This window comes from Actinomadura chokoriensis (assembly GCF_041463665.1).
GTDB classification, from domain to species: Bacteria; Actinomycetota; Actinomycetes; order Streptosporangiales; family Streptosporangiaceae; genus Spirillospora; species Spirillospora chokoriensis_A.
Window position 1 is genome coordinate 55,856 of the sequence record NZ_JAXCEJ010000020.1, and the last position, 57,183, is coordinate 113,038.

At 72.0% G+C, this 57,183-nt stretch carries 49 protein-coding genes (2 of these 49 only partly in view); 29 read left to right on the forward strand and 20 right to left on the reverse strand.

Annotation, left to right across the window (positions count from 1 at the left end; all coding sequences use genetic code 11):
- On the forward strand, positions 1-18 hold the final stretch of the coding sequence (locus SM418_RS27350) for a hypothetical protein (RefSeq protein ID WP_371944631.1). Its footprint begins 240 nt before the window's first position; the window shows 18 of its 258 coding nt (coding positions 241-258); its start codon lies beyond the left edge, outside the window; it ends in the stop codon at positions 16-18.
- Between the two features lie 88 nt (positions 19-106).
- The gene (locus SM418_RS27355) at positions 107-466 is read left to right on the forward strand and encodes a VOC family protein (RefSeq protein WP_371944630.1); all 360 of its coding nucleotides are present in this window, start codon (positions 107-109) and stop codon (positions 464-466) included.
- A gap of 11 nt (positions 467-477) precedes the next feature.
- Here the strand turns inward: SM418_RS27355 and SM418_RS27360 are convergent, their stop codons facing one another.
- Positions 478-1,869: an aminotransferase-like domain-containing protein gene (locus SM418_RS27360; protein WP_371944629.1), complete on the reverse strand. Its 1,392-nt coding sequence runs from the start codon at positions 1,867-1,869 to the stop codon at positions 478-480.
- On the opposite strand from SM418_RS27360, the gene SM418_RS27365 reads away from it, so the two are divergent.
- On the forward strand, positions 1,868-2,812 hold the full coding sequence (locus SM418_RS27365; protein ID WP_371944628.1) for a DMT family transporter: 945 nt from the start codon (positions 1,868-1,870) through the stop codon (positions 2,810-2,812). The genes SM418_RS27360 and SM418_RS27365 overlap by 2 nt on opposite strands.
- Here SM418_RS27365 and SM418_RS27370 read toward each other — a convergent pair.
- Positions 2,802-3,008 carry a hypothetical protein gene (locus tag SM418_RS27370; RefSeq protein ID WP_371944627.1) on the reverse strand — a complete coding sequence of 69 codons (207 nt, stop codon included), beginning with the start codon at positions 3,006-3,008 and terminating at the stop codon, positions 2,802-2,804. The two genes, SM418_RS27365 and SM418_RS27370, sit on opposite strands and share 11 nt — an antisense overlap.
- A gap of 216 nt (positions 3,009-3,224) precedes the next feature.
- Here SM418_RS27370 and SM418_RS27375 point away from each other — a divergent pair, with 216 nt between their 5' ends.
- The 8 genes from SM418_RS27375 to SM418_RS27410 all read left to right on the forward strand — a co-directional run bounded on the left by SM418_RS27375 (position 3,225) and on the right by SM418_RS27410 (position 13,192).
- Positions 3,225-4,280 (forward strand): glycoside hydrolase family 18 protein, encoded by a 1,056-nt coding sequence (locus SM418_RS27375; protein ID WP_371944625.1) that lies wholly within the window; start codon positions 3,225-3,227, stop codon positions 4,278-4,280.
- 139 nt (positions 4,281-4,419) lie between these two features.
- On the forward strand, positions 4,420-4,641 hold the full coding sequence (locus SM418_RS27380; protein WP_371944623.1) for a hypothetical protein: 222 nt from the start codon (positions 4,420-4,422) through the stop codon (positions 4,639-4,641).
- A 141-nt stretch (positions 4,642-4,782) separates the two neighbouring features.
- Positions 4,783-5,721 carry a 4-hydroxy-tetrahydrodipicolinate synthase gene (gene dapA, locus SM418_RS27385; protein WP_371944621.1) on the forward strand — a complete coding sequence of 313 codons (939 nt, stop codon included), beginning with the start codon at positions 4,783-4,785 and terminating at the stop codon, positions 5,719-5,721.
- A complete protein-coding gene (locus tag SM418_RS27390; protein ID WP_371944619.1) occupies positions 5,718-7,403 on the forward strand; it encodes a ribonuclease J in 1,686 nt (561 codons plus the stop codon). The genes dapA and SM418_RS27390 overlap by 4 nt, the downstream gene beginning before the upstream one ends.
- A 219-nt stretch (positions 7,404-7,622) precedes the next feature.
- Positions 7,623-10,262, forward strand: coding sequence for a DNA translocase FtsK (locus SM418_RS27395; protein ID WP_371944618.1), 2,640 nt, complete (start codon positions 7,623-7,625; stop codon positions 10,260-10,262).
- A gap of 140 nt (positions 10,263-10,402) precedes the next feature.
- Entirely contained in the window at positions 10,403-11,149 is a 747-nt protein-coding gene (locus tag SM418_RS27400) for a helix-turn-helix domain-containing protein (protein ID WP_371944616.1), read from the forward strand.
- A 46-nt stretch (positions 11,150-11,195) separates the two neighbouring features.
- Positions 11,196-12,605 carry a 30S ribosomal protein S12 methylthiotransferase RimO gene (gene rimO / locus SM418_RS27405; protein WP_371944614.1) on the forward strand — a complete coding sequence of 470 codons (1,410 nt, stop codon included), beginning with the start codon at positions 11,196-11,198 and terminating at the stop codon, positions 12,603-12,605.
- Positions 12,602-13,192: a CDP-alcohol phosphatidyltransferase family protein gene (locus SM418_RS27410; RefSeq protein ID WP_371944612.1), complete on the forward strand. Its 591-nt coding sequence runs from the start codon at positions 12,602-12,604 to the stop codon at positions 13,190-13,192. Before rimO ends, SM418_RS27410 begins: the two co-directional genes overlap by 4 nt.
- A 4-nt stretch (positions 13,193-13,196) precedes the next feature.
- Here SM418_RS27410 and SM418_RS27415 read toward each other — a convergent pair whose 3' ends face one another.
- A complete protein-coding gene (locus tag SM418_RS27415; protein ID WP_371944610.1) occupies positions 13,197-13,982 on the reverse strand; it encodes an MOSC domain-containing protein in 786 nt (261 codons plus the stop codon).
- 562 nt (positions 13,983-14,544) lie between these two features.
- Here SM418_RS27415 and SM418_RS27420 point away from each other — a divergent pair.
- From SM418_RS27420 to SM418_RS27430, 3 genes are all read left to right on the forward strand, one after another.
- Positions 14,545-15,840 carry a CinA family nicotinamide mononucleotide deamidase-related protein gene (locus tag SM418_RS27420; protein ID WP_371944608.1) on the forward strand — a complete coding sequence of 432 codons (1,296 nt, stop codon included), beginning with the start codon at positions 14,545-14,547 and terminating at the stop codon, positions 15,838-15,840.
- A gap of 111 nt (positions 15,841-15,951) precedes the next feature.
- Entirely contained in the window at positions 15,952-16,305 is a 354-nt protein-coding gene (locus SM418_RS27425; RefSeq protein WP_089313015.1) for a helix-turn-helix domain-containing protein, read from the forward strand.
- Between the two features lie 130 nt (positions 16,306-16,435).
- Complete coding sequence (locus tag SM418_RS27430; protein ID WP_371944606.1) at positions 16,436-16,903, forward strand: Dps family protein; 468 nt, start codon at positions 16,436-16,438, stop codon at positions 16,901-16,903.
- Between the two features lie 134 nt (positions 16,904-17,037).
- Here SM418_RS27430 and SM418_RS27435 read toward each other — a convergent pair whose 3' ends face one another.
- The 7 genes from SM418_RS27435 to SM418_RS27465 form a co-directional block, all read right to left on the reverse strand.
- Positions 17,038-17,922 carry a LysR family transcriptional regulator gene (locus SM418_RS27435; RefSeq protein WP_371944604.1) on the reverse strand — a complete coding sequence of 295 codons (885 nt, stop codon included), beginning with the start codon at positions 17,920-17,922 and terminating at the stop codon, positions 17,038-17,040.
- Between the two features lie 173 nt (positions 17,923-18,095).
- On the reverse strand, positions 18,096-18,884 hold the full coding sequence (locus tag SM418_RS27440) for a DNA-formamidopyrimidine glycosylase family protein (RefSeq protein ID WP_371944602.1): 789 nt from the start codon (positions 18,882-18,884) through the stop codon (positions 18,096-18,098).
- A gap of 3 nt (positions 18,885-18,887) precedes the next feature.
- Complete coding sequence (locus SM418_RS27445) at positions 18,888-19,352, reverse strand: RrF2 family transcriptional regulator (RefSeq protein ID WP_371944600.1); 465 nt, start codon at positions 19,350-19,352, stop codon at positions 18,888-18,890.
- 105 nt (positions 19,353-19,457) lie between these two features.
- The gene (locus SM418_RS27450) at positions 19,458-20,942 is read right to left on the reverse strand and encodes a glycoside hydrolase family 3 protein (RefSeq protein WP_371944598.1); all 1,485 of its coding nucleotides are present in this window, start codon (positions 20,940-20,942) and stop codon (positions 19,458-19,460) included.
- Positions 20,939-21,781, reverse strand: coding sequence for a carbohydrate ABC transporter permease (locus tag SM418_RS27455; protein WP_371944597.1), 843 nt, complete (start codon positions 21,779-21,781; stop codon positions 20,939-20,941). The genes SM418_RS27450 and SM418_RS27455 overlap by 4 nt, the downstream gene beginning before the upstream one ends.
- On the reverse strand, positions 21,778-22,749 hold the full coding sequence (locus SM418_RS27460) for a carbohydrate ABC transporter permease (protein ID WP_371944596.1): 972 nt from the start codon (positions 22,747-22,749) through the stop codon (positions 21,778-21,780). Before SM418_RS27460 ends, SM418_RS27455 begins: the two co-directional genes overlap by 4 nt.
- Positions 22,750-22,771: 22 nt before the next feature.
- Positions 22,772-24,043, reverse strand: coding sequence for an extracellular solute-binding protein (locus SM418_RS27465; RefSeq protein WP_371944594.1), 1,272 nt, complete (start codon positions 24,041-24,043; stop codon positions 22,772-22,774).
- A gap of 253 nt (positions 24,044-24,296) precedes the next feature.
- Here SM418_RS27465 and SM418_RS27470 point away from each other — a divergent pair, with 253 nt between their 5' ends.
- Entirely contained in the window at positions 24,297-25,523 is a 1,227-nt protein-coding gene (locus SM418_RS27470) for an ROK family transcriptional regulator (RefSeq protein ID WP_371944592.1), read from the forward strand.
- A 125-nt stretch (positions 25,524-25,648) separates the two neighbouring features.
- Here SM418_RS27470 and SM418_RS27475 read toward each other — a convergent pair whose 3' ends face one another.
- On the reverse strand, positions 25,649-25,783 hold the full coding sequence (locus SM418_RS27475; RefSeq protein ID WP_371944590.1) for a hypothetical protein: 135 nt from the start codon (positions 25,781-25,783) through the stop codon (positions 25,649-25,651).
- Between the two features lie 236 nt (positions 25,784-26,019).
- Here SM418_RS27475 and secA2 point away from each other — a divergent pair, with 236 nt between their 5' ends.
- A complete protein-coding gene (gene secA2, locus SM418_RS27480) occupies positions 26,020-28,362 on the forward strand; it encodes an accessory Sec system translocase SecA2 (RefSeq protein WP_371944588.1) in 2,343 nt (780 codons plus the stop codon).
- Between the two features lie 20 nt (positions 28,363-28,382).
- Here secA2 and SM418_RS27485 read toward each other — a convergent pair whose 3' ends face one another.
- Positions 28,383-32,996: an ATP-dependent helicase gene (locus tag SM418_RS27485; RefSeq protein WP_371944586.1), complete on the reverse strand. Its 4,614-nt coding sequence runs from the start codon at positions 32,994-32,996 to the stop codon at positions 28,383-28,385.
- Positions 32,997-33,127: 131 nt separating this feature from the next.
- Between SM418_RS27485 and SM418_RS27490 the strand changes: the two genes are divergently transcribed.
- Both SM418_RS27490 and SM418_RS27495 read left to right on the forward strand, forming a co-directional pair.
- Entirely contained in the window at positions 33,128-34,405 is a 1,278-nt protein-coding gene (locus SM418_RS27490) for an alpha/beta hydrolase fold domain-containing protein (protein WP_371944584.1), read from the forward strand.
- A gap of 9 nt (positions 34,406-34,414) precedes the next feature.
- Entirely contained in the window at positions 34,415-34,609 is a 195-nt protein-coding gene (locus tag SM418_RS27495) for a DUF3046 domain-containing protein (RefSeq protein ID WP_371944582.1), read from the forward strand.
- Positions 34,610-34,616: 7 nt separating this feature from the next.
- Here SM418_RS27495 and SM418_RS27500 read toward each other — a convergent pair whose 3' ends face one another.
- Positions 34,617-35,486, reverse strand: a complete 870-nt coding sequence (locus tag SM418_RS27500; protein WP_371944580.1) for an ATP-grasp domain-containing protein — start codon at positions 35,484-35,486, stop codon at positions 34,617-34,619.
- A 244-nt stretch (positions 35,487-35,730) separates the two neighbouring features.
- Between SM418_RS27500 and recA the strand changes: the two genes are divergently transcribed.
- The 3 genes from recA (at position 35,731) to rny (ending at position 39,633) form a co-directional block, all read left to right on the forward strand.
- Positions 35,731-36,849 (forward strand): recombinase RecA, encoded by a 1,119-nt coding sequence (gene recA / locus SM418_RS27505; RefSeq protein WP_371944578.1) that lies wholly within the window; start codon positions 35,731-35,733, stop codon positions 36,847-36,849.
- A gap of 208 nt (positions 36,850-37,057) precedes the next feature.
- A complete protein-coding gene (locus SM418_RS27510) occupies positions 37,058-37,651 on the forward strand; it encodes a regulatory protein RecX (RefSeq protein WP_371944576.1) in 594 nt (197 codons plus the stop codon).
- A gap of 422 nt (positions 37,652-38,073) precedes the next feature.
- Positions 38,074-39,633, forward strand: coding sequence for a ribonuclease Y (rny, locus tag SM418_RS27515; RefSeq protein WP_371944668.1), 1,560 nt, complete (start codon positions 38,074-38,076; stop codon positions 39,631-39,633).
- Between the two features lie 109 nt (positions 39,634-39,742).
- Here the strand turns inward: rny and SM418_RS27520 are convergent, their stop codons facing one another.
- From SM418_RS27520 to SM418_RS27540, 5 genes are all read right to left on the reverse strand, one after another.
- Complete coding sequence (locus SM418_RS27520; protein ID WP_371944575.1) at positions 39,743-41,812, reverse strand: S9 family peptidase; 2,070 nt, start codon at positions 41,810-41,812, stop codon at positions 39,743-39,745.
- Between the two features lie 164 nt (positions 41,813-41,976).
- Entirely contained in the window at positions 41,977-42,969 is a 993-nt protein-coding gene (locus tag SM418_RS27525; RefSeq protein WP_371944573.1) for an amino acid ABC transporter permease, read from the reverse strand.
- Positions 42,966-43,649 (reverse strand): amino acid ABC transporter permease, encoded by a 684-nt coding sequence (locus SM418_RS27530; protein WP_371944571.1) that lies wholly within the window; start codon positions 43,647-43,649, stop codon positions 42,966-42,968. Before SM418_RS27530 ends, SM418_RS27525 begins: the two co-directional genes overlap by 4 nt.
- Positions 43,650-43,794: 145 nt before the next feature.
- On the reverse strand, positions 43,795-44,664 hold the full coding sequence (locus SM418_RS27535) for a glutamate ABC transporter substrate-binding protein (RefSeq protein WP_371944569.1): 870 nt from the start codon (positions 44,662-44,664) through the stop codon (positions 43,795-43,797).
- 39 nt (positions 44,665-44,703) lie between these two features.
- Positions 44,704-45,426 (reverse strand): amino acid ABC transporter ATP-binding protein, encoded by a 723-nt coding sequence (locus SM418_RS27540; RefSeq protein ID WP_371944666.1) that lies wholly within the window; start codon positions 45,424-45,426, stop codon positions 44,704-44,706.
- Between the two features lie 287 nt (positions 45,427-45,713).
- Here SM418_RS27540 and miaB point away from each other — a divergent pair, with 287 nt between their 5' ends.
- Together miaB and SM418_RS27550 are read left to right on the forward strand one after the other, a co-directional pair.
- Complete coding sequence (miaB, locus tag SM418_RS27545; protein WP_371966122.1) at positions 45,714-47,249, forward strand: tRNA (N6-isopentenyl adenosine(37)-C2)-methylthiotransferase MiaB; 1,536 nt, start codon at positions 45,714-45,716, stop codon at positions 47,247-47,249.
- Between the two features lie 57 nt (positions 47,250-47,306).
- Positions 47,307-48,038, forward strand: a complete 732-nt coding sequence (locus SM418_RS27550; protein ID WP_371944565.1) for a class III extradiol dioxygenase subunit B-like domain-containing protein — start codon at positions 47,307-47,309, stop codon at positions 48,036-48,038.
- A 41-nt stretch (positions 48,039-48,079) separates the two neighbouring features.
- On the opposite strand, the gene SM418_RS27555 is transcribed toward SM418_RS27550, so the two are convergent.
- Positions 48,080-48,337 carry an antitoxin gene (locus SM418_RS27555; protein WP_371944564.1) on the reverse strand — a complete coding sequence of 86 codons (258 nt, stop codon included), beginning with the start codon at positions 48,335-48,337 and terminating at the stop codon, positions 48,080-48,082.
- 123 nt (positions 48,338-48,460) lie between these two features.
- On the opposite strand from SM418_RS27555, the gene miaA reads away from it, so the two are divergent.
- The gene (gene miaA / locus SM418_RS27560) at positions 48,461-49,372 is read left to right on the forward strand and encodes a tRNA (adenosine(37)-N6)-dimethylallyltransferase MiaA (RefSeq protein ID WP_371944664.1); all 912 of its coding nucleotides are present in this window, start codon (positions 48,461-48,463) and stop codon (positions 49,370-49,372) included.
- Between the two features lie 21 nt (positions 49,373-49,393).
- Positions 49,394-50,236 carry a diaminopimelate epimerase gene (gene dapF, locus SM418_RS27565; protein ID WP_371944563.1) on the forward strand — a complete coding sequence of 281 codons (843 nt, stop codon included), beginning with the start codon at positions 49,394-49,396 and terminating at the stop codon, positions 50,234-50,236.
- A gap of 247 nt (positions 50,237-50,483) precedes the next feature.
- On the opposite strand, the gene SM418_RS27570 is transcribed toward dapF, so the two are convergent.
- Entirely contained in the window at positions 50,484-52,448 is a 1,965-nt protein-coding gene (locus tag SM418_RS27570; protein ID WP_371944562.1) for a sensor histidine kinase, read from the reverse strand.
- A gap of 266 nt (positions 52,449-52,714) precedes the next feature.
- On the opposite strand from SM418_RS27570, the gene SM418_RS27575 reads away from it, so the two are divergent.
- The 4 genes from SM418_RS27575 to SM418_RS27590 form a co-directional block, all read left to right on the forward strand.
- Positions 52,715-53,707 (forward strand): ABC transporter permease, encoded by a 993-nt coding sequence (locus SM418_RS27575; RefSeq protein WP_371944561.1) that lies wholly within the window; start codon positions 52,715-52,717, stop codon positions 53,705-53,707.
- Entirely contained in the window at positions 53,704-54,507 is an 804-nt protein-coding gene (locus SM418_RS27580; protein WP_371944560.1) for an ABC transporter permease, read from the forward strand. The genes SM418_RS27575 and SM418_RS27580 overlap by 4 nt, the downstream gene beginning before the upstream one ends.
- Complete coding sequence (locus SM418_RS27585; protein ID WP_371944559.1) at positions 54,504-56,312, forward strand: dipeptide ABC transporter ATP-binding protein; 1,809 nt, start codon at positions 54,504-54,506, stop codon at positions 56,310-56,312. The genes SM418_RS27580 and SM418_RS27585 overlap by 4 nt, the downstream gene beginning before the upstream one ends.
- Positions 56,313-56,383: 71 nt before the next feature.
- Positions 56,384-57,183 carry the 5' portion of an ABC transporter family substrate-binding protein gene (locus SM418_RS27590; protein ID WP_371944558.1) on the forward strand. 799 nt of this gene lie beyond the right edge of the window, so the window shows 800 of its 1,599 coding nt (coding positions 1-800); the start codon lies at positions 56,384-56,386; its stop codon lies off the right edge, out of view.

Here is a 57,183-nt window from a genome sequence, read left to right on the forward strand (position 1 = left end):
TCCGCGCACGTCCCGTGAACCGCGCACGTCCCGTGAACAACGCACGTCCCGTAGAGACGCACGTCCCGTGAACAACGCACGTCCCGCGAACCGCTGGAGGAACCCGATGACCGACGTGACCCCGAAGGTGACCACGCTCGTCCTCGACTGCACCGATCTGGACGCCATGGCCGACTTCTGGGCCGGGCTGCTCGGCATGAAGGCGACGTCCCGCGACGACGACTGGCTGGACCTGGAGCCGCTCGCCGGGGACGGCCCGGTGCTGGCGTTCCAGCTCGTCCCCGAGGGCAAGACGATCAAGAACCGGCTGCACCTCGACCTGGAGGTGCCCGACATCCGGGCCGCCGGCGAGCGCGCGGCGCGGCTCGGCGCCACCCCGGCGGGCGGGCCGATGGGGAACCCGGAGCGGCCGTTCCAGGTGTGGCTCGACCCCGAGGGCAACGAGTTCTGCCTCTGTACGGGCTGATCGGCTCCGGCTCACGACCGCAGAACGGTCGCGAGCCGGCGGACGCCCTCGGCGAGGTCGGACTCCGAGGCCGCCGTCCCGTAGCTGATCCGCAGGTACGGGCCGGGGGCCTCGGCGGGGAAGAAGGGCCGCCCCGCGCTGACCAGGACACCGGCGCGCAGGGCGGCCTCGGCCAGCGCCACGTCGTCGACGCCCTCCGGCAGCCGCGCCCACAGGTGGAAGCCGCCCGCCGGGCGGTTCACCGAGAGCTCCGGCAGGTCGCGGGCGAACGCGGCGAGCAGCGCGTCCCGGCGCGCGAGCAGCGCCGTCCGGACGGTCCGCAGGTGCCGCGCCCAGCCCGGCGAGCCGACCAGTTCCAGCAGGGTCTCCTGCAGCGGCCTGGCCGGGAAGAACTCCTCCACGAGCTGCGTGGCGCGGATCCGCTCGGCGACCGGGCCCCGCGCGATCACCGCGGCGACCCGCAGGCTCGGCGCGGTCGCCTTGGTGAGGGACGCGATGTGCACGACCCGGCCCTCGTCGTCCTGCGCGATCAGCGGCGGCGGGGGCGGGTCGATGCCGAGGTGCCGCGCGAAGTCGTCCTCCACGACGAACGCGCCCGCCGTGCGCGCCACGTCCAGCACCCGCGCGCGCCGCCCGGCGCTCAGCACGGCGCCGGTCGGGTTGTGGAAGACGGGCTGGCCGTAGAACACCCGCGCCCCGCTCATCGCGAACGCCTCGGCGAGCAGGTCGGGGCGGACCCCGTTCGCGTCCACCGGCACCGGCACCGGGTGCAGCCCGCTCGCCCGCGCGATCGCGAGGATGCCGAGGTAGGTCGGCGACTCGACCAGCAGGGGCGCGCCGGGCGGCAGCAGCGCCCGCAGCACGGTGGTCAGCGACTGCTGCCCGCCGCTGGTGATCACCACGTCGGCGGGGGAGACGGCGCCGCCGACCGCGCGGGCGAACCAGCCGCGCAGCTCGGGCAGCCCGCCGAGCGGCGGCATCTCCCAGGCGTCCGGGCGGCGGGCGGCCCGCGCCGCGGCGGTCGCCAGCGTCCTGCCCGGCTGCAGCGCCGGGTGCAGGTAGCCGCCGCTGAGCGGCACCACGCCGTCGGGCGCCGGGGTGAGCAGCCACGACACCCCGGACGGGTCGACGGACCGGTCGCCGAGCGTCACCGCCTGCCAGCCGAGATCCGCCGGCTCCGCGGCGGCCGCGCGCCGCCCGGCGGCGAACGTCCCGCTGCCCGGACGCGTCACGACGAGCCCCTCGGCCGACAGCAGCCCGAGCGCCCGCGACACCGTCACGGGGCTGACCCGGTGCCGCTCGACCAGCGTCCGGCTCGACGGCAGCCGCTCGCCGGGGCTCATGCGGCGGACGTCGGCGCGCAGCGCGTCGGCGAGCACCGCCACACTGCTATCGTTCTTCATGAAGGTTAAGGATAGCGCTACTGTCTCCGCGCCGATAGCGGAGACCGCCCTCGGTGCGGGCCTCTGGCTCGCCGCAGCCGGCGTTCTGATCTACTCGTTCACCTTCCCTGCCACGGTTCTCGCGCTGGAGGGGCTCGACCCGTACGTGATCGGCGTCGGCCGGTCCGCCGCCGCGGCCGTCCTCGCCGCCCTCGCACTGCTATCGGTGCGGGCCCGCCCGCCGCGCCGCGACCAGTGGGCCGGGCTCGCGGTCGTCGTCGCCGGAGTGATCTTCGGTTTCCCGGTGCTGACCACGCTCGCCCTCGACCGCGGCGCCTCGTCCGCCCACTCGGCCGTCGTGATCGGGCTGCTGCCCGCCGCCACCGCGGTGTTCGGCGTGCTGCGCGCGGGGGAGCGGCCCTCCCGCGCGTTCTGGCTCGCGAGCGCGGCCGGCGCGGCCTGCGTCACCGGCTTCGCGGTGATCCGCGGCGCCGGCCGCGTCACGGCCGCCGACCTGCTGCTGTTCGCCGCCCTCGTCGCCGCGGCGGCCGGCTACGCCGAGGGCGGCCGGATGGCCCGGGGCATGCCCGGCTGGCGGGTGATCTCCTGGGCGCTCGTGCTGGCCGCGCCCGTGACCGTCCCGGTGACCGGGTGGCTGGTCGCCACGACCGGCCCCGACTGGACGGGGCGCGCCGTGCTCGGCTTCGGCTACGTCGCAGCCTTCTCCGCCTACCTCGGGTTCTTCGCCTGGTACGAGGGCCTCGCGCGGGCCGGGATCGCGCGCGGCGGCCAGGTGCAGCTCGCGCAGCCGGTGCTGACCCTGATCTGGTCGGGGATCCTCCTCGGCGAGCCGGTCGACGCCGCCACCGCGCTGGCCGCCGTCGCCGTGCTGGTCTGCGTGGCCCTCACCCAGCGGGCCCGCGTGGGCCGCGCCCCGGCCGCGGAGCCCGGCGTCAGTCCTTGACGATCTGGGCCAGCAGCGTCACGACGCCGACGCCTACGCCTATCGGGACCGCGACCCGCGGGGCCACGGCGGTCAGCGCCGCGGCGCCGATCGCCACGATGATGATCACGAGGGCCCGCGTGCTGATCAGGGGGCGCGGCTCGTCGTGCCGCTGCGGCGTGCGCCGCGATGGGACGTGCTCCGGTGGTACTCGCATGCCGGTTCGACCTCCATCCAGACGGACGGTAAGGACCGGGGCGGCTTCCCGTCGGCGACGGGCGACACCGCTGAGCCGCCTCGTCATCACAGGGTTCCCCGGATGTCAACGGTTGCCGCGCGCGCCGCGCGATCAGCGCCCAACCATGATCGTTTCATGACGGATTCCTGGCGCTCGGCGTCCGGGGCGCCCCCGCTGATCCGAGATCATTGCGTGATGAAGTGCAAAGGGCGGGTTTCGGGTGTTCTGGGCAGACTGCTGCGCTGGGCCGGCTGGACGGCGGCGTACCTGCTCGGCCTCGTGGCCCTGGTCCTCGCGGGGGCGTGGGTCTGGTGGCAGCCCGAGCCGGAGGCGCGGGGCACCGAGGTCAACGCGCTGTGGGCCCGGCACCAATGGGTGGGGGAGCCGCACGGCGACGCCGAGTACCGCGCCTTCGGCGAACTCCTGAAGCGCAACCGCATCACCGACGTGTACTTCCACGCGGGCCCGTTCGAGGCGGACGGGACGGTCCCCGCCTCGAAGTACCGCAACGCGCGCCGGCTCATCGCCGCCATGCGCGAGTACGCGCCGGGCGTCCGCTCCCAGGCTTACCTGGGGCAGGTCCGGGTGGTGGAGGGCAAGGGCGTCATCGACCTCGACGACCCGGCCGTCCGGGAGCGGGTCCTCGAGACGGACGCGGCCTTCCTGGACCTCGGCTTCGACGGCATCCACTACGACTTCGAGCCCGTCTATCCCGACGACCGCGCGTTCATGACGCTCATGGACCGCACCCGCGAGCTGACCAGGGCTCGGGGCAGGCTGCTGTCGGTGGCGCTGGAGCAGCCGCCGCTCTTCGACGATCTCCAGCCCGTCTACAGGGCGCTGGTCCCGCGCACCGGCCCGGTGCACTACCCGCCGCGGCCGACCGGGGACTTCCTGCGCGCCGTCGCCGACCGCGCCGACCAGGTCGCGATCATGACGTACGACGTGTCGCTGCCGACCCGCTCGCTCGCCGGATGGCATTTCGCCCGGCACACGCGGGCGACGCTGGAGCTCATCGGCGACCGCACGACCGTGTTCATCGGCGTCCCCAGCTACCGCCCCCTCATGGAGTGGGCGGAGGACCTGTCGGTCGCGCTGCGCGGTGTCAGGCGCGGGGTTGACCAGCTGGAGCGTCCGCCCGGGCGCCCGTACGGCGTCGGCGTGTACGCGGACTGGACGACCAGCCAGGACGAGTGGTCCCGTTACAGGTCCACCTGGCTGCCCCGCCCGACAGAAAGTCCTGCCGGTTGAGAAACCTGCCCGGCCACGTTTCGTTTCTCTTGTATCCGCAGGTAGAAACGGTTGGGTAGCGGTTCACCCTCGCGGGTATTGCCCCGTGCGGAAGTCAAGAGCCGACCTGCGGATGGCAAAGGAAGTGGGGACGAGGCCGATGGGCACTCAGCAGACCGCGCGGCGCGACGCCGACCGGATCGGCGAGCTGTCAGCCGAGTTCGCCGGCTGGCGGATCGGGCGGGGCGGTTCCGGCCTCTGGTGGGCCGTCCGCGGCAACGATCTCGTGCGCACTCCCGACGTCGAGGAGCTGCGCGTCCGGCTGCATGAGATGACCGCTGGGTCACGTTATGCAACCGAGGCCGGGAAGTGGCCGGACTGACCCCGTAACGCCGCTTTTGCGTGCCACGATGTGCTGAGGGAGCCGCCGCCACGCGTACCCCCGAGCGTGTGGCGGCGGCTTCTGCCTTTATGTACGACCTGCGGGTCCAAGACGAACGGCCGGAACGGTACCGTTCGTTGCATGGCACCCAGCACAACGACTGACGCTCCGTTTGGACGGATGCTGACCGCCATGGTCACTCCGTTCCTGCCCGACGGCGGCGTCGACTACGACGGCGCCGCGCGCCTCGCGACCCACCTGGTCGACGAGCGGCGTCACGACGGCCTCGTCGTCAACGGGACCACGGGCGAGTCGCCCACGACGAGCGACGACGAGAAGAGCAAGCTTCTGCGCGCGGTGATCGACGCGGTCGGCGACCGCGCCGTGATCGTCGCCGGTGCCGGGACGAACCACACCGAGCACACCCTGAAACTCGCGCGCCAGGCCGAGGCCGCCGGCGCGCAGGGGCTGCTCGTGGTCACGCCCTACTACAACAAGCCCCCGCAGGAGGGCCTCGTCCGCCACTTCACCGCGGTGGCCGACGCGACGGGGCTGCCCTGCATGCTGTACGACATCCCGGGGCGCGCCGGGGTGCCGATCGAGAACGACACGCTCGTCCAGCTCGCCGAGCACCCGCGGATCATCGCCGTCAAGGACGCCAAGGGCGACCTGTTCGGCGCGTCCCGCGTGATGGCCGCGACCGACCTCGTCTGGTACTCCGGCGACGACAACCTCAACCTGCCCTGGCTCTCGGTCGGCGCGGCGGGGTTCGTCAGCGTGGTCGGGCATGTCGTCGGCGTCGAACTCCATGAGATGATCGACGCATACCGCGCCGGTGAGCACGGGCGGGCGCTGGAGATCCACCGGCGGCTGCTGCCCGTGGTCACCGCCATCATGACCCGTACGCAGGGCGCCATCGCCGTCAAGGCAGCGCTGAACCTGCTCGGCCTCCCCGGAGGCGGCCCGCTGCGCGCGCCGCTGGTGGAGGCCTCGCCGGAGTTCGCGGCGCGCCTGCGAGAAGACCTCACGATAGGGGGAGTCAAAGTGCCGGAGGTCGTCATCCCGGAGGTCGCCCGGTGAGTCATCCTCACCCGGAGCTCTCGGACCCGCCCGCACCGCCCGAAGGCGGGCTGCGCATCGTCGCGCTCGGCGGGCTCGGGGAGATCGGCCGCAACATGACGGTGTTCGAGTACGGCGGACGCCTGCTCGTCGTCGACTGCGGCGTGCTCTTTCCCGAGACCGAGCAGCCCGGCATCGATCTGATACTGCCCGATTTCGAGTACATCAGGGACCGCCTCGACGACATCGAGGCCGTCGTCCTCACGCACGGCCACGAAGACCACATCGGTGCCGTCCCCTACCTGCTGCGCGAACGCCGCGACATTCCCCTCGTCGGCTCCAAGCTCACGCTCGCGCTGCTGGAGGCCAAGCTCACCGAGCACCGGATCAAACCGGTCACCGACCAGGTCGTCGAGGGCGAGCGCCGCAGCTTCGGCCCGTTCGACTGCGAGTTCCTCGCCGTCAACCACTCCATCCCGGACGCGCTCGCCGTCGCCGTCCGCACGCCCGCCGGGCTCGTCCTGCACACCGGCGACTTCAAGATGGACCAGCTCCCGCTGGACGGCCGGCTCACCGACCTGCCCGGCTTCGCCCGGCTCGGCGCCGAGGGCATCGACCTGCTGATGGCCGACTCGACCAACGCCGAGGTGCCCGGATTCGTCACCAGCGAGCGCAACATCGGCCCGGTCGTCGACGAGGTGTTCCGCACCGCGCGGGAGCGGCTCATCGTCGCCTGCTTCGCCTCGCACATCCACCGCGTCCAGCAGGTCCTCGACGCCGCCGTCGCCAACGGCCGCAAGGTCTGCTTCGTCGGCCGGTCGATGGTCCGCAACATGGGCGTCGCGCGCGAGCTGGGCTACCTCGACGTGCCCGACGGCATCATGGTCGAGCAGAAGGAACTGGACGACATCCCCGGCGACCGGCTGGTGCTGGTGTGCACCGGGTCGCAGGGCGAGCCGATGTCGGCGCTGTCGCGGATGGCCAACCGCGACCACTCCATCCGCATCACCGCGGGCGACACCGTGCTGCTGGCGTCCTCCCTGATCCCCGGCAACGAGAACGCGGTCAACCGCGTCATCAACGGCCTCACCCGGTGGGGCGCCCGCATCGTCCACAAGGGCAACGCGCTCGTGCACGTGTCCGGGCACGCGTCGGCCGGCGAGCTGCTGTACGTGCTCAACGTGACCAAGCCCGCGAACTTCCTGCCGATCCACGGGGAGTGGCGGCACCTGCGCGCGCACGCCAAGCTCGCCGCGCTCACCGGCGTCCCCGAGGACGCCGTCGTCATCGCCGAGGACGGCGTCGTCGTCGACCTCGTGGACGGGCGCGCCCGCATCGTCGGCGCCGTCCCCGCCGGCTACGTCTACGTGGACGGGCTGTCGGTCGGCGAGGTCACCGAGACCTCGCTGAAGGACCGGCGCATCCTCGGCGAGGAGGGCTTCGTCTCCATCGTCGTCGGCATCGACTCGACGTCCGGCAAGATCGTCGCCGGGCCGGAGGTGCACGCCCGCGGCGCCGGCATCCTCAACGAGGACTTCGACGAGATCATCGAGCGCATCGAGTCCGTGCTGCGGGACGCGGCCGGCGACGGCGTGAACGACCTGCACCAGATGAACCAGGTCGTCCGGCGCACCGTCGGCAAGTGGGTGAGCGACAACTACCGGCGCCGCCCGATGATCGTCCCGGTGGTCGTGGAGGTCTGACGCCTGACGCCGCGGCCGGCTGGCGTGCGCGTGGGCCGGCGCGGCCCGCGTACCGGCAGGCTGGCACCGGTGGGCTGGCGTATCGGTGGCCTGGCGTCCGGGTCCGGACGTCAGGCCACCGGGGTCCCCGCGGCCGCCCGTCGTCGGCGGCCGTCCGTCGTCCAACACGCCCGCTCACCGTCCCCGGAACCGCGGGGGTCCTTGGTTACTCTCATAACCATGGCCACACGTGCGTCCGGGGGTGCGAGAACCTCTTCGCGTGCGGGGGGCAGTGCGGCTCGCAGGCCCACAGGTTCGACCCCCCGGAAGCGACCGAGCGGCACCTCCAAGGGCGGCCGCGGCTCGGGGCGGGGGCGCCCCCCGCAAAAGCCCGACCCGATCTCCCAGGCCGTCCTCGGGTTCTTCAAGCTCCTGTTCAGGCTGTACCTGCTCGCGGCCGTCGCGGTCGGTTCGGTCTTCCGCGCCTACGGGGACGGCGCCCGCAACCTCGACCCCGAGCACCGCCGCGACGGGCTCGGGCTGGCGCTGCTCGGCTCGTCCATCGTGCTGGCATCGGTGACCTGGTTCCGGCCGGACGGCGTCGTCACGATCGCGCTGGAGAAGGTCGTGCGCGGCGGCCTCGGCATCATGGCGATGGCGCTGCCCGTCCTGCTGGCGCTGCTGGCGTGGCGGACGCTGCGCCACCCCGAGCAGCACGAGGACACCGGCCGCGTCGTCATCGGCATCACCGCGCTCGGCGTCGGCGTGCTCGGCATCCTGCACATCGCCGCCGGCGTCCCGTCCCCGGCGGAGGACATGGCCGGCGTGCGCGAGTCCGGCGGCGTGATCGGCTGGCTGGTGTCGGCCCCGCTCGACACGGCGCTCAGCGGCTGGGTGGCCGTCCCGCTGCTGCTGCTCCTGTCCGGGTTCGGCCTGCTGGTCGTCACCGCGACGCCGATCGCGAAGGTCCCCGAGCGGGTCGCCGACCTGTGGGCGATGGCGACGCTGCAGGGGCGTCCGGAGCGCCCGTCCGCCGGGGAGAAGGACGGCGAGGACGCGCCGAAGAAGCGCCGCCGCAAGAAGAAGACCGAGGACGGCGCCGACGAGCTGGAGGTCGGCGAGCACTCCCGGCCCTACGACACGCCGCTGCTTGAGGACGCGCCGAAGAGGGCCGACCGGCCGAAGCGCGACCTCGCCGACGAACTGTTCGAGCCCGACCCGTTCGGCGCGGACGTCCCGCCGCCAGCGCCGCCCGCCGACGACGGGCCGATGGACGAGCACGTCGCCGGCGAGTCCATGGCGGAGGCGTCTCATGAGGCGTTCCACGAGCCGCCCCATGAGGCGCCGAACGAGGTGCGCGACCCGACCCCGCCGCCGCCCCGCTCGGAGCAGCTGCCGCTGTCGTCGTCCGGGGAGATCTACGTGCTGCCCGACCCGGCGACGCTGCGTCCCGGCAGCGTGTCCAAGCCGCGGACGAAGGCCAACGACACGGTCGTGAACGCGCTCACCGGCGTGCTGGAGCAGTTCGACATCGACGCGCAGGTCACCGGGTTCACCCGCGGCCCGACGATCACCCGGTACGAGATCGAGCTGGGCCCGGCGGTGAAGGTCGAGAAGGTCACCGCGCTGACCAAGAACATCGCCTACGCGGTGAAGAGCGCCGACGTGCGCATCATCTCCCCGATCCCCGGCAAGTCGGCGATCGGCGTGGAGATCCCCAACACCGACAAGGACATCGTCAGCCTCGGCGACGTGCTGCGCTCGCCCGCCGCGACGAACGAGCACCACCCGATGATCGTGGGGCTCGGCAAGGACGTCGAGGGACGCACGGTCGTGGCGAACCTGGCGAAGATGCCGCACATCCTCATCGCGGGCGCCACCGGCGCCGGCAAGTCGACGTGCATCAACGGGCTGATCAGCTCGATCCTGATGCGCGCCACGCCGGACGAGGTCCGGATGATCCTCGTCGACCCCAAGCGGGTCGAGCTGACGATGTACCAGGGCATCCCGCACCTGATCACGCCGATCATCACCAACCCGAAGAAGGCCGCCGAGGCCCTCGAATGGGTCGTGGGCGAGATGGACCGCCGCTACGACGACCTGGCCGCGTCCGGGTACCGGCACATCGACGACTTCAACAAGGCGGTGAAGGCGGGCAAGCTCAAGCCGCCGCCGGGCAGCGAGCGCGTCTACACCCCGTACCCGTACATGCTGGTCATCGTGGACGAGCTGGCCGACCTGATGATGGTCGCGCCCCGCGACGTCGAGGACTCGGTCGTCCGCATCACCCAGCTGGCCCGCGCCGCCGGCATCCACCTCGTCCTGGCCACGCAGCGGCCGTCGGTGGACGTGGTCACCGGGCTCATCAAGGCCAACGTGCCGTCCCGGCTGGCGTTCGCGACCTCCTCGCTGTCCGACAGCCGCGTCATCCTCGACCAGCCGGGCGCGGAGAAGCTCGTCGGGCAGGGCGACGCGCTGTTCCTGCCGATGGGCGCGAGCAAGCCGATGCGCCTCCAGAACGCCTACGTGTCGGAGAAGGAGATCCACGGCGTCGTCGACCACTGCAAGGCGCAGATGGAGGCGAACTACCGGGAGGACGTCGCCGAGTCGGGCAAGCCGAAGAAGGAGATCGACGAGGAGATCGGCGACGACATGGACCTGCTCGTCCAGGCGATCGAGCTGGTCGTGTCCACCCAGTTCGGGTCGACCTCGATGCTGCAGCGCAAGCTCCGCGTCGGGTTCGCCAAGGCCGGGCGGCTGATGGACCTGATGGAGAGCCGCGACATCGTCGGGCCGAGCGAGGGCTCCAAGGCGCGGGACGTGCTGGCCAAGCCGGACGATCTCCCCGGAGTGCTCGCGGAACTACGCGGCGGCGGCTGAGCGGACGCGGCCAGGGCATTGCGGAATGATGCGAAATCTTGCCCTGTTTCGAACGTGTTGGCTGTCGCCCAGCGGGCATTGCCGTTCCTAGACTGGTGTCCCAGGAGATCGGCCACGAGCGCCCCCGAAGGAGGCCCGAGGTGAGCATCGGTGAGACCTTGGCGGAGGAGCGTCAGCGGGCCGGTCTCTCGGTGACACAGGTGAGCCTCCAGACCCGGATCCGGGAGACCGTGATCCGCGGTATGGAGGCCGACGACTTCTCCGCGTGCGGCGGCAACTTCTACGCCCGCGGGCACATCCGCAGCATCTCCCGGGTCATCGGCATCGACGCGGAGCCGCTCGTCGCCGAGTTCGACGACGGGCACGGCGGCGCGCCGCAGCCCGTCTCGGCGGTGTCGGCGTTCGAGCCGGAGCAGCCCGTCGCGTTCCGCGAGCGCAAGGCGCCGAACTGGAGCGCCGCGATGGTGCTCGCGCTCGCCCTCGTCGTCGTCTACGGGGTGGTCCAGGTGGTCGGCCACGGCGGCGGAGAGCGGCGCACCGCGCGGCAGGTCGCCGGGACGCCCGCGGCGTCCTCCCGGCCGCCGTCCGCGCCGCCCAAGAGCGGCGCGCCGGTCGCGGAGGCGCCGCGCACCAAGGTCGAGGTGCGGATCGAGGCCAAGCGCACGACCTGGCTGAACGTCATCGGCGACGGCGGCAGGACGCTGTTCATCGGCACGCTGCGCAAGGGCGACCACAAGGACTTCTCCGCCAAGAAGAAGGTCAAGCTGGTGGTCGGCGTCGGCGGCAGCGTCGACCTGACCGTGAACGGCAAGGACATCGGCTCGCCCGGCAAGGGCAAGGGCGTGCAGCGGTTCAGCTTCGACCGGAACGACCCCGAACCCGCCTGAGGGGCCGCTGGTAGGTCCTGGCGCCTGAGCCCATTACCTTTAGGGCATGTCGACTCGCCGCAAGGTCTCCCTCATCACGCTCGGCTGCGCCCGCAACGAGGTCGATTCCGAGGAACTCGCCGCGCGCATCGAGGACGCCGGCTGGGATCTGGCCGACGGCGCGGACGGCGCGGACGTGGTCGTCGTCAACACCTGCGGGTTCATCGAGGCCGCCAAGAAGGACTCCATCGACACGCTGCTCGCCGCGCACGACTCCGGCGCCAAGGTCGTGGCGGCCGGCTGCATGGCCGAGCGGTACGGCAAGGAGCTGGCGGAGGCGCTGCCGGAGGCCGACGCCGTGCTCGGCTTCGACGACTACGCCGGCATCGGGGAGCGGCTCGACGACGTCATGGCGGGCCGCGCGCACGCCGCGCACACCCCGCGCGACCGCCGGACCCTGCTGCCGATCAGCCCGGTGGAGCGGACGGCGTCCCGCGTGGCGGTTCCGGGGCACGGCCCGGCCGACCTGCCGGCCGGGGTGGCGCCCGCGTCCGGGCCGCGGGTGCTGCGGCGGCGGCTCGGCGGCGGCCCGGTGGCGCCGTTGAAGCTGGCGTCCGGCTGCGACCGGCGCTGCACGTTCTGCGCGATCCCGGCGTTCCGCGGGGCCTACGTCTCCCGCCCGCCGGCGGAGGTGCTGGAGGAGGCGCGCTGGCTCGCCGGGCACGGCGTCCGCGAGCTGGTCCTCGTCAGCGAGAACTCGACGTCGTACGGCAAGGACCTCGGTGACCTGCGCGCGCTGGAGCGGCTGCTGCCGGGCCTCGCCGCCGTGGACGGGATCGAGCGCGTCCGGGTCAGCTACCTGCAGCCCGCCGAGACGCGCCCGGGGCTCATCGAGGCGATCTGCGGCACGCCCGGCGTCGCGCCCTACTTCGACCTGTCGTTCCAGCACGCGAGCGGCCCGGTGCTGCGCTCGATGCGGCGGTTCGGCGACCGGGAGCGGTTCCTCGGGCTGCTCGGCCAGATCCGCGAGCTGGCGCCCGAGGCGGGGGTGCGGTCCAACTTCATCGTCGGCTTCCCGGGCGAGACCGAGGACGACTTCGAGGAGCTGGCGGAGTTCCTGTCCGCCGCGCGGCTCGACGCGGTCGGCGTGTTCGGCTACTCCGACGAGGACGGCACGGAGGCCGCGAACCTGGACGGCAAGCTCGACTCCGCGGAGGTCGCGGCCCGCGTCGAGGAGCTGTCGAGCCTCGCCGAGGAGCTGACCGCGCAGCGCGCCGAGGACCGCATCGGCTCGCGGGTCCGCGTCCTGCTGGAGGACAAGGCCGAGGACGGCGGTTTCGAGGGGCGCGCCGAGCACCAGGCACCCGAGGTGGACGGGACGGTCCTCGTCCGCGGCGCCGGCCTGCCCCTCGGCGAGATCGTCGAGGCCCGCGTCGTCGGCGCCGACGGCGTGGACCTGATCGCGGACGTCGCATGATCGCGGGCACCCCGGAGCCGGTCGCGGGCGCCCCGGACCCGCCGCCGGCCGGCGTCTGGAACATCGCCAACGCGCTGACGATGACCCGGATCGTGCTGGTCCCGGTCTTCGTGTGGCTGCTGTTCCTGGACGGCACCGGCTGGCGGCTCGCCGCGTTCGCGGTGTTCGCCGCCGCCTCGATCACCGACAAGATCGACGGGGACCTCGCCCGGGCCCGGGGCCTGGTCACCGACTTCGGCAAGATCGCCGACCCGATCGCCGACAAGGCGCTCATCGGCGCCGCGCTGGTCAGCCTGTCGCTGATGGGGGAGCTGTGGTGGTGGGTGACGGCCGCCATCATGGTCCGCGAGATCGGCGTCACGCTGCTGCGGTTCGCCGTGATCCGGTACGGCGTGATCCCGGCCAGCAAGGGCGGGAAGCTGAAGACGATGCTGCAGGTCGTCGCCATCGGCTTCTACATCCTGCCCGGCCCGCTGGACTGGGTGCGCTGGGTCACGATGGGTGCCGCGCTCGCCGTCACCGTCGTCACCGGGGTCGACTACGTCGTCCAGGCGTGGCGGTTGCGCCGCACCTCCGGGGGGTCCTGACCGCTCACGTCGCGGCCAACTCGTCGCCGACGCGGAGGGCGCCGGTCGCGCGGGGGATGCCGAGGCGGCCGAAGAGGATCTCGCGGCCGCCGTCGACGCGGCCGGTGCGGTAGCGGCCGAGCGCGCGGAGAGGCTCGGGCGCGCGCCGGGCCGTCTCCTGGTCGGTGTTGACGATGACGCAGCGTCCGGTCGACCGGACGAGCTCGATCTCGACCCCGCCGCCGCGCAGCCGGGTGACGGCGTCCTCCCCGTACGGGCCCAGGCCGCGCAGGACGATGTTGGGCCGGAACCGGTTCAGCGGCAGCGGGCGCTCGACCCGCCGGTTGAGGTCGTCCAGCGACTCGGCGGACAGCACCGAGACCGGATAGCCGTCGGCGAACGCGAGTGTCCCGCCGCCGAGCCGGGTGGGCCGCGTCCCGGTGAAGCGGACGAGGCGGCACGGGGCGCCGAGGACGGCCGAGAACCATCGGGCCGCGTCGTCGCCCTGGTCCACGCCTTGGCAGGGGCGCTTGTGGACGGTCACGTCCAGCGGCGGTCCGTCCACGGCCGCGCACACGAGCGGCGTGTCGGCCAGCGGGGTGGAGACGGTCAGCTTGACGCCGTCGTAGGCGGGACGGAGGAGGGCGAGTTCGGGGACCTCCCGTTGCGAGAGGTGGCGTCCGTCCGGGCGGACGAGCATGAACTCGCGGTCGTGACGCAACCCGTCCGGCGTCAGCTCGGCCTCGGTGAGCGCGACGGCGCCCGCGCTCTTGACGGGGAAGACGTTCAGCTCCGCGACTACGGCGATCATGCGCCGGACGTTACGGGCCCGCCGCGCCGGTGACCAGGAAAAGCGGAGCTACCTGACACCGATTCGTCAGCTTGCGGGCGGAGCCGCGAACGGCCGTGGCGCCCGCGAGGGCCGCGAGGCCACGCCCACCCCGGTCGTGGTCCCGCGGCCCCGTACCGCGGGCGCCACGCCCTTGGATTATCCCCGTCCCCGTCCCGGCGGACGAATCGATCAAATGAGTTTTGACTCACAACGTGACCTGCGCTTTCGCGAGCCGGTCCCGCCGGGGGCCGATGACGCTCGGCGACGAAGCGCGCACACTCGCCGGCCCTGCCCGCACGCCGTGGCGGACGCGGTCACGTTCCGGACGACAATGCGCGGCCGGCCCTTCCGCGCGGCGACGGAAAAGGGATGCGCCGGTTGGACCGGTGCGAACGCCGGCGAGCCGCTCCGGCCTGTATCGGCCGCCCTTCCCGGTCAACCGGTGGTGCGCCGGGGCCGTCGCGGGGCCGCGCCGGTAGATTCGAGAAGCCGGTGGTCCCGGCGCCCGGGACCGGCCGCCGCCAGCGAGGATGGGGACGCCATGCGAGTCGAACTGCTCACCGTCGGCGACGAGCTGCTCCTCGGCGACACGATCAACGGGAACGCGGCGTGGCTCGGCCGCCGGCTGGCCGACCACGGCGTCGAGGTGACCCGCAGCGTCGTCGTCGGCGACGAGCTGGACGTCATCGTCGCGGCCGTGACGACCGCGCTCGAACGGGCCGACGCGGTGATCACCACGGGCGGGCTCGGCCCCACCTACGACGACCTCACCCGGGACGCGCTCGCCGCGGCGGCGGGCGTCCCCCTCGTCCGCGACCCGGACCTGGAGCGGCGGCTGCGCGAGCGGGTCGCCCGGGCCGGCCGCGTGCTGCAGCCGATGGCGCTGCGCATGGCCGACGTCCCGAAGGGCGCGCGGGTGCTGGCCAACTCCGCCGGCTCCGCGCCCGGCCTGCGGGTCGAGCTGCCCGGCGGGGCCGTCTACGCGCTGCCCGGCGTCCCGTTCGAGATGCGCACCATCATGGACGAGACGGTGCTGCCGGAGCTCGCCCGCATCGCCGGGCTGCCCGCGGTCGCGCGCCGCACGCTGCGCACCTCCCGGATGTGGGAGTCGGTCATCGCGACGCGGCTCGCCGAGGTCGAGGCGATGGACGGGGTGAAGCTCGCCTACCTGCCCGACCCGGCGGAGGTGAAGATCCGGATCACCGTGGCGGGCCCGGACGCCGCCGGCCGCCTCGCCGGGGTGGAGGCGCACGTCCGGACGCTGCTCGGCTCGGCCGTCTACGGGGCCGAGGACGAGTCGCTCGACCGGGTCGTCCACCGGCTGCTCGCCGCCCGCGGGGAGACCGTCGCGGCGGCGGAGTCGCTGACCGGCGGGCTCATCGGCGCGGAGCTGACCGCGATGCCCGGCTCGTCCGCCACCTTCGCGGGCGGCATGGTGACGTACGCGACGGAGGCGAAGCAGCGGTTGCTGGGCGTCCCGGCGAAGCTGCTCGACGAGCACGGGGCCGTCCACCCGGAGGTGGCCGCGGCGATGGCCGCGGGCGTCCGGGGCGCGATCGGCGCGACCTACGGGCTCGCGGTGACGGGTGTCGCCGGCCCCGACACGCAGGACGGCCGTCCGGTGGGAACGGTGTACGCCGCCGTGGCCGGTCCCGGCGATTCGCGCACGGTGGTCAGTCCGAGACTCCCCGTGCCCGGCGCCGGGCCGGAGATGCGCGCGGTGATCCGGCGGATGACCGTCGTGCACGCCCTTGAGCTGCTGAGACGCGTCCTGATGGGGCTTGACGTCGAGGGTGAGAGCGAGGAGGCTCAGGCAGATCGGGAAGACCTGGACTGATTACAGCGTTACGTTCCCAGCGAACACGAAATCAACGGTCTGCCATGGCCACCGTCAAGGCGGGTACGGTGGAACCGGCAGATGGTCCGAACTGAGGGAGGGAGCGAGACGATGGTCCTGCTTCGCCAGCTGCTCGGTGACGTACTGCGGCAGCTGCGGCTGCGCCAGGGACGCACCCTCCGTGAGGTGTCCGCGGCGGCGCGGGTGTCACTCGGCTATCTCTCCGAGGTCGAGCGTGGACAGAAAGAGGCCTCTTCGGAGCTGCTGTCCTCGATCTGCAAAGCCCTGGGCGTCCCGCTGTCGCACGTGTTGAGGGAAGTCGCGGATCAGCTGGCCCTCGCCGAGCTGCAGCACGAGCCCGTCATGGCGGGCGCGCCGGAGCACGAGCGCATCTCCGCCGAGAGCATTCCGGAGACGCCGGAGGAGATCACCGGGGAGCTTCGCGCCGACATGGTCGCGGCCTGACCTGTCCTCGGTCGCGTTCATGCCCTACCGGGGGCCGCGGGTGTGCGCGGTCTCACGCATGAACGCGGCATTCAGGGGGATCCTTCCGTGTTGTAACGGACAACCGTAACGAAGCGGAAGGAGCCCGATAATGGCGACGGTCAAGAGCCCGCTTCCGGAGCAGGCCGTGAAGGCGGCTGGGCAGGCCCTGCAGGGCGCTCTCGTCGATCTCATCGATCTGTCCCTTGTGGCCAAGCAGGCGCACTGGAACCTGACCGGGCGCAACTTCAAGGTCGTGCACGAGCACCTCGACGAAGTCGTGGCGCTGGCCCGTAGCGGCCAGGACGACGTCGCAGAGCGCGCCGTGGCTATCGGCGTGAACCCCGACGGCCGTTCCCGCACGGTCGCCGACCGGACTGAACTGCCGCAGCTGGAGGCCGGCTACCTCGACGACGACAAGGTCGTCGCCGCGGTCACCGACACCCTGGCGCAGATCATCGGCCGGTTCCGGGAGCGCATCGCGGCGACCGACGAGCCCGACCCGGTGACCCAGGACCTGCTCATCGGCATCACCGCCGAGCTTGAGAAGCAGCACTGGATGTTCCAGGCCCAGACCTGACGATTGCGATCCGGGCCCGCCCCGCGCCACGCGATCACGTGCCAACGTGATCCCGGCGCGATCGCGACCCGAGTGCGAAGCCCCGGTCCCCGCCGTTCCCGGCGGGGACCGGGGCTTTTCGTGTCGCCGCACGGTCAGGCCCGCAGATGCTCCAGGACCGTTTCGGCGAACTCGATCGCGAGGGGGCTCAGGGCGTCCCAGCGGCGTGCGGCCCAGCCGGCGGCGAGCGGAGGCAGGTCCGGGATCGGGATCAGCCGGACGTCTCCCCTGCCGCGCCCCCAACCCGGCAGCGCCGGAAGGATCGCGTGGCCGAGCCCCAGTTCGGCGAGCAGGAGAGCGGTGTCCCAGTCCGCGACGCTGGTGGTGGACGTCAGCCGCACACCGTGCCGTTCGAGGTGCATCTCCAGGTGGACGCGGGACGTGGAGTGCGCGGGCAGTTCGATGTACTGGATTCCCGACAGGTCGTCCAGCGTGACGGACGTGCGTCCCGCGAGAGGATCGCCCGCATGGACGGCGAGCATCCACGCCAGCTCGGACGAAGCGCGCTGCTCCACGCCGTCGAGCGGCGGGCCGATCGTCACCCAGGCCAGGTCCGCGGTGTGCGAGCGGACGGCCTCCAGGCAGCGGCGGCTGGAGGCCGCCGTCTCGAACTGGAGGGCCGCCTCGGGGTGCCGGTCCCGGAAGGCCGCCACGCCCGCCGCCATGAAGTGCCGGACGGTCGTCGCGCCGGTCGCGACCCGGACGGTGCCGCCGACCCCGCGGCGCAGGTCGTCGAGGTGGCGCAGCGCCGCGTCCAGCCCGGCGATGCCCTCCGTCGCGGCCTGGTGCAGGATGCGCCCGGCCCGCGTCGGCACCACCCCGCGCGGCCGCCGCTCCAGCAGGACCAGCCCGGTCTCCCGCTCCAGCCGCTTGACGTGCTGGCTGACCGCCGACTGGCTGCACGCCAGATCCCGTGCGACGGCGCTGAGGTTGCCCACCGTGCAGACGGCCACGAACACGCGGAGATCGTCCAGGGTCATGAGCCCAAGCTAGAGCTAAGCGATCAATAAGAAAACCCGAGAATTGACTTGGGGTGATCGCCGACCGAGGATCGTGGTGCGGGCGCAGGATCCGGCGACCCGGCTAGGCGGCGACCCGCCCCGGCGGCACCGGGGGCCAGGGCGGGCGCCGACCCGCTGCCCCTGCTGCCCCGCTACCCGCGCGACTTGGGCGCCGGCTGGCAGCGCGGGCACCAGTAAGTGACGCGCCCCTTCTGCTCGGCCCGCTCGATCCGCGTCCCGCAGCGCCGGCAGGGGCGTCCGGCCCGCCCGTACACCCAGTGCTCCCGCCCGCGTCCGAGGTCGCCGGTGGTGATGTGGCCGTGCCGCTCCTTGTTGGCGTCCAGGAGCCGGTGAGACAGCTCCACGAGCCCCGGCAGGTCGGGGACGTCACCGACACGCGCCCACGGGTTCACGCCCCTCAGGAACAGGACCTCGGCCTTGTAGACGTTGCCGATCCCCGCGAGCCGCGTCTGGTCGAGCAGCGCCTCCCCGACCGCCCGCTCCGGCTGCTCGCCCAGCCGCGCCGCGGCCCCGGCCGCCATCTCCGCGGCCCATGACGGATCGAGGAGATCGGGCCCGAGGTGACCGACGGCCTCGTCCTCCTCGGCGGTGCGCAGCAGCTCGACCAGGCCGAGCGAGTAGCCGACCGCCTGCCACTGCGCGTTCGCCAGCACCAGCCGGATCCGGTGGTCGCGCGGCACCGGCCCCGACCGGCGGATCTGCCAGCGTCCCTCCATCAGCAGATGCGTGTGCACGGTGAGCCCGCCCTCGACGCGCAGGAGGAGGTGCTTGCCCCGCGAGACGGCGTCCAGGACCGTCCGCCCGCGCAGGTCGGCGGTGGCGAACCGGGGGACGCGGAAGTCCGAACGCGTGAGCGTCCGCCCGGCGAGCGCCTCGCGCAACCGCCGGGCCGTCAGCCAGACGACGTCCCCTTCCGGCATGGCTCAGATGAAGGAGGGGCTCTCCCAGGCGGACGGGTCCTCGGTCAGCTTGCGGACGGGGGCGGGCAGTTCCCCGGACGCGATGTGCGCGAGCGTGACCTGCTCCAGGATGGACCGTTCGCTGGCGCGCAGCGCGATCCACACCTCCTGCAGGGAATGCGCCGGCCCCTCGTACCCGACGTGCTCGGGGCGCTCGCCCCGGACGCCGAGCAGCGGCCCGTCGATCGCGCGGATGATGTCGGCGAGGGAGATCCGCTCGGCGGGCCGCGCCAGCCAGTAGCCGCCCTCGGGGCCCCGCTGGCTCCGCACGAGGCCGGACCGGCGCAGCTGGCCGAGGATGTTCTCCAGGAATTTGGGCGGAATCTGCTGGGCCTCCGCGAGCTGTACCGCGGTCACCGGGTGACTCCCGGCGACCGCCAGCTCGGCGGAGGCGCGCAGCGCGTAATCGACCCGGGCGGACAATCGCATACTCGTATTATCCCTTGCCGACCGGACCGGTCGGGCACTGCCTCGTCCGCCGAGCGCGGCGCGCCCCCCGGACCGGGCCCCCTCTCCGGCGGGCGAGCCGCGGGTCTAGCCGGTCGGGGCCAACCCGAGGAGTTCGGCGGCGGCCTGGGCATTGGCGGCGGCGGCGCCGTAGGTGGCCAGGTACACGGCCGATCCGGGACGCCAGACGGGCAGCCCCATCTCCACGACGACGGTGTCGGGGCGGGCCGTCAGCAGGGCCGTCGCGAGGGCGCGCTGCCCGGCGTGCCGGTGTGCGTCGCGCAGGACGACGACCAGGCCGCGTCCCTTGGCACGATCCAGGATCCCGGCCACCGTTCCGCCGGCTCCGTAGGCCGCGCCCGCTCCGTCGGCCCGGACGGCGTCGGGCGCCCACGGGTGCAGGCCCCACGGGGTCGGGCCGACGGCGATGTTGCCGGTCGACTCCGTCTCGACGACCAGCGGCGCCCCGGCCCAGCCTGGGAGCGCTCCGAAGACGCGGACGGCGCGGCGGGCGGCCTCCAGGCCGGCGGCGCGGTCGACCGCGGCGGGGGCGTGCCCGGCGAGCCACTCCCTGAGCCGCGCGGTGCGCCGCGCGGCGTCCGCCAGCCGGCCCGGGGACAGCCGACCGGTCCGCACCGCCTCGCCGATCGCGTCGAGGGTCGCCGCGACGGTCTCGGCGTGCTCGTGCGAGCCGAGGCAGAGCAGGTCGGCGCCCGCGATCAGGGCCCGCACGGACGCCTCCGGGATGCCGATCGCGCCGCTCGCGCCCGCCATGTCGAGCGCGTCGGTGACGATCACGCCCCGGTAGCCGAGGCGCTCGCGGAGCAGCCCGGTGATCGCGGCGTGCGACAGGGTGGCCGGCACGCCCCCGGTGATCGCGGGCAGGTCGAGGTGGCCGGTCATCACCGCGCGGGCGCCGGCGGCGATCGCGGCGCGGAACGGCACCAGCTCGCGGCGGTCCAGCAGCTCCAGGTCGGCGTCGACGAGCGGGATCGACAGGTGCGAGTCCTCCACCGTGGAGCCGTGGCCGGGGAAGTGCTTCGCGCAGGCGGCGACGCCCGCCTCCTGCGTCCCGGTGACGGCCGCGGCGCCGTGCCGGGCGACCAGTTCGGGGTCGGAGCCGAACGAGCGGGTCCCGATGACCGGGTTGTCGTCGGCGGTGTTGACGTCCACCGACGGTGCGAAGTTGAGGTTGACGCCGACCTCGGCCAGCTCGGCCCCCAGGGAGCGGTAGACGCGGCGGGTCAGTTCGGGGTCGTCCACGGCGCCGAGCGCGGCGTTGCCCGGGTAGGGGCTGCCGGTGGCGTGGCCGCCGAGGCGGGTGACGTCGCCGCCCTCCTCGTCGATCGTGACGAAGGGGTCGCCCGCCTTGCGCATCTGCGCGGTGAGCGCGGCGAGGGACTCCTGGCTCGGCACGTTGCCGACGAGGGCGAACAGCGTGACGCCGCCGAGGCCGGCCTCCAGCTCGTCCAGCAGCCAGCGCGGCGCGGTCGCCCCGGGGAACGACGGGAGCAGCGTGCCGCGCGCCAGCCGGGCGATCTCCGCCGTGGTCGCGATGTCGTCGGTCGTCACCCCTTCACCGCCCCGGCGGTGAGGCCGGACACCATGCGGCGCTGGACGAGCAGGAAGAAGGCGATGACGGGAATGGTGAGCAGCGTGGACGCTGCCATGATGGGCCCCCAGGCGTTGCCGCTGCGGCCGAAGAAGAACTGCAGCATGATCGGCAGGGTGTACTTGTTCTGGTCTTCGAGGAACGTGTAGGCGAAGATGAACTCGTTCCAGGCGGTGATGAAGGAGAAGATGCTGGTCGCCACGAGTCCGGGCGCCACCAGCGGGAGCATGACGGTGAAGAACGTCCGGACGGGGCCGGCCCCGTCGATGGCGGCGGCCTCCTCCAGTTCGCGCGGCACCGCGGCGACGAAGCCGCGCAGCATCCAGATCGCGAACGGCACGGCGAAGCCGATGTAGACGAGCGAGAGTCCCGCCAGGCTGTTCAGCAGATCGAGCTGCTTCAGGTCGAGGAAGAGCGGGATGACGAGCGCCTCCAGCGGCACCATCTGCACCACCAGCAGCATGACCAGGAACGTCGTGCGGAACCGGAAGCGGAACCGGGCGACGGCGGTGGCGGCCATCAGCGCGAGCAGGCCGGACGCGAGGACGGTGACGACCGCGAGGATCGCGCTGTTGGCGAAGTACTCCCAGAAGGAGACCTCGGCGATGCCGCCGTTCAGCACCAGGTCGAAGTGCTTCAGCGTCGGGTGGGCGGGCAGCGGCTTCGGCGTCGAGCTGAAGATCTCGCTGTTGGGCTTGAACGCGGTGGACGCCATCCAGAAGACGGGGAAGACCGCGATGGCGAAGACGAGCAGCCCCGTCCCGTTGAGCAGGATCCTGCGTGTCAGCGAGGTCCTCATCGCGTCTCCCCCTGTCGGACCATGACCCGCACGTACAGGGCGGTGACGATGAGCAGGATGAACGTGAGCACGAGAGCGATCGCCGAGCCCATGCCGAGCTTCGGATTCAGCGAGCCGAACGCCTCGGAGTAGGCGTAGAGCGACAGGTTGAACGCGTCGCGGTTGGCCAGCCCGGACATGATGAACAGCTGCGTGAAGACCTTGAAGTCCCAGATGACCGACATGACGAGCAGCACCATGAAGATCGGCTTGAGCATCGGGTAGGTGATGCTCCAGAACGTCCGCCACGGGCCCGCCCCGTCCACCCGCGCCGCCTCGTACAGCTCGCCCGGGACGCTCTTCAGCCCGGCCAGCACGGACACGGCGATGAACGGGCACGCCTGCCACACCACGCACACCGTCAGCACGGTGTAGGTGGACAGCGGCGTGGCGAACCAGTTGTAGTCGGTCCAGCCGCCGCCGACGAGGAAGTCCGGCAGCAGGTCGAGGGACCAGTTGACGAGCCCGCCGGTGGTGCCGAACAGCCAGCTGAAGATGATCGCCGCGGTGACCGGCGGGGTCGCCCACGCGACCATCACGCCGCCCGCGACGACGCCCGACATCTTCTTGCCGAGCTTGTTCAGCAGCAGCCCCACCAGCGTCCCGATGACCAGGGTCAGGCTCACCGCGACGACGGCGAACAGCACGGTGTGCTCGAGGGTCCGCCAGAAGAACGGGTCGTTGAGGATCTTGTCGAAGTTCTCGGTCCCCACCCGCTCGGCCGGCTCGCCGCGCAGCTGGCGGTTGCCGACCTTCTGGAACGACATGATCCCGATCTGGATCATCGGCCAGAACATCAGGACGGCGATCACGAGCGCGGTCGGCGCGATCAGCAGGTAGGGCCCGAGGCGGGGCCGGCGGCCGGGGCGCGCCCGGCCGGAGGTCCTCCGGCCGGGCGTTCTCCGCACCGCTGGGGCGGTGTCGAGCATGGACGTTCCGATCAGCCGTGAGCTAGGGGTTCAGCAGGGTGTTGGCCTGCTCGTTCGCCTTCTTCATCTCCGCGTCGGCGTTCTTGCCCTGCATGATCGCCTTGACGGTGTTCGGCAGCACCTTCTTGGCCTGCTCGAACTCCGCCCAGCCGGGGCCGATCGGCGGGAACTTGGTGTTGCCGGCGATCTGGGTGAAGACCTCCAGCTTCGGATCGGTGAACTTCACGTCCGACCGCATGGACGAGAAGCCGCTGTAGTCGGCCCACGCCTTGGCGTTCTTGGCGTTGTTCAGGACCGTGATGTAGTCGAAGGCCGCGGCCTTGGCCTTGCTGTCCTTCCAGACGGCGAGGTCGGAGCCGCCCGCGAGCGCCGGGGCGTTGCCGCCGTTCTTGGCCGGGATCGGGAAGACGCCCCACTTGTCGGCGTCCTTGGGGGAGATCTCCTTCATCTGCTTCAGCGCCCAGCTGCCGTCGATGTACATGCCGAGCTTGCCGAGCGCGAAGTCGCGCTGCGGGCCCTCCAGCTCGTTCTTGCCGACGTACTTCTCGGGCGCGACCTTCTCGGTGGTGACGAGGCCGGTGTAGTACTTCACCGCCTCGACGGCCGCGGGCTGGTCGAGCTGCCCCTTCCAGCCGCCGTCGCCGTCGTCTGCGGCGACCTCGCCCCCGTTGCCCCAGATGAAGCTGAGCAGGGCGTTGGTCTGGTCGCTCGGGGCGCCGACGCCGGGGACCTTCTTGGCGTCCTGCACCTTCTTCGCCGCGGCGGTGAGGTCGGCCCAGCTCTTCGGCGGCTGGACGCCGAGCTCCTGGAACCAGTCCGTGCGGTACCAGATGCCGCGGACGCCGCCGTACCACGGCACCGCGTAGATCTTGCCGCCCGCGCCGTCGTTGCCGAGCGCGGTCTTGTTGAGCGTCTTGCCGTCCGCCCAGCCGTTGAACTCGCCGGTGATGTCGGCCAGGCTGCCCTGGTCGATGTGGGACTGGACGTCGGTGTTGCCGAGTTCGGTCACGTCCGGGCCCTCGCCGCCCGCCGCCGCCTTCTGGAACGTGGTGGCGACCTGCGGCCACGGCACGTACTTGATCTGGACGTCGGTGTTCGGGTGCTTCTGCTTGAACTCCGTCTCGACGCCGTCGAGGAGCTTGGTCTGCTCGGGCGTCCCGTCGCCCATCATCCAGACCTTGAGCTGGGCGGGGTCCTTGCCCGCGCCGGATTCGTCGTCCTTGCCGTCGCCGCCGCAGGCCGTGGCGGCCAGGGCGATCGCGGCCGCCGCGGCCGCAATCTTGGTGTACTTCACTGGGGGATCCTTTCCGGCATCGCCCGCGCGGCCTTGTGGCCTGCGGTGCGGGGGAGCGGGCCCGGACCCTCTAGGGTCCTGGCCATGCCCCTCTCGCGTTCGGAACGCTCGCGGGCGCCCTGCTCGCCAGTCCGCGCTCTGCGCGCGCCCCCGGCCGGGGTACCGGACGGGTCGGCGCTTGGGCGTAAACTAACAAGAAACTTTCCTAAACAAAACTGCTCGTTAGCGGATTGAGACATCGAGGGGGGCCGGCATGGCCAGACGCCCGGGAACGCCGAGGCTGCTGCGTGAGCTCAACGACCGTGCGGCGCTGGACCTGCTCGTCGAACAGGGCCCGCTGACCCGCGCGCAGATCGGCGAGCACACCGGACTGTCGAAGGTAACCGCATCGCAGCTGTTGTCGAGACTGAAGGAGCGCGGGCTCGTCACGGTCGTCGGCGAGCAGGCCGGCGGGCGGGGGCCCAACGCCGCGCTGTACGCCGTCGTCCCCTCCAGCGCCTACGTCGCCGGGCTGGAGGTGGGGCCGGACGGGGTCACCGCCAGCGTGGCCGACATCACCGGGCACATCGCCGCCCAGGTCACCGTGGACCCGAACGGCGCCGACGAGCCGGTGAAGGTGGTGCACAGCGCCGTCGTCAAGGCGTGCCGGTCCGCCGAGGTCGCCGTGTCGAGGCTGAGCGCCTTCGTCATCGGGACGCCCGGCGTCGTCGACCCGCGCTCCGGCGACGTCCAGTTCTCCTTCGACCTGCCGTCCTGGCACGAGGGCGTCCTCGCCGCGCTGAAGACCGACCTGCGCCGGCCCGTGACCATCGAGAACGACGTCAACCTCGCCGCCGTCGCCGAGCGGGCCTACGGCGCCGCTCGGGACGCCGACGACTTCGCGCTCATGTGGTTCGACCGCGGGATGGGCCTGTCGGTCATGCTCGGCGGACGGCTGCACCGCGGCCGGTGGGGCGGCGCGGGCGAGATCGGCTACCTGCCGGTCCCCGGCGCGCCGCTGCCGGTGGGCGCCGCCCGGCGCGGCCCGCGGGAGGAGCGGGGCGTCACCGAGTCGACGACCTGGGGCATCCCGACCCTCGCCGGGGGCTACGGGGCGCTCGTCGGCGCGGACGCCGTCCGGAGCCTCGCCCACGAGCACGGGATCGCCGAGGCGACCGCGTTCGACTGCGTCAGCGCGGCCGCGGCCGACGAGGACCGCGGCGGCGCGTTCCTGGACGAGCTCGCCAACCGCATCTCCTACGGCGTGACCTCGGTCAACATCGTGCTGGACCCGGGGCTCGTCGTGCTTTCGGGCAGCCTCGGACGGGCGGGCGGACGTCCCCTCGCCGGCCGCATAGAGAGGATCGTCGGCCAGGTCAGCCCGACCCGCCCCACCGTGGCCGTGACCGAGGTGGAGGGCAATCCCGTGCTGCGCGGCGCCCTGCACGCGGCGCTGCAGAAGGCCCGCGACGACGTCTTCTCCGCGGACGGCGCCCCGTAGAAGAGTCGCAGGAAAGGTCGTAGGAAGCACGTGCCCCCGCCGGGCGGCGGGGGCACCTCGCTTGCGCGGCCACTCGGCGGCCCACCCCGCCGCTCGGCGGGCGCTCGTTACTTGGCGGCCATCCGTTACTTGGAGGCCACCGCCTCGACGGCGGCCTCCTTGTGGCGCCGCGGGTCGTTCAGCGCGCGGTCGATGACGGTCTGACTGATGACCTGGCGCTTGCGCCGGAGCGCGGCGGCCTTCCGTGCCGTAGGTGTCATGGCGAAACCCCGTTCCGCGGTGGCGCTTTCCCCTTGGCCACCGCAAACCCCGTGATGCCTTCATGCTCTCAAATGAGAGGGCCCGGGGGATCCGTCCGAGGAATGAAATCGAGGTCAGACCAACAGCGTATGGCGCCCCTGGGCGCGGCCGGGCTTCCCCTGGGATCATGGAGGGGAGACACCCGTCCCGTACCCGCCCGTTGGGGGAACCTTGAGCGAAGAACCGAGGCGCACCGATGGCGCTGCGTGACCGGCTGCGGCGGCTCGTCCAGAAGCCGGGGAGCGCCGACCTGGCGCCCTTCCGCGCCCTGGTGGACGAGGCGGGGGCGCGCGAGCCCCGCGTGCGGAAGCTGTCCGACGCCGAACTGACCGCCGCCGCGTCCGCGCTCCGCGACAAGGAGGACCTCGCCGAGCTGTGCGCCCTCGGCCGGGAGGCCGCCCGCCGGACGCTCGGGGAGCGGCCCTTCGACGTCCAGCTGATCGGGACGCTGGCGCTGCTGTCCGGGCACGTCGCCGAGATGGCCACCGGCGAGGGCAAGACCCTGTCGGGGGCCCTGGCCGCCGCCGGGTACGCGCTGCGCGGCCACCAGGTCCACGTGATGTCCGTCAACGACTACCTGGCGCGGCGCGACGCCGAGTGGATGGGCCCGCTGTACGCGATGCTGGGCGTCTCGGCCGGCTGGGTCGGGCAGTCGTCCACGCCCGGGGAGCGGCGGGCGGCGTACGCGGCCGACGTCACCTACGCACCGGTCAGCGAGGTCGGGTTCGATCTCCTCCGGGACCGGCTCGTCACCGACGCCGCCGACACCGTGCTGCCCCCGCCGTCCGTCGCGCTGATCGACGAGGCCGACTCGGTGCTCGTGGACGAGGCCATGGTGCCGCTCGTCCTCGCCGGCGCCGCCGACCTCGACGCGGCCGACCCCCGGTACGCCGACCTGGCCCGGCGGCTGCGGCCCGGCCTGCACTACTCGACCGACGACGAGGCGCGGAACGTCCAGCTCACGCCCGCCGGGACGCACGAGGTGGAACGCGTCCTCGGCCTCGACCTGTACGCCGCCGAGAACCTGCGCACCCTCACCGCCGTCAACGTGGCCCTGCACGCCGAGGTCCTGCTGCACCGCGACGTGGACTACATCGTCCGCGACGGCGCCGTGAAGCTGATCAGCGAGTCGCGCGGCCGGGTCGCCCTCCTGCAGCGCTGGCCCGACGGCCTGCAGGCCGCGGTCGAGGCGAAGGAGGCCCTGGAGGCGTCCCCGAGCGGCGAGATCCTCGACTCGATCACCGTCCAGGAGCTGATCGGGCGCTACCCCGTCCGGTGCGGCATGACCGGCACCGCGCTGGCCGTGTCCGGCCAGCTCACCGAGTTCTACTCGCTGCGGATCGCGGTCATCCCGCCCAACCGGCCCTGCGTCCGCGAGGACCGGCCGGACCGCCTCTACGCGACCTCCGCCGACAAGGAGGTGGCGATCGTCGAGGAGATCGCCGCCGCGCACGCCGCCGGCCGGCCGGTGCTGGTCGGCACCGGCGACGTCGCCGAGTCCGAGCGCCTCGCCCGCAGCCTCGCCCGCGCCGGACTCGACCGCGTCGTCCTCAACGCCAAGAACGACGCCGAGGAGGCCGCGATCATCGCCGAGGCGGGCGCGTACGGCGCGATCACCGTCTCCACGCAGATGGCGGGCCGCGGCACCGACATCCGCCTCGGCGGCAGCCCGGCCGCCGCGCCCGGCACCGCCCCCGCCGACGCGGCCGGCTCCGACCACGACCGGGTGGCGCAGGCCGGCGGCCTGCTCGTCATCGGGACGGGCCGCTACCACAGCAGCCGCCTGGACGACCAGCTCCGCGGGCGCGCCGGCCGCCAGGGAGACCCCGGCGGCTCCGTCTTCTTCACCAGCCTCCAGGACGACCTCGTCACCCGATACGCGCCCGACGAGAAGACCCCCGACGAGAAGACCAAGGAGTCCTCGGACGGGGACGGGCTCATCACCGACAAGGGCGCGCACTGGATCGTCGGGCACGCCCAGCGCGTCGCCGAAGGCGTCGACCTCGAACTGCACCGCAACACCTGGCGCTACAACCACCTGATCGGGCTGCAGCGCCGCGAGCTGCTCACCGAACGCGACGCCGTCCTGAACGGCGACGCCGCCGACCGGGCCATGGCCTCCTCCGCCCCCGGCAAGCACGCCGAGCTCACCAAGATCGCCGGTGCGGACGCGGTGGCCGCCGCCGCGCGCCAGATCGTCCTCTACCAGCTGGACCGCTGCTGGGCCGAGCACCTCGCCTACCTCGCCGACCTGCGCGAAGGCATCCACCTGCGCTCCCTCGGCCGCGGTCTCGACCCGCTGATCGAGTTCAACCGCGAGGCCGTCCCGGCGGGCAAACGCCTCCTCTCCGACGCCCGGGAACGCTCCGTGGCCGCCTTCGAGGCCCTCACCGCCACCGAGAACGGCGTCGACCTCGACTCCGCGGGCCTGAAACGCCCCTCCGCGACCTGGACGTACCTCGTCCACGACAACCCCTTCGGCTCCCTGGACGAACGAGCCTTCCGCGGCCTGATCAGCATGTTCAAGGGCCGCCGCTGACCCGCCCCGGGGACGGGACGTCAGGAGCGGAGGCGGAGGCCGCGGGGAGTCGGGTGGAAGCCCGCCGACTCCAGTGCGGCGGCCAGCGGCGAGTCGTTGATCGACTCGCCGTCGGCGCGCTCCACGGTCAGTTTGCCCAGGGCGCCCTCGCGGACGGCCAGGGCGAGGGCGTCCACGGCGGGTTGCAGTACGTCCGGGTCGTCGTCCCAGGTGAGCAGGGTGCGACCGCCGCGTTCGACGTACAGGACGAGGCGGCCCTCGACCAGCACCACCAGCGCGCCCGCCTTGCGGCCGGGCTTGTGGCCGCTGGCGACCTCGTCGTCACGTCCCGGCCACGGCAGGGCCGCCCCGTACGGGTTGGCGGGGTCGGCGGCGGCCAGCACCAGTGCGCGGACGTCGGGTTTGCGGGGGGTTTCCCAGAGCGCGGAGATGTCGTCCGAGGCAGCGGTCGCGGGACGCAGGGCGCGGAGCCGGTCGACGGCGCCCGGCAGAGCGAACTGAGCCGCTCCCAGGCCCTCGACGAAGTAGCCCCGGCGGCAACGGCCCGTCTCCTCGAACCCGCGCAGCACCGGGTAAACGGCCGAGAACCCGCCTGGAGTGCGTTCTGCCGCGACGGCGCCGCGTATGACGATGCCGTACCGCTCCAAGAGCGCCTCGGCGAGAGCGTGCGAGCGAAGCGTCGCGGTGGTCTCCCGTTCGGGGAGCGGCCACCAGCGTCCGGCGACCGTGGGCGGGCCCGTCCGGGACGGCAGGACGGGACGGCCGCGCCGCGTCGTCCTGGAACGGTGCGTCGGACGGCCGGACCCAAGCGCCGCGCGAAGCGGCGCCAGCGTGTCGTTGGTGAGATGCCCGGACCACACGAGATCCCAGAGGGCGGTGACGAGGGCGGCGTCGTTCGCGGTGACGTCCCTGTTCACCCGGTCGGACAGCGTCCGGAAGAAGAGGGCGCCCCCGTCGCCCAGCGCGTCCAGGATCGCCTGGTGCACCGGTGTGAGGGTGACCTCCGCAGGCTCCGGCATGAGGAGCGGCGCGGTGTCGGCCAGGTAGAGCGCCACCCATCCGTCGCCGCCCGGCAGCCCTCCCTGCCCGGCCCACACGACCTCGCCTGCGGACGTCAGCTCGTCCAGCATGGCCGGGGTGTAGCCGGCCACCCGGGACGGCAGGACCAGCGACTCCAGCGCCGAGGCCGGGACGGCCGCGCCCTGCAACTGCTCGATCGCCTGGACGAGCGCGTCGATGCCCCGCAACCGCGACCCGCCCGAAATGCCGTGCCAGACCGGCAGGAACCGGCCGAGCGATTCGGGCGGCGAAGGCTCCACCTCGGCACGGAGACGGGCCAGGGAACGGCGGCGCAGCATGCGGAGCACGCTTGTGTCGCACCATTCGGCCGTCAGCGGACCCGTGACGGCCTCGACCGGCAGGAACTCGCCCTCCACGACCCGCCCCGCGCCCGCCAGCCGCCGCAGGGTCTCCACGACCACCGCGGCGCCCAGCCCGAATCGCGCGGCGGCCTCGCCGACCCGGAACGGCCCGTGCGTGCGGGCGTACCGGGAGACCAGATCGCCGAGCGGATCGTCGACCGGTTCGAGGAACGCCTCCGGGATGCCCACCGGCAACGGCGCCCCGAGCGCGTCGCGCAACCGCCCCGCGTCCTCGATCGCGACCCACCGCTCCTCGCCCGCGACCCGGACCCGGATCGCCCGCCGAGCCCCCTCCAGCTCCACCAGCCACCGGGCCACCTGCGCCAGCGTGGCCGCGGCGCCGCCGTCATGGACCGGGAGGGTGCGTTCGGCGGCCTCTGCCGTGGTCAGGGGGCCGAGGGTGCGCAGGAGGTCGGCCACGCCCTCCAGATCGCGGGCGCGGCGGCCCGGGGCCAGGCGCTGGAGTTCGCTCTCGGTCTCGGCGACCGCGTCGAGATCGAGGAGCTCGCGCAGGTCGGCCTGGCCGAGCAGCTCGGCGAGCAGGGCCGAGTCGAGCGCGAGCGCCTGGGCGCGGCGCTCGGCGATTGGCGAGTCGCCCTCGTACATGAACGCGCCGACGTAGTGGAACAGCAGGGAGCGCGCGTAGGGCGACGGCTCTGGCGTCTCGACCTCGACCATGCGGACCCTGCGTCCCGACAGGTCGCGCATCAGCTGCACCAGGCCGGGCACGTCGAACACGTCCTGCAGGCACTCGCGCATGGTCTCCAGAACGATCGGGAACGACGGGTACTTGCTCGCGACGGCGAGGAGTTGCGCGGCGCGCTGGCGTTGCTGCCAGAGGGGCATGCGCTTGTCCGGACGGCGGCGGGGGAGCAGCAGCGAACGCGCGGCGCACTCGCGAAACCGGGCCGCGAACAGCGCCGAGCCGCCCAGCTCGTCCACGACGACGCGTTCGATGTCGTCGGCGTCGAAGACCGCGAGGTCGACGCCGGGGGGCTCGTCCATGTCGGGGATGCGGATGACGATGCCGTCGTCGGCGTGCATGGCCTGTGCGTCGAGGCCGTACCGCTCGCGCAGGCGGCCCGCGATGGCGAGCGCCCAGGGCGCGTGCACACGCGCGCCCAGCGGAGAGTGGACGACCATCCGCCAGTCACCGAGTTCGTCGCGGAACCGTTCGACGACCATCGTGCGGTCGTCGGGCACGTGCCCGGTGGCCTCGCGCTGCTCGTTCAGGTAGGAGACGAGGTTTGCGGACGCCCAGGCGTCCAGCCCGGCGGCGGAGACGCGGCTCTGCGCCTCCTCGGCGGGCAGCCCGGCCAGCTCGCGGGTGAACGAGCCGAGCGCGCGGCCCAGTTCGGCCGGACGCCCGAGGGTGTCGCCGTGCCAGAACGGGAGCTTGCCGGGCTGGCCGGGGGCGGGGGAGACGAGCACGCGGTCGGGCGTGATGTCCTCGATGCGCCACGAGCTGGCGCCGAGAACGAACACGTCGCCCACGCGTGACTCGTAGACCATCTCCTCGTCCAGTTCGCCCACGCGGGACCTCCCGGAGGCTCCGCCCTTGGCGGACGCGGTGTCGCCGACGAGGAACACGCCGAACAGGCCGCGGTCAGGGATCGTCCCTCCGCTCGTCACGGCGAGGCGCTGAGCGCCGGGACGGTCGCGCAGGACGCCGGTGACGCGGTCCCAGACCAGCCGGGGGCGGAGCTCGCCGAACTCGTCGCTGGGGTAGCGCCCGGCGAGCATGTCGAGGCACGCCTCCAGGGCCGAACGCGGGAGGGAGGCGTAGGGCGCGGCGCGCTGGACGAGTGACTCGAGGTCGTCGACGGCCCACTCGTCCATGGAGACCATGGCGACGACCTGCTGCGCGAGGACGTCCAGAGGGTTGCGCGGGTAGCGCAGCTCCTCGATCTCGCCGCCGCGCATGCGTTCGGCCACGACCGTCGTCTGGACCAGGTCGCCCCGGTACTTGGGGAAGATCACGCCCTTGGAGACGGCGCCGACCTGGTGGCCCGCGCGCCCGACCCGCTGGAGCCCGTTGGCCACCGACGGCGGCGACTCCACCTGGACGACCAGGTCGACGGCGCCCATGTCGATGCCCAGTTCCAGGCTGGACGTCGCCACGACCGCCGGGAGGCGGCCCTCCTTCAGGGCGTTCTCGATGCCGGCCCGTTCCTCTTTGGAGACCGAGCCGTGGTGCGCCCTGGCGATCTCCACGGGGGCTCCCCTGGCCGCACCCGCCTGGGCCATCGTGGCGGCGGGGGAATGGTCCTCGGGGAGGGGCTCGCCTGTCGCGCGCTCGTACGCGAGTTCGTTCAGCCGTCCGCAGAGCCGCTCGGCAAGCCGGCGCGAGTTCGCGAAGACCAGCGTCGAGCGGTGCGCCTGGATGAGATCGAGCAGGCGGTCTTCGACATGGGGCCAGATGCTGCGCTGGCGGGGGTCGGCCGCACCGGAGTCGTCCACGAACTGGCCCACCTCGCCCATGTCCTCCACGGGGACGACGATGTCGAGGTCGAAGACCTTGTCGGACCGAGGCTGGACGACCGTCGCCGGCCTGCTCCCGCCGAGGAACGCCGCCACCTCGTCCGTCGGGCGGACGGTCGCCGACAGGCCGATCCGCTGCGCGGGCCGTTCGAGGAGGGCGTCGAGGCGTTCGAGGGAGAGCGCCAGGTGCGCGCCGCGCTTGGTGCCGGCCACCGCGTGCACCTCGTCCACGATGACGGTCTCGACGCCGCGCAGCGACTCGCGCGCCCGCGAGGTGAGGATCAGGAACAGCGACTCCGGTGTCGTGATCAGGATATCCGGCGGCTTGACGGCGAGCCGGCGCCGCTCGTCGGCCGGGGTGTCGCCCGACCGCATCCCGACCTGGACGCCGGGTTCGGGCAGGCCGAGCCGCCGCGCCGCGTGCCGGATGCCGGTCAGCGGGGCGCGCAGGTTGCGCTCCACGTCCACGGCGAGGGCCTTCAGCGGCGACACGTACAGGACGCGGCACCGCCGCAGCCGCTCTTCGGGGACGGGCTCGTGGGCGAGCCGGTCGAGCGACCACAGGAACGCCGCCAGGGTCTTGCCGGACCCTGTCGGCGCCACCACCAGCGTGTTGTCACCGCCCGCGATCGACTCCCACGCCCCGGCCTGGGCCGGGGTGGGCGCGGCGAACGCGCCGGCGAACCAGGCGCGGGTCGCCGGTGAGAAGCGTTCGAGCACGTCACCGCCCATGGCGCCATACTGCCTCGCGGGTCCGACAGAACGCGGCGATGTGGCGCCCGTCACATTGTAAGCAAGCGCTTGTACGGGCATGGTCTACCGATAGGCCTACTGGTAGGACGCCCACCCCAGAGGGAGTCTCGATGCCCTACGTCCTGCTCGCCCTCGGGATCCTGTTCGCCCTGGTCGCCGCCAACGCGCACGCTCCCCGGCGCAACGCCGTCCTGCTCGTGCCCAGCTTCTTCCTCGGCTGGCTGACGATCGAGATGGCGCCGCACGTGCTCGTCACCTGGGCCGCCGCCACCGCGCTCACGGCCGCGTTCGGAGGACTGGACGGCTGGGCGGGCTGGACGGGCCTCGCCCTGGCGCTCGCCGCCATGGCGGGCATCGCGGCCACCGTCGTCGCGTCCCGCCGTACGGTCGTCACCCTGCGGGACAGCGGCGCACCCCTCGACCTCGACCCGGAGGGCGCACCCCGTTACCCGCTGGCGCACCTGATCGTCCCGCAGCTGTGCCTGATCCCGCGCAAGGGAGTGCGTGTCGAACGCAACGTCCTGTACCGGGAGGAGGGCCGGCTCCGGCTCAGACTGGACGTGTTCCGTCCGGCGGATGACGCAGCCGACGGGGAGCTGCGCCCCGGGCTCATGCAGATCCACGGAGGTGCGTGGGTCATCGGGGACAAGCGCGAACAGGGCCTGCCTCTGCTCAACCACATGGCCCTGCAGGGATGGGTCGGATTCAACGTCAACTACCGGCTCAGCCCCCGCGCCACCTGGCCTGAGCACCTGATCGACTTGAAACACTTCGTCGCCTGGTACAAGGAGCACGCCGAGGAGTACGGGGCCGACCCTGACTTCCTCTGCGTGACCGGTGGCTCGGCCGGTGGCCACCTCACCGCGATGGTGGCGCTGACCGCGAACGAACCCGAATTCCAGCCGGGCTTCGAAGACGCCGATACAACCGTGCAGGGCGCCGTCCCGTTCTACGGCGTCTACAACTTCTTTGAAGCGGGGCCATGGCCGGTCCCCATGGGGGCCACCCGCATCCTGGAGAAGATGGTGGTCAAGAAGCCCTTCGCTGAGAACCAGGAGCTGTACGCCAAGGCGTCCCCCGTCACGTACATCCGCGAGGACGCGCCGCCCTTCTTCGTCATCCACGGCAGCCACGACTCGCTCATCCCCGTGGCGGAGGCCCGGCGATTCGTCGAGCGGCTCCGGGACGTCTCCGCCTCACCCGTCATCTATGCCGAGATGAAGGGCGCCCAGCACGGGTTCGACGTCTTCCCCTCCTACCGGACGGCCCGCGTCATCGAAGGCGTCGAGCGCTACTTGACGGGCCTGCACCGTCAATACCGCCAGGGAACCGGGCCCGGCGTCCCCGAAGAGGTCACGCAGTCCTTGGAGGAGCCCTCCGTCGGATAGCGTGAAAGCGTGCGGCTCACAGTGTTCTGGGATCGGATGAACCAGCAGTTCGGTGAAAGCTATGCCCAGAGCGTGGCCAAGGACTACGTCCTGGCAGAACTGGGCGGGCGCACCGTCGAGCAGGCCCTCGCCGACGGCGAACCGGCCAAGAAGGTCTGGCAGGCCGTCGTCGCCACCTTCGACGTCCCCTCGACTCTCCGGTAGGAGCCGGTCAGTCCGGAACGGGCAGGTGCGCGTAGAGGTCCATCGCGTCCACGGACGACGGCAGATCGCTGACCTGGCCGTCGCCGACCTCCACGACACGCCAGACGCCGTCGGCGCGCCGGGCCAGGTCGGTGGTGATGAACCGGCAGCCCAGGGCGCGGACGGCCGGAGCCACGGAATCCAGGTCAGGATCGGGCTCCACACTGGGGCTGTCAGGGTGCGGCCCCACCAGCGCGGGCTCGCCGTCCACCCACCACACGCGCGCCTCGCCGTCGCCGTCGTACTCCTCGAACTCGCGGACGACGAGACCTCCCGCCAGATGGTCGTCGCGTAGCGCGACCATCTTGGAGGCGATGTCGTGCAGCTGGGCGAGGTTCTTCACGTCCGGGACGAAGCACGCCTCCTCCCACTCGTGCTTGCACGACTTCACGTAGTCCTTGACGACGGCGGGCCCGCCGCGCAGCGGCCGGACCAGCTCGGCCAGCTCGCCGAGATCGCCCGGATCCTGGCCGGTGCCGAGTGGACGCCACACGCTGTGCGGGGTCAGCCCGGCGAACGTCTCATGCCAGCCGGGCAGCTCGTGCGCGCGCCTGTAGTCGTCCGGGTGCGTCAGCAGGATCGTCCCGCGCTGCTTCAGCGCGGCGGCCATCGCGGCGTACTCCTCCGCCGACAGCATCCAGCCGCGATACCAGACCGGGCCCAAGCCGGAGGGGACCGCGCCGATCGCGTCCTCCACGTCACCGCGCCGCAGCGCGTCGTGGTCGACCAGGGCCGTCTCGCCGTAGTGGTCCCGCACGGCCGCGGCCTCGCGAGAGAAATGGGGGTCAACGCGCCGGGGGTGGAGCGGATCGACGCAGAAGAGGACGGTCAGCGTCATGATTGGAACCCTCCGTGGACGGCGCCAGCGTACGGGGTCCGGACCATGGAACGCACGGCGATTCCATCCAAATCGCCATACCGGACGATGATCGAACGGATGTTCGGTAAGCTGGCTCGCGGCACGCGGCGTCATCCACAATCGCGCCGGCGGCTCGAAAGTGTCGGTGGCCCGCCGTAACGTCGCCCTCGACATCGCAGAACAGCGGCCGAGAGCCGACAGTCACGACGATAAGGACATCTCAATGGCAGCGAACGACCGGGAGAAGGCTCTCGAGACCGCACTCGCCCAGATCGAGCGGCAGTTCGGCAAGGGGTCGGTCATGCGGATGGGCGAGGAGGCGCGGGCGCCCGTCGAGGTCATCCCCACCGGCGCGATCTCCCTCGACATCGCGCTCGGGATCGGCGGCCTGCCGCGCGGCCGCGTCGTCGAGGTGTACGGCCCCGAGGGCTCCGGCAAGACCTCCATCGCGCTGCACGCGGTGGCCAGCGTCCAGAAGCAGGGCGGCATCGCCGCGTTCGTGGACGCCGAGCACGCCCTCGACCCCGAGTACGCCACCAAGCTCGGCGTCGACATCGACGCGCTGCTGGTCTCCCAGCCCGACACCGGCGAGCAGGCCCTGGAGATCACCGACATGCTGATCCGCTCCGGCGCGATCGACGTCGTCGTCGTCGACTCCGTCGCCGCGCTCGTCCCGCGCGCCGAGATCGAGGGCGAGATGGGCGACAGCCACGTCGGCCTCCAGGCCCGCCTCATGTCGCAGGCGCTGCGCAAGCTCACCGGCGCGATCAACCAGACCAAGACCACCGTCATCTTCATCAACCAGCTCCGCGAGAAGGTCGGCGTCATGTTCGGCTCCCCGGAGACCACCACCGGCGGCCGGGCGCTGAAGTTCTACGCCTCCGTCCGGCTGGACGTCCGCCGCATCGAGACCCTGAAGGACGGCACCGAGGCCGTCGGCAACCGCGTCCGCGTCAAGGTCGTCAAGAACAAGATGGCCCCGCCCTTCCGCGTCGCCGACTTCGACCTCCTCTACGGTCTCGGCATCAGCCGCGAGGGCGGCCTGATCGACCTCGGCGTGGAGCACGGCTTCGTCCGCAAGTCCGGTGCCTGGTACACCTACGACGGCGACCAGCTCGGCCAGGGCAAGGAGAACGCCCGCAACTTCCTCAAGGCCAACCCCGACATGGCGGACGGCATCGAGAAGAAGATCAAGGAGAAGCTGGGCATCGGCCCGAAGGTCGACAAGGAGGCCGAGCCCGCCGCCCCGGACGCCGCCCCCGCGCCCCCCGCGCCGGCCGGCGCCGCCAAGGCCACCACCGCGAAAAGGGGAGCGAAGGCCGCCAAGGCAGGCGATTCCTGACGGAGAATCCGCTGATATGGGTGACTCCTGACGAAGAGTAAGCGATGATCTCGTATGCAGGGCGGCGGCGCCTTACCCGGCACCGCACGATCGGTGCGCGGATCTTCCCCGATGGCGCCGCCGCTCCCACGGGCCAGCCGGCCCGCACGGTCACCAGCGCGGTAACGGGGCGAGACGACCGCGCAGCGCCGCCCGGGGGACGTACGGCGTGGCGAGGGCGAGCGTGACCTCGCCCGACCATGGCGCGGATCCACCCGACGGCCGTGCGGATCCACCCGACCGCCGTGCGGGGGCTGACCCGGAGGCGAGGGCCCGCGAGGTCTGCCTGCGCATGCTGGCCGCGTCGCCGCGCACCCGAGCCCAGTTGGCGGACGCGCTGCGCCGCAAGGACATCCCGGCCGACGTCGCCGAACGCGTCCTCGGCCGGTTCACCGACGTCGGCCTCATCGACGACGAGGCGTTCGCGCAGGCGTGGGTCCAGTCCCGCCATGCCGGCCGGGGCCTGGCGAAGCGCGCCCTGGCCGCAGAACTCCGCCGCCGCGGCGTGGCCGACGACACCGTCAACGAGGCCGTCGAGTCGCTGGACCCCGCCCAGGAGGAGGAGACCGCCCGAGCCCTGGTCCTGCGCAGGCTCCCGGCCGGCAGAGGCGCCGACCCTGCCAAACGCATGCGCCGCCTGGTGGGCATGCTCGCCCGCAAGGGCTACCCGCCCAACCTCGCCTACCGGATCGTCAAAGAGGCCCTGGCCGAAGAGGGCGCCGACCCGGCCGCGATCCCCGAGCCTTCCGACCCCTTCGACTGATTTCCCGCCGGGTTGCGAAGGCGGGTTACCGGAGAGGCAGGGTGTTCTGACTCTGACCGGAGGGTCGCCGGCCTGGTCGGGAGGGGTGCGCGTGGTCAGGAGGGGTGGTAAGGAAGGACTCACGTTGACGTTCGGTTAGTCCGGAATGCCCATCGTTTGCTTGCTCATTACCTCCATGCCGCTTACCGTTACGGTAGTGAGGAGTTACTCCGCGTCTCGCGGATTGCCATACGACCGAGCACGTTCCAGCAGCTGAGAGGCAGACAGGACAGGTTCGTCGACCGGATTCGGCCGAGTCACCGGGGCGCGCCGTGCGCGGCCCCGCGACGTCGTGCATCCGCGCGCGAGTAAATCCTCGCTAGGCAGGGCCCGAAGTCCGGACGGGCCCGCGGCGAGGAAGGATCTGCCTCATGGAGAGCGTCCTGCTGGGTGCAGCGCTGCTGGTGACCCTGGCCGCTCTCATCTTCGTCGTCCTGTGGCGTCCCGGCATGCCCGGCAGAGCCGCGGCGGAGATCGCCCGGGCGCAGAGCGACGCCGACGAGATCCGGTCGAAGGCGCAGCAGGACGCGCAGGACGTCCTGGACGAGGCCGAGCGGGAGACGCGGCGGATCGCCGCCGAGGCGCGCGCCGAGGTCGAGGAGGAGGGCCGCGCCCTCCGCGACGACCTGCGGACCGTCCGGGAGGATCTGGAGCGCCGGGAGGCGCGGCTCGCCGAGCGGGAGCAGCGGCTGGACGCCGAGACGCGGCGCCTGGAGGAGCGGCAGGGACGGCTGACCGAGGCCAGGCAGGTGCTGGAGGCCCGCAGGCAGGAGCTGGCCGGCGTCGCCGAGGAGCGCCGCAAGGTGCTGGAGCGGGCGGCCGGGCTCACCGCCGAGCAGGCCAAGGGCGAGCTGGTGGCGGTGATCGAGAACCAGGCCAAGCGGGAGTCCATCCCGATCGTCCGCGAGATCGAGAACACGGCGCGGGCGGAGGGCGAGAAGCGTGCCCGCAAGATCGTGACGCTGGCGATCCAGCGGGTGGCGAGCGAGCAGACGGCCGAGTCGGTCGTGTCGGTGCTGCATCTGCCGAGCGACGAGATGAAGGGCCGCATCATCGGCCGCGAGGGCCGCAACATCCGGGCGTTCGAGACGACGACGGGCGTCAACCTGATCATCGACGACACGCCCGAGGCGGTGCTGCTGAGCTGCTTCGACCCGGTGCGCCGGGAGGTGGGGCGGCTGACGCTGGAGAAGCTCGTCCTGGACGGGCGCATCCACCCGCAGCGCATCGAGGAGATCTACGAGCGCAGCAAGAGCGACGTGGAGCAGCTGTGCGTCCGGGCCGGTGAGGACGCCCTGGTGGAGGTCGGCATCGCCGACATGCACCCGGAGCTGATCGCGCTGCTCGGGCAGCTGCGGTACCGGACGTCCTACGGGCAGAACGTGCTGAAGCACCTGATCGAGTCCGCGCACATCGCGGGCGTCATGGCCGGCGAGCTGCGGCTGCCGGTGGAGGTCGCCAAGCGGTGCACGCTGCTGCACGACATCGGCAAGGCGCTCACCCACGAGGTGGAGGGGAGCCACGCGCTGATCGGCGCCGAGATCGCGCGCCGGTACGGGGAGCACGAGGACGTCGTCCACGCGATCGAGGCCCACCACAACGAGGTCGAGGTCCGGACGGTGGAGGCGGTCCTCACCCAGGCCGCGGACGCGGTGAGCGGCAGCCGTCCGGGGGCGCGCAGGGAGTCGCTGGAGGCCTACGTCAAGCGGCTCGAACGGCTGGAGCAGATCGCGCGCGAGAAGCACGAGGGCGTGGAGAAGGTCTTCGCGATGCAGGCCGGGCGCGAGATCCGCGTGATGGTCAAGCCCGACTCGGTCGACGACATCCAGGCGCAGGTCATCGCCCGCGACATCGCCAAGCAGGTCGAGGACGAGCTGACCTATCCGGGGCAGATCCGCGTCACCGTGGTGCGGGAGTCCCGCGCCATCGAGTTCGCCCGCTGAGCCGGCGGCCGAGCGCCGCGAAGGAGCGCCCGGCGGTCTCTTGCCGTGGCCGCGCGGGCGTCCCGCAGAGGGCTGCTGAGCGGGCCCGCACCGAGTGCGGGGACCGGGGTCAGCCGACGGTGAGGTTGATGGGTTCCACGCCGCGCGGTTCGAAGCCGAGCGTCTGGCCGTAGAAGGCAAGCTCCGCCTCCAGGCAGCGGATTATCGTGCCGGCCTTCCGGAACCCGTGGGACTCGCCCTCGAAGGTGAGATAGGCGTACGGCATCTTCTTGTCGGCCAGCGCCAGCGCGAAGCGCTCGGACTGGTCCGGCGGCACCACCGGGTCGTTCAGGCCCTGCAGGAGCAGGACGGGGCACGCGGTCTCGTCGGCGCGGCTGAGCGGTGAGCGCTCCTCGTAGGCGCGTTCGAAGCCCGGCAGCGGGCCGATGAGGCCGAACAGGTAGTGCGACTCGAAGTCGTGGGTGGCCTCGGCGAAGCTCTGCAGGTCGCTGATGCCGAAGTAGGACGTCGCCGCCTTGAACACGCCGGTCCGCGTGATCGCGGCGAGCGTCGTCCAGCCGCCTGCGGAACCGCCCCGGATCGCCAGCCGCGCAGGGTCGGCTATGCCGCCGTCCACGAGGGCCTGGGCGGCGGCTACGGCGTCCTCTACGTCGACGACGCCCCACTGGCGGCGGAGCCGTTCTCGGTAGGCGCGGCCATAGCCGGTCGATCCGCCGTAGTTGACGTCGATGACACCGATGCCGCGGCTGGTGAAGTAGACCCGTTCCAGGTCGAGCACCTTGGAGACCCGGCCGGTGGGCCCGCCGTGCACGAACACGACGTACGGCGGCAGTTCGCCTTCGGGGGCGGTCGCCTCCGGGTTGGTGGGCGGGAACACGTAGGCGTGGACGGGACGCCCGAACGGGCCCTCCAGGCGCTCCGCGCGCGGCCTGGACAGGTACGCGACGTCCGGGAGCTCGGCCAGCTCGCGGCGCAGCCCTTCGACGCGCCCGGTCGTGGTGTCGACGCGGACGACCGAGGGGGGCAGGTCGGGGCCGCCGCCGATGCCGACGATCGTCGTCCCGTCCGCCGACAGCTGCGTCGCCCAGTGCTCGTAGGGGACCTCCAGGTCGACGAGGTCGAGCGTCTCCGGGTCGTAGACGCCGAGCCTCATGTCGCCCTCGCCGTGCAGGACGGCGAGGCGGCCGTCGCCGAGCAGCGCGTACGGCATGCCGCCGAGCTGCCACAGCGGGCCGGCGAACTCCTCCTCGGCCGGGTAGAGGGCCTGCGGGGACTCGCCGTGCAGGCCGACCTGGTAGATGTTCCACCAGCCGGGCCAGTCGGAGATCACGTACAGGGAGTCGTCGTCGCGCCACAGCGGCGCCAGGGCCGACTCCTTGAGCCCGCCCTTGACGGTCCGGGGCGCGACCGTGCGGCCGTCCTCGATCGCGGCGACGCGCACCTCGGTGCCGTCCCAGGGCATGCGCGGGTGGTTCCACTGCACCCACGCCAGGTGCCCGCCGCCGGGCGACGGCGCGGGGTTCGCGTAGAACTGCGCCCCGGTGACCAGCTCACGGATGGCGCCGGCGTCCCCGGCGGCGCGGCCGTCCAGCGGGACGGCGACGATGGCGCGCCGGATCCCCGTGATGCCGGGCTCCTCCACCGGAGCCGGAGCCGGGGCGGTGGCCGGAGCGCCCTCCTCGCCCGGGACGGCCCCCTCGCTCGCGGCGGGCGCCGGCTCCGGCGCCGCGGCGATGTGGCCTTCGCAGACGCACCAGATCTCCGTCCGGTCCGGGGACAGGACGAAGTCGGCGTAGCGCAACCCCGCCGGGACGGCCGGCTCGGGCGTCAGGGGGTACGGCTTGGGGTCGCCCTCGTCGAGCCGGTGCAGGCGCTGGTCCTCGTAGTTGGCGAACACGATCGACCAGCCGTCGGCGGTGCGGATCGGCAGGTACGACCGGCCCCCGTACTCGTGGACGCGGGTACGCGCGTCCCACGGCGCCTGAAGCAGTTCCGTGCGATGCCCGCCGTTGAGATGGATGACCGTGGTCCGTCCGTCCTCCTCGGGCCGGGCCTCCTGCCACCACACGTCATCGCCCGCGACGGTGGGAAAACTGAGGCGCAGCCGGGCGCGGGCGACATCGGCCGCGGAGATGGGGGAGGGCCAGGAGCCGTAGGGGAGGGTCGCACGAGCGGTCATAACAGGAATCGTCCCGCATACAGGGATGGGTTGGGGCCATGACGGGCCGTTTGACGTCGGAAAGATACACGTCGTCCACCAGGAAACTCACCGGTAACGAGCCCGGACGGCGACGGGGCGCCACCGGAGACCGGCGGCGCCCCCGAAGCGGGCGGTTGGGGAGATCAGACCGGCGCGGCGCCCTGCTGCGTGATCCCGACCCCGGCCACGGGCGGCGGCCCGCCGGTGCCCATGGTCTTGGCCTCCGTCTTGCGGCTGCGGCGGCTGCGCGCCTCCAGCCACGTCGCCAGCCGGCTCACCGACATGTTGATCGCGATGTAGATGACCGCGACGACGATCCCGGCCTGCAGGACGTTGTTGCTGTAGTTGGCGGGCACCTGCTTGAACCCGGCCTGCAGCAGTTCGGGGTAGGCGATGATGAAGCCGAGCGCGGTGTCCTTCAGCAGGACGACGATCTGGCTCACGATCGCGGGCATCATCACGGTGATGGCCTGCGGCAGCAGGACGAGCCGCATGACGCCGTTCTTGCGCAGGCCGATGGAGTAGGCGGCCTCCGACTGGCCCTTCGGGATCGACAGCACGCCCGCGCGGACGACCTCGGCGAGCACCGAGCCGTTGTACATGGTGAGGCCGAACACGACCGCGGCGAACGCGGGCACGGTGACCACGCCGGCGTTGCTCTCCACCCCGAAGATCGAGAAGAAGTAGTCCACCGAGACGCGCTGCAGCTGGCCGAACTGCGACTCGGCGATCGCCGGGCTGATCTTGTTCGGGACGAAGAACGCCAGGAAGATCAGGATCAGCAGCGGGATGCCGCGGAAGAACTCCACGACGGCCCCGGCGGGCAGCCTGATCCACCAGTGGTCGGAGAGCCGGGCCAGGCCGAACACGATGCCGAACAGCAGCGCGAGGACGGTCGCGACCGCGGCCGCCTTCAGCGTGTTCAGCAGCCCGGGAATGATCAGGTGCCGCCAGACCGTCCACTCGGTGAACGGCGTCCAGAGCTTTCCGGCGAACTGGTCCTTGGCGGCCAGCCGCCAGATGAGGGCGGCGAGGACGGCGGCGAGCGCCACCGTCACGAGGACGCCCAGCATCCTGTTCCGCGCGCGCGCCTGCGGCCCGGGGATGTCGAAAAGTACGGTCGCTTCCTTGCTCAACGCGCCACCGCCATCCGCTTGGCCAGCCAGCCGAAGAAGTACCCGGTCGGCAGGGTGAGGATCAGGAAGCCGACGGCCACGCCGATGAACAGCGGGATCACCCCGTTGCTGAAGGAGGGGGCGTCAACGATGGTCTTGGTGACGAGCGCCACCTCGCCGTAGCCCGCCGCCGCGGCCACCGTCGTGTTCTTGATCATCGCGATGAACACGCTGCCCAGCGGGGCGATGATGGCCCGGAACGCCTGCGGCAGGATGATCATGCGCAGCGACTGGGTGAAGGTCAGGCCGACCGACCGCGCCGCCTCCGCCTGCCCCAGCGGGACCGTGTTGATGCCCGAGCGGAGCGTCTCGCAGACGAAGGCCCCGGTGTAGGCCGACAGTCCGAGGACGGCCCACCAGTAGTAGCTGGTCGAGGGGACCTCGGAGAACTTCAGCGCGAGGATGTCGTTGAGGCCGAGGCTGCACATCAGCAGCACGAGCGTCAGCGGCGTGTTGCGGACGACGCTGACATAGCCCGATCCGAAGGCGCGCAGCACCGGGATGGGAGCGACGCGAAAGCTCGCCAGGAGCGTCCCGATGATGAGCGAGAGCACCGCGGCGACCGCCGCCAGGCGGATCGTCGCCCAGAAGCCCTGGAGGATCTCGTCGAAGTGGTCGAAGAACGGGCTGAAGTCAAACATTGCTCAGCTGTTTCATGGCGTTCCAGCCGTGCCGGGCCAGCGGTGTGCGGAGCCCGGCCGGCAATGTCAGGCCAGGCCGGCGCGTCCCCGGGAATGGCTCCGCCGGGGACGCGCCGGCGTGACGGGCGTCAGGCGCGGCTCCGGATCAGGAGCAGCCCTCCATCTGCGGGACGGTCGTGGCGAGCTTCAGCCCGGTGCCGGCGAAGTGCTTCTCCAGCAGCGTCTTGGCGGTGCCGTCGGAGTACATGTCGGTGACGGCCTTGTTGACGGCCTCGCAGGTCTCGGTGTCGCCCTTCTTGATGCCGACGCCGTACTTCTCGTCGGTGAAGGGGTCGTTGATGACCTTGAAGGAGCCCTTCTGCTGGTTGGCGAACCCGGCGAGGATCAGGTCGTCGGTGCTCACCGCGTCCAGCGCGCCGGACTTCAGCTTGCTCACGCATTCGGAGTAGCTGCTGGCGTCCACCAGCGTGACGCCCTTGATGTTGAGCTTGCCGTCCGGCGGGCCCTCGGTGATGCGGCGGAAGGAGTTGGACCCGGCCGCCTTGCAGAGCTTCTGGCCCTTCAGGTCCGCGGCCTTCTTGATGTCGGTGTTGTCGGCCTTCACCATCGTGTCCTGGTGCGCGATGTAGTAGGGACCGCCGAAGGTCACCTGCTGCTTGCGCGCCTCGGTGATGGAGTAGGTGGCGACCACGAGGTCGACCTGCCCGCCGCCGATGAACGACTCGCGGTTCGCGGAGGTCGTCTCCTTGAACGTGATGCCGCTCTCGGGGACGCCCAGCTTCTTGGCGATGTACTTGGCGACGTCGACGTCGAAGCCGTCATAGGTGCCGTCGGGCTTCTTCAGGCCGAGCGCCGGCTGGTCGAACTTGATGCCGATGGTCAGCTTCTTGTCGTCCTTGGCCTTCTGGACGACCGTCTTGGCCTCGGTCTTCTCGGTGTCGCTGCCACAAGCGCCGAGCGCCAGGGTCAGTGCCATCCCCGCCCCGATCAGGGCGCCGAAACGACGTACTCGCATTTCTCGTCCTACCTCTGCTCTCTGCCGGAGCCCCGCGGCTCAGTGCGTGAGGATCTTGGAAAGGAAGTCCTTCGCGCGGTCGGTGCGCGCGTTGGTGAAGAACTCGTCGGGGGTGTTCTCCTCGACTATCTGGCCGTCCGCCATGAACACGACCTTCTGCGCGGCCCTGCGCGCGAATCCCATCTCGTGCGTGACGACGATCATCGTCATGCCCTCGCGGGCCAGCCCCGTCATGACGTCCAGGACCTCGTTGACCATCTCGGGGTCCAGCGCCGAGGTCGGCTCGTCGAAGAGCATCACCTTGGGCTTCATCGCGAGGGAGCGCGCGATCGCCGCCCGCTGCTGCTGCCCGCCCGACAGCTGGGCCGGATACTTGCCGGCCTGGTTGGCGATGCCGACCCGGTCGAGCAGTTCCATGGCGTGCTTCTGCGACTCCTGCTTGCCCTGCTTGCGGACCTTCACCGGCCCGAGCATGACGTTCTCCAGAATCGTCCTGTGGGCGAAAAGGTTGAACGACTGGAAGACCATGCCGACGTCCGCGCGGAGCCTCGCCAGCTCCTTGCCCTCCTTGGGCAGCTCCTTGCCGTCCACGAGGATCTTTCCGCTGTCGATGGGCTCCAGCCGGTTGATCGACCGGCACAGCGTCGACTTGCCGCCCCCGGACGGGCCGATGACGACGACCACCTCGCCGGAGTCGACGGTGAGGTCGATGTCCTTCAGGACGTGCAACTCGCCGAAGTGCTTGTTGACCTTCTCGACCACGACGAGGGGCCGGTCGCCGCGCGTGGCGGCCGGCGCCGGAACGGAGTCCTCCGGCTCGTCCTTGGAGAGGTCGAGCCCGCCTTCGCTGTCCGTCATGCGGACGGACTTTACGTCATGGTCAGATTCGCGAACGTCGCCGAGCGGTACCGATACGATCACGAATCCCCACGTCGGACGGGGTCCGTCCGCGCGAAAAGTGATCATCGGTGCTGGTCGGAGCGGTGTGTCGCGCGTTCCGCGACGGCGTTCCGTCGGGGCGTGACGGGCCCGTACCCTTGGTTACCGAGATGAATGCGCCAATGGAGACGGCCCCCCGTACGTACGAGATCCGTACCTACGGGTGCCAGATGAACGTCCACGATTCCGAGCGGCTGTCCGGGCTGCTGGAGTCGGCCGGCTATGTCCGCGCGGAGGGCGCCGAGCCCGACGTGGTGGTGTTCAACACCTGCGCGGTGCGTGAGAACGCCGACAACCGGCTCTACGGCAACCTCGGCCATCTCCGGCCGGTCAAGGACGGTCATCCGGGCATGCAGATCGCCGTCGGCGGCTGCCTTGCGCAGAAGGACCGCGACACCATCGTCAAGCGCGCCCCCTGGGTCGACGTCGTGTTCGGCACGCACAACATCGGGTCGCTGCCCGCGCTGCTTGAACGGGCGCGCGTGCAGAGCGAAGCGCAAGTCGAGATTGAAGAGTCGCTGGTGACCTTCCCCTCGACGCTGCCGACGCGCCGCGAGTCCCCGTACGCCGCGTGGGTGTCGATCTCGGTCGGGTGCAACAACACGTGCACGTTCTGCATCGTCCCGTCCCTGCGCGGCAAGGAGAAGGACCGCCGCCCAGGGGAGATCCTCGCCGAGGTGGAGGCGCTCGTCGCCGAGGGCGTCCTGGAGGTCACCCTCCTGGGGCAGAACGTTAACGCTTACGGCTCGGGCTTCGGCGCGCTCGCCGCCGCGCCCGACGAGGTACGGGCGATGACCGGGGGCGGCCAGTCGGCCTTCGCGGGCCTGCTGCGGGCGTGCGGGGACGTGCGCGGCCTGGAGCGGGTCCGGTTCACCTCGCCGCACCCCAAGGACTTCACCGACGACGTCATCGCCGCGATGGCCGAGACGCCGAACGTCATGCCGTCGCTGCACATGCCGCTGCAGTCCGGCTCGGACGCGGTCCTGCGCGCGATGCGCCGCTCGTACCGGCAGGAGCGCTACCTCGGCATCATCGAGAAGGTCCGGGCCGCGATCCCGGACGCGGCGATCACCACCGACATCATCGTGGGGTTCCCCGGCGAGACCGAGGCCGACTTCCAGGAGACCCTGCACGTGGTGCGGGAGGCCCGGTTCTCGTCGGCGTTCACGTTCCAGTACTCCAAGCGTCCGGGCACCCCGGCCGCGACCATGGACGGCCAGCTCCCGAAGGAGGTCGTCCAGGAACGGTACGAGCGGCTCGTCGCCCTCCAGGAGGAGATCTCCTGGGCGGAGAACAAGAAGCAGTTCGGCCGCACCCTCGAGGTCCTGGTCGCCGAGGGCGAGGGGCGCAAGGACGAGGCGACCCGCCGGCTGTCGGGCCGTGCGCGCGACAACCGCCTGGTCCACTTCGGCGCGCCGGAGGAGCAGGTCCGGCCCGGTGACATGGTCACCGTCGAGGTCACCTACGCCGCCCCGCACCACCTGGTGGCCGACAAGCCCGCGCTGGCCGTCCGGCGGACGCGCGCGGGCGACGCGTGGGAGGCCCGCCAGAGCGGGAACCGCGGGGTGTCGCTGGGCATGCCGTCGATGGGGCGCCCGGCGCAGCCCGCCGCAGCCTCCGGCCAGGGCTGCTCCGCCGGCTCCTGAACTGGGGCATGATCGGATCGGCCCTTCGCGGCCCGGTCCGGTCACTGAGGAGGCAGCGTGCTCGTATCGGCGGCGGTGTGCCCGCATCCGCCCGTCCTCGTCCCGGAGATGGCGGGGGAGGCGGCTCCGGAGCTGGACGCGCTGCGCGCCGCGTGCGACGAGGCTGTCCGCCGCCTCCGCGGCGCCGACGCCGTGATCGTGGTCGGCGGCGGTCCGGAGACGAGGTCGTACGGCCCGGACGCCTACGCGACGCTCACGCCGTTCGGGCTCGACTGGACGAGCCCCGAGGGGGAGCCCACGGACGGCGCCGAGCCGCTGCCGCTGTCCCTGACGATCGGGAACTGGCTGCTGGAGCGGCAGGGGCCCGATGTGGCCGCGCCGCGCAACCAGGCCGAGCCGCGGTACCAGGCCGTCGGGTTCGATGCTGAGCCGGAAGCGTGCATGGCGCTTGGACGCGACCTGGCGGAGACCGCCGATCGCGTCGCCCTCCTGGTGATGGGCGACGGGTCAGCGTGCCGTTCGGAGAAGGCACCCGGCTATCTCGACCTGCGGGCCCGTCCCTATGACGAGGGCGTGGCGCGCGGGCTTGGCAATGCCGACGCCGCCGCCCTGGCCGCCCTGGACCCGGGGCTTTCCCGGGACGTACAGGCGGGCGGGCGCGCGGCGTGGCAGGTCCTGGCCGGCGCGGCCGGAGATACGGCCGACCTCACCGGCGAACTGCTCGCCGACGAGGCGCCGTACGGTGTCGGCTACTTCGCGGCGGCCTGGTCGCGGACCGGCCGTTCCTAGGGTCGGGCCGACCCGATTCAGGCTGGGGCAGGCCGGCCGGGTTAGGGCGTCGGCTGTCCGCCGCCCTGCGGGCCGGGCTCTCCGCCCTGGTCCATGTCGCCCGGGTGGTGGCCCATGTCGCCGCCCTGGCCGCCTTCGCGGTCGATGTAGTCGCCGGCCTTCTCCTGGGCCTGGTCGACCCTGTCGGCGTGCTCGCCGCCGGTTCGCTCGTCGAACATGTCCCCGGTGCGCTCGACGCCCTCCTTGGACTTCTCGGAGTGCTGCCCGAGCATCTGCTTGACCTTGTCGACGATGGACATTCCGATCCCCCCGGATCCCTCGTCTCGATCGGTGCGGCGCAGGGGTGCCCTGCACCCGTACAACCCGGCTATACCCGTTCTGTTGCCACAATCATTCCCGTGACCTCACCCAATACTCCGTATGTGATCGCCGTCGTCGGGGCGACGGCGGCCGGGAAGTCCGACCTCGCCGTGGAACTGGCGCTGCGGCTGGACGGCGAGGCGGTCAACGCCGACTCGATGCAGCTCTACCGGGGCATGGACATCGGCACGGCGAAGCTGTCCGCGGCCGAGATGCGCGGGGTCCCCCACCATCTGCTGGACGTCTGGGACGTGACGCGGACGGCGAGCGTCGCCGAGTACCAGCGGCTCAGCGCCGAGGTGGTCGCGGACGTCCGGGGCCGGGGACGGCTGCCGGTGCTGGTCGGCGGGTCGGGGCTCTACGTCCGGGCGGCGCTCGACCGCCTGGAGTTCCCGGGGACGGACCCGGCCGTCCGGGCGCGGCTCGAGCAGGAGCTGGCGCGGGTCGGCCCCGGCGCGCTGCACGAGCGGCTTCGCGAGCTCGATCCCGCCGCCGCGGACGCGATCCTGCCGAGCAACGGCCGCCGGATCGTCCGGGCCCTGGAGGCCATCGAGATCACCGGCCGCCCGTTCAGCGCGACGCTGCCCGAGCACCGGTACCGCTACGACTCTGCGCTGCAGATCGGGGTGAGCGTCCCCCGCGAGGCGCTGGACGAGCGCATCGCGCAGCGCGTGGAGCGGATGTGGGACGCGGGCCTGGTCGACGAGGTGGCGGACCTGGAGAAGCGCGGCCTGCGGGACGGCCTGACCGCCGGCCGGGCCCTCGGCTACGCGCAGGTCCTCCGGTTCCTCGCGGGGGAGTGGACGCAGGAGCAGGCGAAGGAGGACACGATCCGGACGACGCGGCGCTTCGCCCGCCGGCAGGAGTCGTGGTTCCGCCGCGACCCGCGTGTCCGATGGCTGCCCTACGACGCCGCCGACCTGGTCGAACGTGCTCTCGCCCTGATCGCGGAGGAGTCCGGCCGGGGCGGCTGACGGAGGCAATACGATCGAAGGATGCGGTTTGTCAAAGGCCACGGCACCGAGAACGACTTCGTGATCCTGCCCGACCCGGACGGCGTCCTCGATCTCACGGCGGAGGCCGTCGCGCGGCTGTGCGACCGGCGCGCCGGGATCGGAGCCGACGGCGTCCTGCGCGTCGTCCGGACGAAGTCCGCAGAGCGGGCCACAGGGCATGAGGGCGACCCGGCGTGGTTCGACCCGGCGTGGTTCGACGCGGAGTGGTTCATGGACTACCGCAACGCCGACGGCGGCATCGCCGAGATGTGCGGCAACGGGATGCGCGTCTTCGCCCGCTACCTGGTCGACGCGGGCCTCGCCGCGCCCGGCGAGTGGGACGTGGCGACCCGCGCGGGCCTGCGCCGTGTGACGCTCGGCGCGTCCGGCGACGTCAGCGTGGACATGGGCCTGCCCGAGATCCTCGGCGACGGCGAGGCGTCCCTGGCGGGGGCGACGTTCCAGGGCCGGCGGGTCTCGGTAGGGAACCCGCATCTGGCCTGCCGCGTGGACGAGCCGGTCGCCGCCCTGGACCTGTCGCGCGCCCCCGGCTTCGACCCGGCCCTGTTCCCCGACGGGGTGAACGTCGAGTTCTTCCGGACGGTCGGGGACAGGCACGTCGAGATGCGGGTGTACGAGCGCGGCTCCGGCGAGACGCGGTCCTGCGGCACGGGGACGGTCGCCGTCGCCGCCGCCGCGGCACTGGGGACCACGGGCACGTCCGAATGGACCGTGGACGTCCCCGGCGGCCGGGTGACCGTCACCCTCGACGGGGAGACCGCGCATCTGCGGGGCCCGGCGGTGCTGGTCGCCGAGGGCGAGACCCGCCCCGGCTGGATCTAGCCGAACGCCTCCCCACCAGCGGTTGCGGCGGTTGCGGAGCGGTCCCGGCACGAACGGGACCCGTGTCCCTCTCCAACGGGACCATGTGCCGCATAACTTCTTCCTTGCACACCCTCTGGTGAATGGCCCGTACGGACCGGGATGGGAGCCCCGGAGCCGTACGGAGCCTGAGGGCCGGTGGCGACCTTCTTGGCGGGGGGCGGTCACCGGCCCTCCCACCAGGGTGAGGCCGGGATCCGCGGACGCGTCAGGGATGGGCGCCGTTGACCGGCAGCCTGGCCCGGACGAGAGTTCCGCCCCTGGGGCCGGGCCCCACCGTGCAGGATCCGCCGAGTTCGGCCGCGCGTTCTCGCATGGAGGACATCCCGACACCGGAACGCAGCCCCATGGGCAGGCCCACCCCGTCGTCGCCGATCGTGACGTGCAGGTCGCCGTTCAGGCACAGCGTGACCTCGGCGGAGCCGGCGTTGGCGTGCCGGTGGACGTTCGTCAGCGCCTCCTGGACGATCCGGTACGCGGCGACCTCCGCGGCGGCGGGCAGCCCGTTCAGGTCGCCCTCCACGCGCACGTCCACCTTCGGCCCGTCCCCGGTCGCGACGACGCCGCCGAGCGCCTGGATCGCGCCCTCCAGCCCGAGATCGTCCAGCGCGGGCGGACGCAGCCCGTACACCAGGTCGCGGATGTCGCCGATGGTGCGGCCCATGGTGGCGCGAAGGTCCTCCAGGAGCGCGTCCACCGCCTCGGGGTCGGTCTTCAGCGTGATGCGTGCCGCGTCCACCGTCATCGCGAGGCTGGCCAGCGTGGGGCCGAGCCCGTCGTGCAGGTCGCGGCGCAGCCGGCGCCGCTCCTCCTCCCGGGTGCGCAGGATGTGCTCGCGGGAGCGCTGCACGTCCGCGGCGAGGCGGGCCGCGTTCGCCAGCTCGGCGAGGTTGCGGGCGAGGACGCCCGACAGCCGCGCGTCCGGGGTGCGGGTGACGCCGAGCAGCAGCCGGCCCACCGGCTCGCCGTGCCACACCAGCGGGATGAGCTGGGGCCGCGCGCCGAGCACGCCGTCCTCCGCGGAGATCGTCCGGCCGTCGCGGTCCAGCACCTCGATGACGACGCCGGTCGCGTGCAGCGCGGAGCGGGACACCTCGGCGGCCGCGGCGAGCGCGGCGCCGGGGTCGGCGGCGGTCTGCAGCCGCCGGTTGAGGCGGTCGGCGATCCGGTACGGGTCGCGCTCGCCGTGGATGAGCCCGTCCACCGTGCGCTGGAGGCGCCGCCGGACGGGTTCGAACACCGCGCCCGCGGCGATCGCCCCGGCCAGGCCGGTGAGCGCGCCCCCCTTGCCGTGAGCGAGCAGGCTCGCCGAGCCGACCAGCGCGAAGTACACACCGGTGATGACGACCACGAGCCCGGCGTAGACGAGCGTCCGGCTGACCACGAGGTCGATGTCGTACAGCCGGTAGCGGGTGATGGCGATCGCGATGCAGATCGGGACGGCGACGATGGTGATGTTGCGGAGCGGGTCGCCGACGGGGCTGTTCTCGGCGACGTAGACGACCGCCTCGGCGACGATGCCGGGGTAGACGACCCAGGCGATCTGCCGGCGGACGTCCGGCGCCGACCGGATGAACCGGACGAGCATGGAGAGCAGGCCGGCGGTCAGGGTGCCGATGATGAGGACGGTGATCGGCAGCGGGATCTCGCCGAACGGGTAGACCGACACCCCGTTGTGCCAGCCGCGCACATCGGGGTCGATCGTCAGGTGGACGCAGACGACGGCCGGGAGGAGGCAGGCGATCACGAGCACCGGGCGGAACCAGCGCGACACGAGCCGCCCGTCCGGGAAGATCAGCGGCAGGACCAGCGTCAGCGCGTAGGTGTCGACCGCCCAGAGCCAGGTCCCGAGCCAGTTGACGAACCCCGCCACGGCCCAGTCGTGGCGTTCCGCCCACGGCCCGAGGTTCAGGGCCAGGACGTACACCGCCGCGCTCGACCCGGCGACGACCATCAGCCAGGCGACCTTCAGCCCCGGCCGGTGGCGCAGGAGGACGGCGCCGACGGGCGTCCAGGCCAGCGCGACGAGGATCTCCGGATGCCACCAGACCATCCGCAGGTCGGCGGGCAGGCGGGCTCCGACGGCGAGGGACGCGGCGACGGACGCGACCGCGGTCAGCGCGAGCAGGACGCCCATGCGTCCCGCCGCGCGGTCGTGTCCTGCCGTTTCCATCGCCAACTCCCCGCCCGAAAGTAATGGAATGTTAAAGCGTCCAGGTCGTCGTCCTGCAGTGTTCGCGGCGTCCGCCTCAGGACAGCGGGTCCCCGGCGGGCGCCGCCGGGGTCACGGTGCACTCGGGCGTGTCGTGATGGTAACCGCGGATCCTGGTGAGGAGAACGGAAAGTGCAGGTCAGAGAGACTTCTGTAATTTTCATACGCGTTGCGTGATCGATTGGTAGCATTCCGCGGTCAATGCCGGATGTTCGGGAGGGAAGACGTTGGCGGGGTTTCTGCTGCGCCGGCTGGTGAACCACGGGGTGCTGGTCGTGCTCGCCGCGAGCCTGGCCTACCTGCTCGCCGCCACCGCGCTCGATCCGCGCGCCGCCTTCGAGGGCCGCACGCCCCGCCCGCCCGAGGCCGTCGTCGACGCCAGGCTCAGCGCTCTCAACCTCAACGACCGGACGCCGCTCGCCGACCGGTACCGCACCTGGGCGGGGGGCGTCCTCCATGGTGACTTCGGCCGGACACAGGATGGTGAACGGATCAACGCCGAGTTATGGCGCCGCCTCGGCGTGAGCCTTCGGCTCCTGGTTCCGGGGGCCGTCCTAGGGGGCGTCCTTGGAGTCCTACTCGGCGCCTATGCGGCAGTGATGCGGGGACGGTCCGCCGATCGGCTCATAACGTTCGGGTCCTATCTGCTCCTGGCCGCGCCTGTGTTCGTCCTGGCCGTGCTGTTACAGACGGTCGCGAGCGTCGTCAACGACGCCTTGGGCGTACGGGTCTTCGTGTGGGTCGGGGAGTCCACGCCGGGGACGCCGGGAGGCGGGCCGGCGGAGTTCGTCGACCGGACACGGCATCTCCTCCTTCCGACCGCCACGATCGCGCTCGCCCAACTCCCCGTCTACGCGCGTTACCAGCGCGCCGTGATGCTGGACGTCCTGCACGCCGACCACGTGCGGACGGCCCGGGCCAAGGGGCTCCGGAGACGGAGGGCGCTGCTGCGCCACGGGCTGCCCACCGCGCTGATCCCGGCGAGCACCCACTTCGCCTTCGCGTCCGGGCTGCTCGTCCTGAGCGGCGTGTTCACCGAGAAGATCTACGGCCGGCACGGGATGGGGGAGTGGCTGGTCGACGCGATCGCGCGCGGCGACGTCAACGCGGTCGCGGCGATCGACTGCGTCGCCGCCTGCGCGGTGCTGGCGGCCGGCCTGGCATCGGACGTCCTGAACGGTCTTCTCGACCCCCGTGCCCGCTCTGGAGCCGCACCGTGACGCGGCGGTGCGCCGCCGGGGCCGTGGTGCTCGCGTCGGTGTTCCTGCTGGCCTTCGCGGGACCGCTCCTGTCTCCGTGGCGCTGGGACGATACGGATTTCACGGCGTTCCGGCAGGGCCCGTCGGGGCGGCACTGGCTCGGCACGACCCAGAGCGGGCGGGACGTGTTCGCCCTCACCCTGCGCGGAGCGCGGAAGTCCCTGGTCATCGGCCTGCTCGTCGCCGTGCTGTCGACGGGTCTCGCCGCGGTCGTGGGCACGGTCGCCGGACTCACGGGCGGCCTCCTCGACCGGGCCCTGATGCGGGGGGTCGATGTCCTGCTGGTGCTGCCGTCGTTCCTCGTCGTCGCCGTTCTGGCGTCGCGGACGGGCGATGACTGGCCGATGCTCGTGCCGCTGCTCGCCGCCTTCATGTGGATGGTCACCGCCAGGACGGTGCGGGCCATGACGATCTCGCTCCGCGGACGCGAGCACGTGCTCGCGGCCCGGTTCGCGGGGGTGGGCGCGCCGCGCGTGATCGTCCGGCATCTGCTTCCCGGGCTCGCGTCGCTGCTGGCCGTGGACGCGGGCCTGAACGTCGGCGTCGCGATCATCGCCGAGAGCGGGCTGTCGTGCCTCGGGCTGGGGGTCCGCCCGCCGGACGTATCGCTCGGCACGGTCATCGCCGACGCGTACGGCGCCGCGACCGTGGACCCGTGGAGGTTCGGGTTCCCCGCCGGGCTGCTCCTCCTGATCGTCCTCGCGGCGAACCTGCTCGGCGACGGGCTGCGCGACGCGCTGGATCCGGTCGGCGGCCGGTGACGGTGCTGCAGGCCGCCGACCTGAGGGTCGGATACGCGTCCGGTGTGCGCGCGGTCCGTGGTGTGAGCTTCACGGTCGCCGCAGGGGAAGTCCTCGGAATCGTCGGCGGGTCGGGCGCGGGCAAGACCGCGATCGCGCTCGCAGTCATGGGGCTCCTTCCGGCGGACGCCCGAGTGTCCGGCTCGGTGCGACTGAACGGGGAGGAACTGCTGGGGCGTTCCGATGCCGAACTCTCCCGGGTGCGCGGCAAGGACCTGTCGATGGTGTTCCAGGATCCGCATGCGGCGCTCAACCCCGTCCAGGCGGTGGGGGAGCAGATAGCCGAAGCCGTCCGGACACATTCCGGCGCCGGCCGTTCGGCGGCGCGTGCGCGGGCCGTGGAACTGCTCGAACTCGTCGGCATTCCGTGCGCGGCCCGGCGGGCTCGCGCGTACCCGCACGAGTTCTCCGGCGGGATGCGGCAGCGCGTGATGATCGCCATCGCGGTCGCCAACCGTCCGGGCGTGATCCTGGCGGACGAGCCGACGGCCGCCCTGGACGTGACGGTCCAGGCCCAGATCCTGGACGTGCTCCGGACGGCGAAGGAGGCGACCGGAGCCGCGATCGTGCTGGTCACGCACGACCTGGGGGTCGTGGCGGGTTTCGCCGATCGCGTCATGGTGATGTGCGAAGGACGGGCCGTCGAGACGGGGCCCGTCGAGCAGGTCTATCGGCGACCGCGTGCGGCGTACACGGCCGAGTTGCTGAGTTCCATCCCCCGTCTGGACGGCGCGGGTATGGCTCAACCTCGTCCTGAGCGGCCTGTAGTGCTGCAAGTGGACGGTCTTGTCCGGCACTACCCCCTTCTTAAGGGAACGCTGATGCGGCGCCGGGTGGGGACTGTTCGCGCCGTCGACGGCATCGGCTTCGACCTGCGCGAGGGCGAGACCCTCGCACTTGTAGGGGAGTCCGGATGCGGCAAGACCACGGCCTTGATGGAGATTCTTCGGCTGTCAAAGCCGCAAAGGGGACGTGTGGCCGTCCTTGGACAGGACACGGCGTCCCTGAACGCGGTCAAGCGGAAGGCTTTGCGACGGGACGTCCAGCTCGTCTTCCAGGACCCCGTCGACTCGCTCAACCCTCGGATGCGTGTGGCCGACATCATCGCCGAGCCTCTGACCGCGCACGGCGGCCCGTCATCTCTGATCGGCGGTCGTGTCGAGGAGTTGCTAGAGCTGGTGGGCCTGGAGGCTGACCATGCACGGCGCTACCCCCACGAGCTGTCGGGCGGCCAGAGGCAGCGTGTGGGCATAGCCCGAGCGCTTGCTCTGGAACCCCGCCTCGCGCTCTTGGACGAGCCTGTGTCGGCCTTGGACGTGTCCGCGCAGGCGAGCGTCATGGGGCTGCTGGAGAGCCTCCGCGATCGTCTCGGCCTGACGTATCTGATCGTCGCCCATGATCTGGCCGTCATCCATCGCATCGCCCACCGGGTCGCCGTCATGCACATGGGCCGCATCGTTGAGTCGGGGGCGGTGCAGGACGTGTACAAGGCGCCGGCCCACCCCTACACGCGCGCGCTGCTGGACGCGATCCCACTGCCCGATCCGTCTCTTGGACGCCGTCGTCGCGTCCTTCTACGAGGAGATCCACCCGGCCCCATGTCACCACTCAAGGGATGCCGTTTCCGTGGTCGTTGCCCCCGCTACCTCACGCTCGGCCCAGTCGAGGCGCGGCTCTGCGAGGAACAAGACCCGGAGGCCAGCCGAGACGCAGATCGGTCGGTCGCCTGCCACCACCCTTTCGTCGGAGCCGAGGTCAAGCAGTGAAACGGATACTCGGAGCGGTTCTGCTGGGTCTCGTCCTCATGAGCGGATGCACCGGCCCTGGGCAGCGGGACGTGACCAATGCGTCAGAGCGGCTACCGGCTTCCGACGTCAACCCGACCCAGCGCGACCGTGTCCGGAACGGCGGGACGCTCCGCTGGCCGCTGCCGGAGTTTCCGTCCCAGTGGAACTTCAACCATGTCAACGGCACCAAGGGCGCGGTGGATCACGTCGTCCAAGGTGTTCTGCCGTACCTGATGCGCCCGGACGAGAAGGCCGTCCCGCATCCCGTCCCGGAGTACCTGGAGTCGGCCACGCTGAAGCGCACCGGCCGCGGCCAGACCGTCATCTACCGGCTCAACCAGCGGGCCAGGTGGTCCGATGGCAGGCCCATCGGATACGCCGATTTCGTGGCCCAGGCCCATGCGCTGTCCGGACGCGACCCGCGTTACGAGGTCTCCACCGTGACCGGCTACCGCCTGATCAAGCGCATCGAACGAGGCGTCCGCGAGCACGAGGTCAAGGTGACGTTCGCGCAGACGTACGCCGACTGGCGGAGCCTGTTCAGCCCGCTCTACCCGGCCTCCGCCTACTCCAGCCCACGCTCGTTCAACACCGGCTGGGTGAACCTCCTGCCCGTTACAGCAGGCCCGTTCAGAGTCGAGCGGATCGACCAGACCGCCAAGACCGTCATCTTGGCTCGTGACCCGTCCTGGTGGGGCGCGCCCGCCAAACTCGACCGCATCGTCTATCGCGCTATGGACACCAGCGCGATGCCCGGTGCGTTCGCCAACAACGAGATCGACCTCATGGACATCGGCCTTGACGCCAGTGCGCTGCAACGCGTCCAAGACGTCTCCGGCGCTGACGTGCG

What these genes read in the sequence shown, in the direction of transcription:
- SM418_RS27355 (WP_371944630.1), top strand. Translation starts at nt 107, where the DNA reads ATGACCGACGTGACCCCGAAGGTGACCACGCTCGTCCTCGACTGCACC.
- SM418_RS27365 (WP_371944628.1), top strand. Translation starts at nt 1,868, where the DNA reads ATGAAGGTTAAGGATAGCGCTACTGTCTCCGCGCCGATAGCGGAGACC.
- SM418_RS27360 (WP_371944629.1), bottom strand. Translation starts at nt 1,869, where the DNA reads ATGAAGAACGATAGCAGTGTGGCGGTGCTCGCCGACGCGCTGCGCGCC.
- SM418_RS27370 (WP_371944627.1), bottom strand. Translation starts at nt 3,008, where the DNA reads ATGCGAGTACCACCGGAGCACGTCCCATCGCGGCGCACGCCGCAGCGG.
- SM418_RS27375 (WP_371944625.1), top strand. Translation starts at nt 3,225, where the DNA reads ATGAAGTGCAAAGGGCGGGTTTCGGGTGTTCTGGGCAGACTGCTGCGC.
- SM418_RS27380 (WP_371944623.1), top strand. Translation starts at nt 4,420, where the DNA reads ATGGGCACTCAGCAGACCGCGCGGCGCGACGCCGACCGGATCGGCGAG.
- dapA (WP_371944621.1), top strand. Translation starts at nt 4,783, where the DNA reads ATGGCACCCAGCACAACGACTGACGCTCCGTTTGGACGGATGCTGACC.
- SM418_RS27395 (WP_371944618.1), top strand. Translation starts at nt 7,623, where the DNA reads ATGGCCACACGTGCGTCCGGGGGTGCGAGAACCTCTTCGCGTGCGGGG.
- rimO (WP_371944614.1), top strand. Translation starts at nt 11,196, where the DNA reads ATGTCGACTCGCCGCAAGGTCTCCCTCATCACGCTCGGCTGCGCCCGC.
- SM418_RS27410 (WP_371944612.1), top strand. Translation starts at nt 12,602, where the DNA reads ATGATCGCGGGCACCCCGGAGCCGGTCGCGGGCGCCCCGGACCCGCCG.
- SM418_RS27415 (WP_371944610.1), bottom strand. Translation starts at nt 13,982, where the DNA reads ATGATCGCCGTAGTCGCGGAGCTGAACGTCTTCCCCGTCAAGAGCGCG.
- SM418_RS27420 (WP_371944608.1), top strand. Translation starts at nt 14,545, where the DNA reads ATGCGAGTCGAACTGCTCACCGTCGGCGACGAGCTGCTCCTCGGCGAC.
- SM418_RS27425 (WP_089313015.1), top strand. Translation starts at nt 15,952, where the DNA reads ATGGTCCTGCTTCGCCAGCTGCTCGGTGACGTACTGCGGCAGCTGCGG.
- SM418_RS27430 (WP_371944606.1), top strand. Translation starts at nt 16,436, where the DNA reads ATGGCGACGGTCAAGAGCCCGCTTCCGGAGCAGGCCGTGAAGGCGGCT.
- SM418_RS27435 (WP_371944604.1), bottom strand. Translation starts at nt 17,922, where the DNA reads ATGACCCTGGACGATCTCCGCGTGTTCGTGGCCGTCTGCACGGTGGGC.
- SM418_RS27440 (WP_371944602.1), bottom strand. Translation starts at nt 18,884, where the DNA reads ATGCCGGAAGGGGACGTCGTCTGGCTGACGGCCCGGCGGTTGCGCGAG.
- SM418_RS27445 (WP_371944600.1), bottom strand. Translation starts at nt 19,352, where the DNA reads ATGCGATTGTCCGCCCGGGTCGATTACGCGCTGCGCGCCTCCGCCGAG.
- SM418_RS27455 (WP_371944597.1), bottom strand. Translation starts at nt 21,781, where the DNA reads ATGAGGACCTCGCTGACACGCAGGATCCTGCTCAACGGGACGGGGCTG.
- SM418_RS27460 (WP_371944596.1), bottom strand. Translation starts at nt 22,749, where the DNA reads ATGCTCGACACCGCCCCAGCGGTGCGGAGAACGCCCGGCCGGAGGACC.
- SM418_RS27470 (WP_371944592.1), top strand. Translation starts at nt 24,297, where the DNA reads ATGGCCAGACGCCCGGGAACGCCGAGGCTGCTGCGTGAGCTCAACGAC.
- SM418_RS27475 (WP_371944590.1), bottom strand. Translation starts at nt 25,783, where the DNA reads ATGACACCTACGGCACGGAAGGCCGCCGCGCTCCGGCGCAAGCGCCAG.
- secA2 (WP_371944588.1), top strand. Translation starts at nt 26,020, where the DNA reads ATGGCGCTGCGTGACCGGCTGCGGCGGCTCGTCCAGAAGCCGGGGAGC.
- SM418_RS27485 (WP_371944586.1), bottom strand. Translation starts at nt 32,996, where the DNA reads ATGGGCGGTGACGTGCTCGAACGCTTCTCACCGGCGACCCGCGCCTGG.
- SM418_RS27490 (WP_371944584.1), top strand. Translation starts at nt 33,128, where the DNA reads ATGCCCTACGTCCTGCTCGCCCTCGGGATCCTGTTCGCCCTGGTCGCC.
- SM418_RS27500 (WP_371944580.1), bottom strand. Translation starts at nt 35,486, where the DNA reads ATGACGCTGACCGTCCTCTTCTGCGTCGATCCGCTCCACCCCCGGCGC.
- recA (WP_371944578.1), top strand. Translation starts at nt 35,731, where the DNA reads ATGGCAGCGAACGACCGGGAGAAGGCTCTCGAGACCGCACTCGCCCAG.
- SM418_RS27520 (WP_371944575.1), bottom strand. Translation starts at nt 41,812, where the DNA reads ATGACCGCTCGTGCGACCCTCCCCTACGGCTCCTGGCCCTCCCCCATC.
- SM418_RS27530 (WP_371944571.1), bottom strand. Translation starts at nt 43,649, where the DNA reads ATGTTTGACTTCAGCCCGTTCTTCGACCACTTCGACGAGATCCTCCAG.
- SM418_RS27535 (WP_371944569.1), bottom strand. Translation starts at nt 44,664, where the DNA reads ATGCGAGTACGTCGTTTCGGCGCCCTGATCGGGGCGGGGATGGCACTG.
- miaB (WP_371966122.1), top strand. Translation starts at nt 45,714, where the DNA reads ATGAATGCGCCAATGGAGACGGCCCCCCGTACGTACGAGATCCGTACC.
- SM418_RS27555 (WP_371944564.1), bottom strand. Translation starts at nt 48,337, where the DNA reads ATGTCCATCGTCGACAAGGTCAAGCAGATGCTCGGGCAGCACTCCGAG.
- dapF (WP_371944563.1), top strand. Translation starts at nt 49,394, where the DNA reads ATGCGGTTTGTCAAAGGCCACGGCACCGAGAACGACTTCGTGATCCTG.
- SM418_RS27570 (WP_371944562.1), bottom strand. Translation starts at nt 52,448, where the DNA reads ATGGAAACGGCAGGACACGACCGCGCGGCGGGACGCATGGGCGTCCTG.